The sequence below is a fragment of the Sphingobium sp. genome (assembly GCF_035511395.1).
Lineage (GTDB): Bacteria > Pseudomonadota > Alphaproteobacteria > Sphingomonadales > Sphingomonadaceae > Sphingobium.
In genome coordinates this window covers 1-43751 of the sequence record NZ_DATKFP010000230.1, presented here as the reverse complement: position 1 = coordinate 43751, position 43751 = coordinate 1, and the positions used below count along the sequence as shown (strand labels likewise).

Here is a 43751-nt window from a genome sequence, read left to right as displayed (position 1 = left end):
TGCCTCGAAACCCGTCTACCAAATATTTGTCTACAAACCGACGATCCTTAGAATCGTAAGAAATTCGACCCAACCCCGGAAGCTTTTGTAGCAATACAGCATCTTCATCCGCAGGTTCGTAGCCACGAACATATTTATATGCCGATTTTAGATCTTCCAAGGTTACAGGTTCAACATCATCCCGAAATTTTCTGCTTTGCCTACCAATTCTCCTTAGAAGCGCGTAAATCATATCTTCTTCAAAATTCAGATTTATGCGGGCCTCTCGGCGACAGATTAGCCTTGCGATATGATTCCACAGTTCAGCATGGCCATTTGCTTTATCAAGCATAATAGGCTGACCGGCAGCGGTAAGTTCAACAACAATTTGATAAAGAAGAGGCCTTTTAGGGAGCCAATCTGGAAGAGATGTATCAATTTTATAGCTTTTCAAAATTGATCGATCTGTTCCTGAGAAAACTCTTCATGACACTCCAAATGAATGCTATTCTCAGCATCCACCCCCAGCGCATCAAGTAACTCCTCATCAGTATTAAAATAATGATCTCGACCGGATATGAAGGTCGACTTTGATTTCTCGACTAGCTTGCGCACAGGCGCTAGGGTTCGCCGTCGAATTTCCTTCAATCTTTGAGGGTCGTCGCTCCATTGTGCACCACCCATTTCATCAAATCCGTCGAGCAAAATGATAAGCCTTCCGGTATTTAGAAGTCGAATCGCAGATTCACCAAGATCGTCTAGGCCGATTTGCTCGAAATGAGCACGTATTATCTGATGATCAGATGCCAAGGCCCCAATTTCTCTGAGGTCTATCGATACACAATAAGTATTTTCTTTATTTGATACCGCAGAAAATATTTCTTTGTAGCATCTGCTTTTGCCAGAACCAAAGGAACCCGTTAGAACAATGTTTTGGCCCGACGTAAGTTTACGAGATATTTCTTTAATATCGTATGATTTTGAACGCGTCTTGTCATCGTATGAAACCGGTATGTACGGTCTAGTGTCGGGATTTCCCGAAATTATATCGACGGCACTGCCAAACTTCACCTCATTACGAGCGCCGTTGTAGCGACTTTGGTCAAAAAATATCGAAATAAATCCAGGCGCACTCAGAATTTGTATGCCATTTTTCTCTGCGGCATCACGCATAGACGGCGTTGGTTCAAAACCTAAAACAATGATGCATTCACACATGACGTGATTTTGTAAGAACATTTGCGTTCTAGTCATAACGAGGCGATTCACATCACCTCTTATTTTGTCAACAGTATCATTTTTTGTAATTTCAATAATGATCCAATTCCGTTCCGATATCTTGCAAACGCAATCGTGATTTACGCCGTTATCTAATCGGATTGCTTCCGCAGCTTTCCCGTAGCGTAAATTTACTACGGCTCGAACTTCGCTTTCGAGCTTGGCCCAAGACATCTTTCGCCCCCTTTATTTCGACTTAGGTCATCATTGCAGCGGCGCGTGCCATTTTGCAAACTGATCAATAAAAGCGCCCGCGGCGGCCGAGTTGGAACTTTCAGGCGAGCGGCAAAGCACCCGGTTCGTCCGGTTCTGGGAACTGCAAACGACGTCTGGAATGACTGAAGCTGGCGCATTGCCGCCGGGCAGAAGTTTCGGCCATAAGCCTCACACGTTCGCGGCGGTCCAATAAATCTTTCCGACGGGAACTCGCCATCGCTGAGTGTCCGACAAGGGCCGTTTCGGATTTTGGTCAGAGATAAGTGGCCTAATTAGCCAGCCTTACCCTGCTCGTTCTCGCGCCGCTCGACTTCCCGTTCCAGCACTTCCCGAATGAAGGCTGCGCGGCGCTGCCGCCCCACCAACTTGTCAATCCGCTCACCCAGACCCTCGGGCAATCGGATGTTCGTCGATTTCACGTTGAGCGGCGGCCTTCCCATACTTGCGTCGTAACCGCACGCGGCACCCGTTCAATCAGAACCAGAATAACCGGTGCCGGTTATTGAACATTGCCTTCTATTTATGCTATAAGCGGTGCCGCTTAATGCTCCGACCGCATCCGTAATGCGGCCGGGACAGCGAACTGAGGAAGGCAGGTTCATGATTTCATCCGATTCTTGCTTGAGTGATTCGCAGATCAGAACATCCCGCCGCGCCATGCTGCGCGGATTGGCTTTCGCGCCGGTTGCCGCGTCGGCGATTGCCTCACCCTGGGGTGGCGCGCTGGGGGCGCTTCACCAACAGTATGAAGACGAACCCGCAACACTGGAGCGGACGAAAGAGGGCCGAAGCATAAGCCGCTTCCGCTATAACAATGCGGAACGGTGGATGACCACTCTCGAAGCGGATTTCCTCACCGAGCCGCGATTTGCAAAGGAAGCGCTGCATCAAGCGGGTTTCGTGACCCAGCAGGCGCTGTGCGCCTATCTACTGGACATGGGCTTTGCCGATGCGTGGAACGCCCGCCACATCAAGCAGGACATCGCCAAGGCGCTGGCCTACGCCAATGCGTGCGGCTTCGGTCATGACTGCCCTGACATGGCGCGGCTGGCAGCTATTCTCTCGCCCTATTGGAAATGGGGCTATTATTATCATGATTGGGAGGAAGACCGGCCCCGCACGGGCGGCTTCATTCCCGCCACGATCACACCCCTTGTGCGTACCTTGGTGGATCGCGTGCATGATGTGACCGGCCATCCCCGCCCGAAAGGTTGCCAGCGCCGTCCACAGGAGCCGCGGTCATGATGCTTCGCACTGACGCCGATCATCTACCTGCGCCGATCCGGGAGGAACTTCTCCACGTCACCATGATACTGTTCGAGGCCTTCGAGGAGACGACCAAGGGCCGATGTTCCGAACATTTCCGGGCGGGCCGCATCCTTACCCTGATCCTGCACGGCCCCCATGCCGAAAAAGAATGGGAAGAGGTCGCGCCGGGGGAAGCGTTCCGCCTGCTGGCGATCGTCAACTATCCGCGCCTTGCCCGCAGCGAACGCGACTGGCGGCTGGTGCGTGACCGCCTGCGTCGCGCATGGGATCATGGCGAAATTACCCGCCCGGTGCGGCTGAGCGTGGAAAGCCTTGAGCGGATCAACGGCGCTCTTGTCGAAGGCGTCCCGCATTTCGTTACGATTGCCGAGCAGGGCATCGCGCTCTACCAGATGGAAGGGTTGCGGTTGAAAGAGCCGCGTCACTTACCGTTGCGCGAACGGGCTATCCGGGGTGTGGCGGAGTTCATCCAGTGGCATAAGCGCGGAACCGGATTTCTAGCAGGCGCGGCTTTCTATCGGAACCGGGGCGATGCGCCGATGGCGGCGCTGATGCTGCATCAGGCGTGCGAGCATTTCTATCTGTGCGTCTTGCGATCCATCAGCCTGCACGCTCCCCGCACCCATGCGCTGGATGAACTGCGCGAGGCGGCGGAAGCGCTGGACCCACGCCTGTGTTCGGCATGGCCGCGCGACCGCCGGTTCGAGCGGCGCGCGTTCGGCTGCATACGCCGCGCCTATCTCGAAGCACGCTATGGGCGATCCTACCGCATTTCCGGCGAGGAACTGTCATGGGCGTTCGCGCGGGTGGAGATATTGCAGGAACGGGCAGCGTGCGCCTTCGCGGGTCATCAGGCTTCGCTTGCCGCAAGCCTGCCAGCGCCAATGCTTCCGCCGCCCACAGAGCCGACGACAGCGATAGCTCTTTCCCAGCCTGCTCGCCGCGCCAATATGCTGCAACGGACATGGCGGATCGTGCGACGATTTGCCCCGCAACAGGGCCGATGGAATCCGCTCGTTTCCGTTCGCGGATTCTTGCACTCCGATAGGGTCATGGACTGGGTTGACCATCTGCCCTTGGCGATTGTCTGCCTATGCTTCTTCATGGCGGGTGCCGAGGCAACGCTATGGCGGGTGAAGTCTGCGCAGGCCGTCCGTTCCGAACCGGCAGATCTGTCCGCCGTGCTGGACTTCGACGTGCGGGCGGACACGGTGCTTGGCGCGGTCATGGATGTTGCGCAGAGGGCGGGCTACCGGGTCAAGGCCAACGATGACATTTGGACGGTGCGGTGGACCGGAGCCTATCGCGCCAAAGCGACGACCTTCGACGCGCTGGCGGACATTCTCTATGGCTCCGGCCTGTGCCCTGCGATCCGAGAAGACTTCATCACCGTGCGCTATTGCGACAAGAGCAGCCCACCAATGGCGGCGACGGTCGAGTATCAGGCAGAACCGGGCGGCAATGTGCGCTTGTCGGTTTCGCGCTAACCGACGTCCTGTTCCGCCTCAAACGCCCGCTTGCCCTTGCGCTTCCAAACGGCAAGTGCGTTGGCGCGTTCCTCGCCGCGCAGCCGGTCAGCAACGGTGAGGAATGAGCCGTAGAGCGTGGCCCGATCATCATCGGTCAGATCGACCAGCCCCGCTTTGACGACGAGGCCGCCCAGTTCGATCAGATGCCGCGTTCTCTCCCTTCGCTTGACCTGCCATTGTCGCATATCGGTTCGCGCCTTTCGTGCCTCAAGCCGATGCCGCGCCGCCGTCGAGCGGGAGAGTGCCGCCTTGCTGGCCAGCAGGTTCGCCCGCAGGCTTGCCGCCTTTGCCGAGAAAGAAGCCAGCGCCAGCCTTGCGCCAGCCCTCCTTTGTCACTGCGTCTTTCACCGTGACGGCATGGAGAAGCGCCCCGGCCAGCATATCAGCGTCGAGCGTATCCGCCCCGGTCGCCGTCACCAGTTCGCCAAGCTGGCGCACGCGCCGTTCCCTGAGCGCCTTGGCCTTGTCAGCCAGGGCTTTGAGTTCCGAATCAAAATCGCGGGGTTTGCGCATCGTAAAGTCTCCATTGAGTGACGATGGCACTATGATAAGATGATCGCTCCGCAAGCGCAGTAGAGTCGCCGGGACAGCCTGACACTGCCTAGTCCCGTCCGAGAAATTTTCGAGAAGGGCGCGCTTATACGTCGTGCCGACGTGCGCTCAGGGTAGTAAATGGACGATCGTTATGGCGATCTTCCATTTCTCCGTTCAGGTCATTGGCCGCGCGCAAGGGCGCAGCGTCGTCGCGGCGGCGGCCTATCGCGCCGCCGAGCGGCTGCACGATGATCGGCTCGACCGCGACCATGACTTCACGAACAAGGCAGGCGTCGTCCATTCGGAAATCCTCCTGCCCGAAGGCGCGCCCGACCGCTTCTCGGATCGCGCGACCCTCTGGAACGAGGTCGAGGCGACCGAGAAGCGCAAGGACGCGCAGCTAGCGCGCGAAGTCGAGTTCGCCATTCCGCGCGAAATGAATCAGGCGCAGGGCATCGCGCTGGCACAGGATTTCGTGCGCGCCGAGTTTGTCGATAGCGGCATGATCGCGGACCTGAATGTGCATTGGGACATCGGAGCGGACAAGCTGGCGAAGCCGCATGCCCATGTCATGCTCACCATGCGCGAGGTCGATGAAGACGGGTTCGGGCAGAAGGTCCGTGACTGGAACCGCACGGAGTTAGTGGAGCAGTGGCGCGAGCGTTGGGCTGATCACGTCAACAGCCGCCTCGCCGAACTCGACATAGATGCCCGCATAGATCACCGATCCTTGGAGGCTCAGGGCATCGACCTTGAGCCGCAAGACAAGATCGGCCCCGCAGCATCCCGCATGGACGAGCGCGGCCTTGAGTCCGAGCGCATCGAGGATCACCGCGCCATCGCCCAGCGCAACGGCGATCGGATCATCGCCGACCCTTCCGTGGCGCTGAATGCGATCACCCACCATCAGGCGACGTTCACGCGCCGCGACATGGCTATGTTCGTCCATCGCCATACGGACGGCAAGGAACAGTATGACCGAGCGATGAGCGCGGTTCGTGCCTCGCCCGACCTGATCGCGCTGGGCAAGGACGGGCGCGGCGACGATCGCTTCACGTCGCGTAACATGATCGAAACCGAACAGCGGTTGCAGCGCGCGTCGGAACTGATGGCGGAGCGCGAGCGGCACCACACCGACGAGAAGGCGGGCGAGGGGGCTTTGATCAGCGCGGAGGGGCGCGGATTGTTGCTGTCGGGCGAGCAGCGGGCGGCGTTCGAGCATGTGACGGCCGAACGGGAGTTGAGCATCGTCGTGGGTTACGCAGGCACAGGCAAGAGCGCGATGCTGCGCGTGGCGCGGGAGGCGTGGGAGCGGTCGGGGTTCGAGGTGCGCGGCGTGGCGCTGTCGGGCATCGCGGCGGAGGGGCTGGAGAATGGTTCCGGCATCACGTCGCGCACCATCGCCAGCATGGAATATGGCTGGGCCAACGGGCGCGATTTTCTGACTGCCCGCGACGTGCTGGTGATCGACGAGGCGGGCATGGTCGGCACCCGCCAGATGGAGCGCGTGCTGTCCCATGCCGAAGCGGCAGGCGCGAAGGTCGTGCTGGTCGGTGACGCCGAGCAGTTGCAGGCGATCGAGGCGGGCGCCGCGTTCCGCGCCATCCATGAACGGCATGGCGGCGTCGAGATAACCGAAATTCGCCGCCAGCATGAGGACTGGCAGAAGGACGCCACCCGCCATCTGGCGACCGGCAGGACCGGCGAAGCGATCCGGGCCTACGCGGATCGCGGCATGGTCCACGCCGCCGAAACCCGCGAACAGGCGCGCGTTGACCTGATCGACCGTTGGGATGCGGCGCGGCAGGCCGAACCCGACAAGACGCGGATGATCTTCACCCACACCAATGACGAGGTGCGCACGCTCAACGAGATGGCACGCGGGAAGCGCCGCGATGCGGGCGAGCTGGGCGACGATGCGCGCGTCAAGACCGCCAACGGCGACCGGGATTTCGCATCCGGGGATCGCGTCATGTTCCGGCGCAACGAACGCAGCCTTGAGGTCAAGAACGGCACGTTGGGGAACATCGAGCGCGTCAACGAGCAGAGCATGACCGTGCGCACCGATGACGGGCGCTCCGTCGCGTTCGATTTGAAGGACTATCGCGACCTTGACCATGGCTATGCGGCCACGATTCACAAGACGCAGGCCGTCAGCGTCGATCGCACGCACGCGCTGGCCACGCCGGGGATGGACAGGCACGGAACCTATGTCGTCCTCACGCGCCACCGGGAGGGCGTGGACTTCCATTATGGGCGGGATGATTTCAAGGATGATTCCCGCCTTGTCCGCACCCTGTCCCGCGAGCGCGCCAAGGACATGGCGAGCGATTACGAGCGCCGCGATCCGGCGCAGGAGTTTGCAGAGCGGCGTGGCATCAGTTTTGGCGAGCGCGTTGCCGAGATCGTCAGGCCCGTGGTGGAGAAGGCGCGCGAGATCTTCGACGGCTTGCGCCTCTCGCTGCCCGGTCAGGATTGCGCCGCCCCGCCCACGCCCGAACCCCAGCGCGGCATGTTCGACGGCCTCGATCTTGGCGGCATCGTACCCGCTACCGGGCGCGACAAATTACAGCCCGATCCGGCCCGCCAGCAGCAGCGCGAGCATGACCCCCAGCCTATGCGCACCGGGGGCTTGCGCGGCGCGGTCGAGCGTTACGCCAAGGCGGTGGACGCGATCCGGCAGACCCACGCGCAGGGCATCGACCCCATGCCTCACCAGCGCGAGGCGCTTGATAAGGCGCGCGACGCCCTCGACGCGATCCGGCCCGAAGGCTCCACGGACCTCAACAGCGCGTTCCGGGCTCGCCCGGAACTGATCCACGAGACGGCGCAAGGGCGCGGCCATGACGCCGTCCGCGCCATGCAGGCGGAGGCGGAAATCCGCATCGATCCCTTCCAGCGCGCGGACAGGTTCGTTGAGGGTTGGCAGCAGTTACAGCGCCAGCATCAGGAACTGGTGCGTGACGGCAATTTCCGGGCGGCGAAGACCACCGCGCAGCACATGGCCCACATGGCGAATAGCCTTGAGCGCGATGCCCAGCTTGAATCCGTGCTGGGTCTGCGCAGGCGCGAGCTTGGCCTTGAGATCGGTCAGGACATGGGGCGCAGCATCGGCCGCGACCTCGCCGCTTCCATCCCCTTCGATCATGGCCGCGACATGAGCCGCGGCATGGAACGCTAGAAAGGAGAATTGCATATGGACGAACAATCCCTGCCCAACGGGCCGGAACCCCAGCCGCCGAGCGCTACAGCGGCGGAGGCGTTCGCGCACCTGGCGGCGCGCGTGGAGGCGATGGAGCAGCGGCTTGACGGGCGCTTGGCGGTGATCGCCCGCGCCCTTGAACATATCGCCGTCGAAAAACAGAGCATCGAGGTTCCCGACTACAATCCGACGCTCGCCAAGATCAACGCCGCCTTGGCCGAGATCGCGAAGCACATGAAGGCGTTTTCACAGTCCGAAGCGCTCAACATGACCCCGGAGAGCATGGCGGAGCGGATCATAGGGTCAGCGGAAGCGGCACGGGAGACGGACAAGGCGTCCATCAAGCAGGCGCAGGCGCTTCTGCGCGAAGCCCATGCCGACCAGATGAAGGCCATCGGCGCAATCCGCACCAAAGGTCAGCAACGGTGGCACATCCTTTACGCTGGCACAGGCACAGCGCTGGCCGTCTCACTTCTGTGGCTATTCTATCCGGGATGGGCGGCGAGCCTTGGGCCAAATAGCTGGCACTGGCCCGAACGGGTCGCGACGCGCACTATGGGGGAGCCGTCGCCATGGGATGCGGGGATCCGCTTGATGCGCGCTGGCAACCCGGAAGGCTGGCAGGCGATTGAGGATGCCGCTGATATGCGGCAGGCGAACCGCGACGCTATCGCCGCGTGCGCGCGGGCGGCGGCCAAGGCCAAGGAGCCGGTGCGATGCACGATCAGGATAGGGCAGCCACGTTAGACGAAGCGCTTGGCGATAGAACGCCGACCTGAACCCAATCTTTCATGCAACTACAACTAAAGGCTGAGGGGGCGCGGCTTTTCGGGATTGCGGAAGGAACAATCCGTTATCATCGACGCCGACGTATTGCGGCGGCGGTGGATGGCCGAAGCCGCCAAATCGATAAAGCGGCCGGATACATAATGTATTTGCATTATGTCTCATTTGGGACGTACGGTTTTGAGGCAACAAGGGGACAGCTTTTGTTCAAGGCACAGACCAATGAAAAGACAAGTCTTCACCAGCGTATTCGGACCGACATCGAACGGCGTATCTTGGCGAACGAGTGGCCTCCCGGCTTTCGCATTCCAATCGAGCAAGAGTTGATGCAGGAATATAGATGTTCGCGTATGACGGTGAATAAAGCTTTGTCGGGCCTTGTCGCAGCGGGTTTTCTGGATCGCCGCAAGAAGGCCGGAACCTTCGTCGTCTATCCGTCCGGTCACCACGCTTCGCTCGTCATTCCCGACATCCGCAAAGCGGTGCTGGAATCCGGCTTTCCTTATCAGTACCGGATGTTAGGCCGGTCCGAACGCGACGGGACGGCGGAGGATCGGGAGCGCATGAAATTGACTGCTTCCAGCCCGCTGTTGGAAGTCGCCTCCCTTCATTATGCGGGCACCAACTGCTTTGCCTATGAAATCCGCCAGATATGCCTGACGGCGTCGCCCGAAGCGGCGCAGATTGATTTCACCCGCGTGCCGCCGAGCGTCTGGTTGCTGACCCATGTCCCGTGGAGCAATGCCGAACATCATATCGATGCGGTCGCGCTTGAGGAGGATGTCGCCGGAAAGATGGGCCTGTTGCCCGGCGCGGCCAGCCTGAAACTGCGCCGCCGCACCTGGGCCGAAAAGGGGACGATCACCTATGCCGAACAATATTTCGCCGCCCGTTCGCTGACCCTCCACGCTTCCTTCCTACTTCAGGCGCGCAACGGCTGACCTGGCGGCTGATCGCCGATTACCTTTTCAATCGATAAAGTCGCCCCGCAAATGGCGTCGGCTTAGCAGGAAACAGGCCATCGCTATGAATGCCGGGATCTGGCCGACGATCAGCGCCCAGCGCAGGGCCGATCCGGCATTGCCGGCAAGCCCGACCATCAGGTCGCTGGCCGCGCCGATCAATAGCGGTCCGAAGCCATTGCCCACCAGCACGATGGTGAAGAGCGACAGCGCTGTCGCCGTTGCGCGGGTTTCCACCGGCGACAAGCCTTGAACCGCCGACCAGAAAGCAGGCCCGGGCATCGCTTGAAATATAAGATAGACTGTCAGCAGGAACAGCGACACGCCCAGATAGGGGGTGAACAGCGTGCCGACAAAAAGCGGAAAGGCGATAATCTGCGGTATGGCGCCCATGAAGCCGAAATGACGCGGATCGCGCCTGACCAGCCGATCGGTGATCGCGCCGCTGGCGATCGCCCCGAATATGCCGGCCAGCCCGCCCAATATGCCGAGAACCGGCCCCAGTACGCCTACTTGCGCCAGATCGGTTCCCAGCCTACCGTTGATGATCGTTGCCAGCGTATCGAGGCTGCCGACATGATTGCGCAGATAGAAGGATGTCACGAACGCCAGCGTGCCATAGCCCGTGACGGAATAGAGCCCCTGCGCGACAACCAGCAGGATGAATGAGCGCTTGCGCCAGAGCGCGCGGACGTCGGCGCGAAAATCGCGGGCCGGCTGTTGCATGGCAGCGGCAACGCTGTAGCGCGGGTCCTTGACCATCCACCACAGGACAGGCGCCAGCAAGAGGCCGGGGACGCCGGCGAGTGGCAGCGCGGCCCGCCAGCCCCACTGATCGGCGATGACGCCCCCGATCGCCATGGCGATCAGCGTTCCGATCGGCATCGCGGAATAGAAGACGCCAAAGGCGAACGAACGGCGCTGCGCCGGCACTGTGTCGGCAACCAGCGAATAAGCGGCGGGCGAAAAAGCGGACTCGCCCAGCCCCACGCCTAGCCGCGCCGCCGCCAGGGTGCCGAACGATCGTGCGAAACTGCACGCGATGGTGAAACTGCTCCATACCACCAGCGCACAGGCTATTAGGCGCGGACGGTGGGTCCGCTCGGCAAAACGTGCGATCGGCAGCGAGGCGAGCGCGTAGATCAGCGAGAAGGACAGGCCGGTCAGGACACCCAGATGCCAGTCCTTGAGGTTCAGATCCTGTTTGATCTGCTCAGCGAGGACGTTGAAGATCAGCCGATCGACTGAGTTGAACGTATAGACGGCAGTTAGCACGACAAGTGGGAATACCCAGGGACGCTGATCCGTCGGCATTACGGTAGGACGGCTGGAGGCGTCGTCGCTGATGGAGATCGTCTGTACCATGATATGTCTGTGAAGTCCTTCGGGCAGGCGCCTCGGGGAAGATTGCTATTGCGGGGTCGGCGGCATCGTAGCCTCGGTCAGAAAGCGGCTGGCCGGATTGGCCTCGATGAAGGCGTTAATCTTTTCGCCGGTATCGAGCGCTGGCACACCCATTTCGCCACCCTGGGCATCGGTGCGCAAGGCGCGGCGCACCGCCTCCACGACCGGGCCGAAGGACCGTCCGCGCTGTTGCGCGCGGCGTACATCCAGCCATGAAGCCGAGGTCATGAGGTCAAGAGCAATCAGTCGGCCGGTGAGATCGACCGCCTTTTCCGCGCGATCCAGTTTCTGGCGGGTGGCGGCCTGGAGATCTTCCACGCCGGACGCGATCGCCTGTCCCTGCGGCGTCACGGGCATCAGCAGACCGTTTAATTCGATGGCGAGGTCGCTGGCGAGATAGTCTCCGACAGTCAGATGCCGACGCTGGGCGTCGGTATCTAGTATGTCCTGCGGCCGCACTGCGGTGAAGAATGGGCTCTTAAACCGGTCGATACGCTGGTTGAAGACGACGCCGGCATTGCCCAGCGCGAGGGTAAGGGCTTCGATATCATTCGCCATCGGGTATGGATCCCAGTTGGCGTTCGACAGGATATAGCCGGACTTGCCATGGCTGAGCGGCCCGCCCTTCACATGGAAGCGCAGCATTTCCGGCGTGGACAGTTCCCAGGAGTCGGTCGGTCTTGCGCCGACGCGGACGGCGGGATTATGGTCCGAGGAATTCATCGCCAGCAGCACGGTATCACGCAATCGCGCCCAGGCCTGCCATGCCGAGCCGATGCGCTGAGGCGATGCGCGCAGGCTTTCGGGGTCCTGGATGATGCGGTTGGGATCGGCATCGAGCAGATAGCTGCCGCGCAGCATGGCGAGCACCCTCGCCGCATCCCAGTTCAGCCAGAGATAAGGCCGGGCGGATTGCACTGGCGTGGACAAGGGCGTCACACTGCTGTTCATGCCGAGCATGGCCATGGCGGTGCTGATATCCGCCCAATCAAGCATGGCGCGGACGGTTGCGACCAGCAGAGCGGTGCGCGCGATCGCCACGGCATTGGTGCTGATGAGGGCGGAATCGTCGGCGCCCAGTGGTACAAGGGGTTTCAGGCCGGCGCGTCGCAACGCATCCGCCCCTGACATCCGCTTGCCCTGATAATAGGCCTCGCCCTTGCCGACCATGACCATGCCGATTTCGTGCATGATCGACAGATCGCCTTCGCCCACCGTGCCCCGGCTGTTGATGACGGGTGTGATCCGGCGATTCAGCAGATCGATCAGCATCTGCGTCAGGCTGGGGCTCGCCGCCTCATAGGACATGCTATTGACCCGGATCGCCATGATGGCGCGGACGAGTTCCTCGCTGTCGACTTCTGGACCGTAGGTGACGGCCGGTTCGGTGAAGAAGGCGGCCTGGCGTTGACGAACGATCGCATCATTTTCCGCCGTGGTGGGGTCGCCCGAAAAAATGCTGGTTTCGCGCTGGTCGCCCGTACCCCGATTGAACCAATAGATCGTGACGCCTTCCGCCGCCCCTTGCAGCAAAAGCCCGTAGGCGTCGGCCGACCGTTCCCTTGCTTCGGCCGACAGGGCAACGGGCGCCCCGTCCTGGGCGACGCGCAACAGCGCTTCGATCGTGAGGTCCTTGCCCGTCATCGTCACGGGCGCCATGTCGGCCTTTGCCGTGATGGCGCGATAGTTCGGGGAACGGAATGCGGCATCAACAGTTGCCGCCTGACCGGGTGACATGGCCATAAGCGCGCATACACACGACCATGTTCCGATCCTTCCGGCGACCAACCTGTTCACGCCGCACCCCTTTCCAGCCATTCTTGTAGATGGCATGCCATACCGGCAAGCACCGCACGCTGGTATGGCTTATTCATCAGAAACGCACCCGTGCTTCCACGCCGAACTCGGCCGGGCGGCCGGGCGTATAATGATCGATACCCTGGCCATAAGCAAAACCGGTGCGGCCCAAATAGACCGTTTTGTCGAATATATTCGTGCCGTATAGACCCAGCGTCCACAGGCTGTCGTCGCTGGGTACATAGTCCAGCCGGAAGCCGACCAGGGCATAAGCGGGCAGGTCGCATTCGTAGCGGACGGGATCGCTCAGCTGGCAGGCCGGACGCTTGCCCATGCCGCGCACATCCATGCTGGGGGTCAGCGTGCCGCTGTTGCCCACATGATAGGTATAGCTGATCGCGGCGCTGAACGTATAGTCGGGCGTGGTGCCAAGCGGCGTGTCCAGCGTGATCAGCGCGCCTGGACGGATCGAGTCATATTTTTGATCTATATAGGCGAAGTTACCGCGAATTTGCAGATCGCGGACCGGACGCAGCACGACCTCTGCCTCGAAGCCTTTCTGCGAGGCAGAGGCGGCCGTCTGCAACTGGTTGGTCGGGATGCCGCCGATATTGACGATGACCTGCGACTGGATGTCGCTATATTTCTGGTAGAAACCGGCAAGGTTGATGGTAGCGCGCCGGTCGAACAGGTTGGTCTTGATGCCTGCCTCGTAGGACCAAAGTTTCTCGGGATTGTAGGAGGACAAGAAGCGCCCGTCCGCCGGTTGTCCGCCGAGCTGCTGATTGAAGCCCCCGGCGTTATAGCCATGGGCGGCGGTCGCGTAGGTGTAGATAGCGTCGGACCATTCATAGCCGATCTGGAACTTGGGATCGACGCTAGACCAACTGCCCGAATCCGATGCGGTGAACGGCGCACCCGCGCAATTTTTTAAGCCGCCCAGAAAGTCTCCGACGAACCAGCCGCATTGTTGCGTCACACCTGCGTTGTCGACGTAGGATGCGCCATTGCCAGCATAGAAGACATAGCTGCTGCCCGACTTGCGGTCATGGCTGTAGCGCAGACCCGCCGTGACTTCGAGGCGCGGGGTGATCTTGAACGACGCCTGGGCGAAGGCGGCGTAGCTCTTGTAGCGAACCTTGCCGTCGTAGATATAGCCTAGCGGGTCGATCCAGTCCGGGCCAGTGTCCTGCAGCAATGACGTCTTCTGGTCGGAATAATAAAGGCCTGCGACCCAGTTCAGCCGCTTGTCGAGCGACGAGCCACCCAACGTGAATTCCTGCGTGAACTGGTTGGTGATCGTGTCGTCATATTCGGCGTAGATATCGTCGGGCGCCTGGTTGACCGGCGAATAATAGCGGGCGCGGGACCGGCGATAGGTGGTGATAGACCGCAGGTCGATATCGTCTGTTACGGCGTAGGTCATGCGGTTGTTGAGCGTGAAGACAGACGTGTCGTTGAACGCCGGCTTGCCGACCTGCCTATTGGTGGTCGAGTTGGCGTCGCCGCCCACGGCGACATCGGTGACGGCCGAACTGGTCGGAAGCGACAGGGACGCGCCGCCATAAACCAGATTGTCTTTCCCGAGCGGCGCGTAGCGGGTGCAATAGGGGACCTGGTGCAGCGCATCGTAATTCTGGATGTAGGATGCGGTCGGGTCGCAGCCGAGCATGATGTCGGCACCGCCATCGGTGTTCGACTGGTTATATTCGCCAAGCAGGTCGACGGTCAGGCGCGTCCCTTCGTAGCGCAACTGGCCACGGACCGACTTGTTGTCGATATTGTTGCTGCGGCCGTCGCCCAGCAGATGCTTGGTAAAACCGTCCACATTCTGCGTACGGAAGCTGAGGCGCCCGAACAGATTGTCGGCCAGCGGCGCATTGATGGCGCCTTCGGTATCGATCCGCTTGTAGCTGCCGGCGCGGACCTGGAAATAGCCTTCCGTTTGGTCGGTTGGCTTGACCGTGGTCAGCAGCACTGCGCCCGCAGTCGTATTCTTGCCGAACAACGTGCCTTGCGGGCCCTTCAAAACCTGTATCGATTCCACGTCAAAGAAGGATAGGTCGTTGCCTTCCTGGCGGGCGACGTACATTTCGTTGATGTAGAGGCCGGTCTTGGCGTCGTTGTTCACCTGGTCGTTGACCTGGCCGATGCCCCGCACCGTGAAGCTGGTGCCGCCGCTCGGCGTGGGTACCAATTCCAGGTTGGAGGCGGCACCGCGAATATCCTGGAAGGAGCGGATATTCTGCTGGAGCAGGTTATCGCCCGACAGGACAGTTGCCGAAACCGGCGTTGTCTGAAGGTTTTCATCGCGGCGGCGCGCGGTGACCACAATATCACCCACGGCACCATCGTCCGCCTGAGCCGGCTGGCTCGCCTCCTGCGCGGCCGCCGGCAGCGCGCAGGCCAACACGGATAGACTGGCGCTTGCAAAGACCGCGGCCCGAAATGAACTCTTCACTGCCATATTTCCCACCCCTTTATGCGCGCCCGCCCTCTAGAGGACGGGAGTTCCGGATCATGTCTGCACATTAATAGCTAGCCACGAAATCACCTCTATGTCTATACATTATTTTTACCGCTTGAGAATGGCGGTTTTCCGGTGCAATTTTCGGCGGGCGGTGGATTATATGACGTTAACGACATCGATTCGGCATTGGAAAACTGGGCGAATCGGCTATTATGTATATACATGAAATTACATGGCCTCACGTCACACATGGCTAGGCCGTCCTTGAAGGAAGCCAATCGATATGAACCCTTTACTCGCCGCCGGAAATTATGCCGCTCTCGTTGCGGAGATGACGGCGGAGGAGAAAGCCGATCTGTTGACCGGACATCGCATGTGGCGGACCGGCGCAGTCGAGCGGATGGATATTCCGGCTGTGGTGATGACCGACGGCACCTATGGCGTGCGCTATTCTATTCCGCAGATCGACGGCGACGTTCGGCCAGGGCAGGACTTCGAAAGCTTCCTGCAGGTCGTGGGCCGCAAGGCGAACGAGGTCGAGGCGACCTGGGGCGAGATGCGTCCCGCCACCTGCTTTCCCAATGGGTCCAGCCTGGCCTGCTCCTGGGACGTGGACCTTGCCCGCGCCATGGGCGAGGCGCTGGGCGCGGAATGTCGCGAATATGGTGTCAACATCCTGCTGGGGCCGGGAATCAACATCCGCCGCACGCCGCTGGGTGGGCGATCCTATGAATATTTTTCCGAGGACCCGATCCTAACCGGCGATCTGGCCGCCGGCATGATAGAGGGCATCCAGAGCCGGGGCGTCGGCACGTCGCTCAAGCATTTCGCCTGCAACAACAGCGAGGTGGAGCGTACGTCGATGGATTCGATCGTCGACATGCGCGCGCTGCGCGAAATCTATTTCCTGGGGTTCGAGCGGGCGATCGCCAAAGCCGAACCCTGGACGGTCATGAGCAGCTATAACCGGCTGAACGGGGTGCAGGCGGCCGAGGATAGCTGGTTACTGACACAGGTACTGCGCGGCGAATGGGGCTTTGCCGGCCTCGTCATGTCGGATTGGCATGGCATCAAGGATCGGTCGGCATCGATGGTCGCGGGCAATGATCTCGACATGCCCGAGACGGAGACGCGAAAGGCCGACCTGTTGGCGGCGATCCGGGACGGTACTCTGCCCGCCGCCGTCGTCGACCTGGCCTGCCAGCGGGTGCTGGCGCTAGTGCGTCGCTGCCTGCTGGCGCTGGAGGTGCCGTCGGCGCCCGTCGACTGGGACGCGCACCACCGGCTGGCCCGGCAGATCGCCGCCGAATCGATCGTGCTGCTCAAGAATGAGGACGCCATCCTGCCGATCCCGACGACCGGACGCCGGCGCATCCTGGTGGTGGGCGCCTGCGCGGTCGAGCCGGTCATCCAGGGTTCGGGCTGCGCGACGACGACGCCCACGCGCACCGATATTCCGCTGGACGAGATCCGAGCGTTGGCGGGCACCGATACGGTCGTCGACTATCAGCCGGGCTATGCCATGGATGCAGAAGGATTCAATCCGGCCCTTGCGCAAGCGGCTGTGGCGGCAGCGGACGATGCCGACCATGTCCTCCTGTTCGTCAATGCCGCCGTGGGTTGGGATGGCGAGGGATCGGACCGCCGCTCGCTCGCGCTATCGCCCGGACATGATGAGCTTGTTCAGATGCTTGCCGCCGCCTATCCCCGCCTCACCGTGATCATCGCCAGCCCTGACGCTGTGGTCATGCCCTGGATCGATCGCGCGCCGGCGGTCGTCGAGACCTTCTTCTCCGGCCAGGCGACCGGCGGGGCGATTGCTGACATCCTGTTCGGCAGGGCCAATCCGTCGGGCAAGCTGACCACTAGCTTCCCAATGACGCTGGAGAGCGTGCCGGGCCACCTCCACTATCCCGGCGAGAACGGGCGGCATCATTACAGCGAGGGGCTGTTCGTCGGCTATCGCTCCTATGACAGCCGGGGCGACTCGCTGCTGTTCCCGTTCGGCCATGGTCTCAGCTACACGCGCTTCGCTTATGCAGACCTTCGCATCGATCAGGAGGAGATCTGGCCTGGCGACGACCTGACATTGTCCTTCGATGTCAGCAATGTCGGTGCGCGGGCGGGGAAGGAGGTCTGCCAGGTCTATCTTCGCTACGGCACTCCGCGCCTGCGCCGGCCGGTGCATGAGTTGAAGGGCTTCCAGAAGGTCGCACTCGAACCGGGTGAGACGCGCCGGGTGTCGATCGCCATCGCCGCGCGCGACCTGTGCTATTTCGATCCCGATCGGGCCGAATGGATGATCGACGACGATTTGCTGACCGTGGAAGTGGGCGCATCCTCGCGCGACATCCGGCTGGAAGCACCGGTGCGGTCCGTCTCGCCCATGGGCCGTTATCGCCGGATCGACTGGGATACCCAGCCGACCTTCGTGCTCGACAATCCGATCGCTCGCGCCGGCTTTCGCGCTTTTCTGAGCGAACGGACCGGTGCGAGCGGCGAGGATGCGGACCGGATGCTAGAACATTGCCGCAATTCCTTCTTCGGTATCCTGACGACGCTTGCCAATCGGCTGCGCCAGACGATCACCCCGACCGAAATCCAGCCGGTGCTCGACAGCATCAACCGGCAGGTGCGCGACGCCGAGCAGGCCGAACTGGAGCGGCACAGGGCGGAAGTGGCGACGCGCGCGGCATGACCATGCGCGTCGGCATTGTCGGCTGCGGCGACATAGCTGGCCATTATCTGCGGACCATGGCGAACCCGACTGATGTGCGCGCCGTCGCCTGCGCCGCGCGGAGCGTAGCGTCGGCCCGTCGCTTTGCCGCTGCGCATGGCATCGAGCCGCTCGACGTCGACGGGTTACTGGCGCGCGACGATATCGACATCGTGCTGAACCTCGCCCATCCCGACGCCCATGGGCCGATCGGGATCGCGGCGCTGGAAGCGGGCAAGCATGTCTTCCAGGAAAAGCCGATTGCGACCTGCATGGAAGATGCGCGGCGGTTGATGTGGACGGCCGCCCGCATGGATCGGCGCGTCGGCGTGGCGCCCGATACGCTGCTCGGGCCGCCGTTCCGGATCGCGCAGCGGCTGGTGGCAGAAGGGGTGCTGGGGGAACTTGTCATGGGCATGGCGCATGCCATCAGTATCGGACCGGAAAGCCGCCATCCCGCCCCGGCCTTTCTCTATCGCGCCGGCGCCGGCCCGGTGCTGGACATGGCACCTTATGCGCTGTCGATCCTAGTCGCGCTGGCCGGCCCGGTCGAGCGAGTCGCCGCGCTGGGTAGGATCGGCCGATCGGACCGGCGGGCGAAGGCGTCCGGCGCACCCCTTTCCGTCGAAGTACCCACGAGCGTGCAGGCATTGTTGCGGTTTGCGGGAGGATTTCAGGCGACCCTGACGATGAGCTGGGACGGCACGGGGCCGGAGGGGCCACCGATCGCGCTGCACGGCACGCGCGCGTCGCTGTTCCTGCCCGACCCCAATTGGTTCGGCGGCGCGGTCAGCATCGTGCCGCATGGCGAGGCGGCCGAGACGATCGATACCTCGCCCCTTCCGCTCGGGGCGCCGCTCCGTCGGCTGGGCAGCGGGGCCATGGTCGCGGACTATCGGGGGGCGGGGTTGGCCGATATGGCCCGGTCGATCGCGGCGAACCGGCCGCACCAGTGCAGCGGGGAGAATGGCCTGCATCTGCTGGAGGTGACGGAGGCTATACTCGCGTCTGCCGCCGGACAGGGGGACTGGATCGGGATCGACAGTCCCGTGCTGGCTATCCCGATCCTGTCGGAAGCGGAGGCGTTGGCATTGGCCGGAGGAGCACGGCCCGGCTAAGGATAGCCGATGCGGATGACGCACAAGGCGCCGATGGCGACCGAAAGCATCTCCGTCTCGCCCCCGGCGTCGATCATGACGGCGTCCTGTTCCGCAAGCTGCACCGGTTGGCCGTCAAGCACGATCCAGGCGGGCGTAAGCGCCACGGCCACGAACATATGGCGGCCATCGATCGCAATGATCGCGCCTTCGCCTGCGCGTTCGACGGTCGCCTTGACGCCCGATCGGCGGACCATGACGTTGAGGTCGCGCACCGGCCCCGCCACCGGCGCGCCAATGGTCGGCGCGTCGCCGGCAAAGGCATGTGGGGCGTCGGCCGGGGTTAGCCGGACTGTCCGACCATCCACCTCCAGATCGAGCATGCCCGACAGGATGGTGATGATGCGATCGACCCCCTCGAACCGCGAGAACGCGCCTCCATCCATCACATCGGCAATGCTGATGCGCCAATCGAAATCGTCGAGGCTGCTTCCCGGCGGGAAGGCGGTGACTTCCCTGGTGGTGCCGCCGCCATTCTTCCACGCCTGGGCTCGGCGCTCCGCCGCGCGGAGCAGCCGCGCCTTGCTCATCCCAATATGCCCGGCAGGTCGAGACCCTGTTCGCGGGCGCAGTCGCGCGCGATGTCATAGCCCGCGTCCGCATGGCGCATGACGCCAGTGGCGGGATCGTTCCACAGCACGCGGGCCAGGCGGCGGGCGGCCGCTTCGGTGCCGTCCGCGACGATCACCACGCCGCTATGTTGCGAATAGCCCATGCCGACGCCGCCGCCATGGTGCAGCGAGACCCAGGTCGCGCCCGATGCCGTGTTTAGCAGGGCGTTAAGCAGCGGCCAGTCGGACACCGCATCGCTGCCGTCCAGCATCGCTTCGGTCTCGCGATTGGGGCTGGCCACCGAGCCGCTGTCCAGATGATCGCGGCCGATAACAATCGGGCCGTTCAGTTCGCCCGAGGCGACCATCTCGTTGAACGCGAGCGCCAGCCGGTGCCGGTCGCCAAGGCCGACCCAGCAGATGCGAGCGGGCATGCCCTGGAACTGGATCTTCTCCCGCGCCATATCCAGCCAGTGATGCAGCGCCTTGTTGTCGGGCAGCAATTCCCTGACCTTTGCATCGGTCTTGTAGATGTCCTGCGGGTCGCCCGACAGCGCCGCCCAGCGGAAAGGGCCGATGCCCCGGCAGAATAGCGGGCGGATGTAGGCGGGAACGAAGCCGGGGAAAGCGAAAGCGTCCTCGACGCCCTCCTCCAGCGCCATCTGGCGGATATTATTGCCATAGTCGGTCGTGGGCACGCCGTCCTTCGCGAAGGCGAGCATCGCGCCGACGTGCTGGGCCATGGATTGTCTGGCGGCTTTGCTGACGGCGGCCGGATCGTCTTCGCGAGCCTTGGCCCATTGATCGAGCGTCCAGCCGACCGGCAGATAGCCGTTGACGGGATCATGCGCGCTGGTCTGGTCCGTCAGCATGTCAGGGCGGATGCCGCGCGCATGGATTTCCGGCAGCAGTTCGGCGGCATTGCCCAGCAGGCCGACCGAGACCGGCTTGCCCGCGATGCGCGCCTCCTCAAGGATCGCCATCGCCTCGTCCAGCGTCGCCGCCTGCCGGTCGAGATAGCCGGTGCGCAGGCGCATTTCGATTCGGCTCGGCTGGCATTCGATCGCAAGGCAGGACAGGCCGGCCATCACGGCGGCCAGCGGCTGCGCGCCGCCCATGCCGCCAAGCCCGGCGGTCAGCAGCCAGCGGCCCGCGACGTCGCCGTCATAATGCTGGCGGCCCATTTCGACGAAGGTTTCGTAGGTGCCCTGCACGATGCCCTGCGATCCGATATAGATCCACGACCCGGCGGTCATCTGGCCATACATGGCCAGCCCCTTGCGATCGAGCGCGTTGAAATGCTCCCAGTTCGCCCAGTGGGGCACCAGATTGCTGTTGGCGATCAGCACGCGCGGCGCATCAACATGGGTGCGGAACACCCCGACCGGCTTGCCCGACTGGACCAGCAGCGTCTCGTCGTCCTCCAGCCGGCGCAGCGTCTCGACGATCTTGTCATAGCTCGCCCAGTCGCGCGCGGCGCGGCCGATGCCGCCATAGACCACCAGTTCCTCCGGCCGCTCCGCGACGTCCGGGTGCAGATTGTTCATCAACATGCGCAGCGGCGCTTCGGTCAGCCAGCTTTTCGCGGTCAGTTCGGTGCCCGTGGCCGCCCCGATCGTGCGGCTGTTGTCAAGACGAGGATTGGTAGGTGCGTTCACTGATCGGCTCCGGTGTTGAGGGCGAAGGAAAGGGCCGCGGCCAGGATGCGCGACAGGTCGGCGCGCAGCGGGACGGCGTAATCGGGATCATAGGGCGGCCGCCAGACGCGCGGCGGCCGATCCATGTCGGGTTCGCGCAGATAGGCGCGTTGCGCGATTTCCAGCTGGAAGGCGTGGACGCGGCGCTCCGGCCGGCCATAATGGCGCGTGGTCCAGCCGCCGCGAAAACGGCCGTTGACGACCTGGCTGCGCGAACCGGCCGCCTCTAAGACGGCCCGTTCCAGCGCCGGATCGCAGGTCGCGCCGCCGTTCGTGCCGAAATTCAGTTCGGGCAGCAGCCCGTCGAACAGGCGCGGCACCTGGCTGCGGATCGAATGACAGTCGAGCAGGACGACCCGATCGTGATTCGCCAGCAAACGGTCGATTTCGGCCTGAAGCGCGGCATGATAGGGGCGGAAATAATCGTTCAGCCTGGCGTCGACATCCGGCCCGTGACCGTCGCGATAGAGCGGCTCGCCATCGAAGGTTTCAGTCGGGCACAGTCCGGTGGTCGCCTGTCCGGGATAGAGCGACACGCCTGCCGGATCACGATTGCAATCGATGATCGACCGCGAGATATCGGTCCAGACATAAGTGGCCTGGGCCAACCCGTCGTACAGGCTGCGGATGTGCCAGTCGGTGTCGCGCAACGCCAGCGCCTCCGACCGGAACATCACTTCGTGCGCGACGGGAAGGTGCGAACCGCCATGAGGGAAAGCGAGAAGCAGCGGCGTGTCGGCGCGGCCCACGTGCAGCCAGTCCGTCATCGGCCCTTCCACACGCGCGCATGGAGCGGATTGAAGCCCATGGCATAGACCAGTTCGGCCGGTCGCTCGATATTCCAGATGGCAAGGTCGCAGTTTTTGCCCGCTTCCAGCGTCCCGGCCCGGTCGCTGATGCCGAGCGCGCGCGCCGCCTCGCGCGTCACGCCGGCCAGACATTCCTCGACGGTGAGTCCGTAGAGTGTCGCGCCCATGTTCATCGTCAGCAGCAGCGAGGTGAGTGGCGACGTGCCCGGGTTGCAGTCGGTCGAGATGGCGATCGGCACACCGGCGGCACGCAGCAGGTCGACGGGCGGCTTGCGCGTTTCCCGCAGAAAATAGAAGGCGCCAGGCAGCAGCGTGGCGACGCAGCCAGCCGCCGCCATCGCGGCGGCGCCCGGTTCGTCGAGATACTCGAGATGATCGGCCGACAGGGCATTGAACCGCGCCGCCAGCGCCGCGCCGGAAAGGTTGGACAGCTGCTCGGCGTGCAGCTTGACCGGCAGGCCCAGATCTTGTGCCGCAGTGAAGACGCGTGCGACTTGGTGCGGGCTGAAGGCGATCCCCTCGCAAAAGGCGTCGACCGCATCCGCCAAGCCCTGTTCGGCAACGGCCGGGAGGATGCCGCCGCACACCACATCGATATAGGCATCCTTGTCGCCGACATATTCGGGTGGCACGGCATGGGCCGCGAGCAGGGTCGTGCGCACCGTCAGCGCGCGTTGCTCGGCGAGGCGCCGGGACGCGCGCAACATCTTGATCTCGTCGGTCAGGGACAGGCCATAGCCGGACTTAACCTCCAAGCTGGTCACCCCCTCCGCGATCAGCGCATCGACTCGGGGAAGAGCGGAGGCGACGAGATCATCCTCGCTCGCCGCCCGTGTCGCCCGGACGGTGGAAGCGATGCCGCCCCCGGCGGCCGCGATGTCGGCATAGGTCGCACCGCCCAGGCGAAGCTCGAACTCATGCGAGCGGTTGCCGCCGTGCACGATGTGCGTGTGGCAGTCGATCAGGCCTGGCGTGATCCAGCGCCCTCCGCAATCGACGATTTCCCGCGCATCGAAGGATAGCGCATCCGCGGCGGGCCCGACATGGATGATCGCGCCATCGCGGGCGGCCAGGATGCCGTCTTCGATGATGCCCAATCCGGGCAGAGCGTGATCGAGCGTCGCGATGCGCGCGCCGCGCCATAGCTTATCGCAATGCATGGAAAATCGTCTCTCGGAGATCATGTCTGTTGCAACTGGCGTATTAATGTATAGACATAATGTCAAGGAGAATGATTGATGCGCAATGCGGCCGCCAGGAAATGTGACCTGTTCTTCCAAGCTGCGCTGACGCCGGACGGGTGGCGGCGGGATGTCCTAGTATCCGTGGAAAACGGAGTCATTCAAACCGTAACTCCGAATTTCGTCGCAGGATCGGCGCGGCGACTTGGCGTTGCCTTGCCTGGAATGCCCAATCTGCACAGCCATGCCTTCCAGCGCGGCATGGCCGGGCTGGCCGAGGCGGCCGGTCCCGGCCCCGACAGTTTCTGGAGCTGGCGCGAGATAATGTATAGGTTCGTCGACCGGATCACGCCCGATATCCTGCGATCGATCGCGGCCTTCGCTTATGTCGAGATGCTGGAAAGCGGGTTCACGCGCGTCGGCGAATTCCACTATCTGCATCATGATCGGGATGGTGTGGCCTTCGCCGATCCGGCGGAAATGAGCGCCGCAATCTTGGCAGCCGCAGCCGACAGCGGCATCGCTCTCACCCATCTGCCAGTCTTCTACGCCCATTCGGGCTTTGGCGGTGCGGCGCCGACCGAACGGCAGCGGCGCTTCATCACCGGCATCGACGGATATGAAAAGCTGCTGACCAGCGCACTACGAGCGGCGGCTGCCCTGCCCGATACGGTTGTGGGCATTGCGCCTCACAGCCTGCGAGCAGTGACGCCCGACGAACTGGCTGCATTGCAAGCCTTGGCTGGCACAGGGCCAGTGCATATCCACGTCGCCGAACAGATGCGCGAGGTGGAGGATTGCCTGGCCTGGAGCGGGCAACGGCCGGTCGAATGGCTTCTCGATCATGCGGCGGTCAATGCGCGCTGGTGCCTGGTCCATGCCACCCATCTGACCCAGGCGGAGGTATCCGGCCTCGCGCGCAGCCGGGCCGTTGCAGGACTGTGCCCCGTTACCGAGGCCAATCTGGGCGACGGAATCTTTCCGGCGTCGTCCTTTGTGGCGCAGGGCGGGGCCTATGGCATCGGCTCTGATTCCAACGTTCTGATTGACGCTGCCGAGGAGCTTCGGCTGCTCGAATATGGTCAGCGGCTGTCGCTGCGCAGGCGCAACATCATGGCGCCAGCGGAGGCCTCGACTGGGGAAACGCTGTTTCGCGCGGCACTAGTTGGCGGTGCGCAGGCGCTGGGCGGCGCGGCCGGGATCGCGCCGGGCATGCCGGCCGATATCGTCAGCCTGAACATGGGGCATGTCGCCATGGCTGGCCGGACCCCGGAAAACTGCCTCGACGGCCTTGTCTTCGCTGGCGCGCGCGCGGCCATCGACGGCGTGTGGCGCCGGGGCGAGCCGGTGGTGGAAGCGGGCCGTCATCGCAATCGGGATCGGATCGAGACGGATTATCGTCAAGCTCTAGCGGTGCTGCTGAATTGATCAAATAGATACATTATCGAGTCGATCCTGTCAGGCAGGACGCGAAAGCATTACTCTTGCGCAAAAATGAACGTGACGGCCTCACGAGATAAATGGAAGAAAAGATCAGGGAAACATAGGGATGCCGTATTAATCGGCAGTCGCGGGGGCGCAGGGACAGCGTTTTTATATGTATATACATAATATCTCATAAGCGCTATGCATCGAGACGGGCGCAATCGACGCCCCGATGCTGTTCGCAGCATCGACAACAGGTCAGATCGGGGATTGTCATGCATCACAGAGTCAGCGCCTTTCTTTCGTCATCCTGCGTACTCGCGGGTTTGCTCTATGGACCGGCAGCATTTGCACAGGTTCAGGCAGAACCCGCCGCCAGCGACAGCGCCGGGCTCGGCGAGATCGTCGTCACGGCCCAGAAGCGGCCGTCGCTGGCGCAGAAGACTCCCATCGCCATGTCCGTGTTGGATGAAGAAGCGATTCAGCGTAACGGCATCAGCACCGTCGAAAATCTCGCCGGCCTCGCACCGGGCCTGGCCTTCTCCCAAAGCGGAGCGCAGACGATCCTGACCATCCGTGGCGTATCCAGCCGCGATTCGACCGAGATTGGCGATCCGGCGGTGGCGCTGTCCATCGACGGCGTTTATTTCCAGCGCGCGTTGGGCCTCAACGCCACCATCTTTGACCTGGAACGGATCGAGGTGCTGCGCGGTCCGCAGGGTACGCTCCTGGGGCGCAACGCCACCGGCGGCGCGCTTAACATCATCACCGCCAAGCCGACCGATGAACTTGGCGGCTATGTCATGGGCGAGGTCGGCAATTACCAGACCTACAACACGGCGGGCGCCATCAACCTGCCCGTCAACGACCGGCTGAAACTGCGCGCGGCGTTCCAAACCCGCGATCGCGACGGCTTTCGTAACAATGCCCCAGCCAGGGACGGCGATGATGAGCATAGCAAGTCGGCGCGGCTGAGTGCGCTACTTACCCCGACCGAACGGCTTTCCGTCCTGCTGACGGCCGAATATACGCGCCTCAGCGGCATCGGCCCGGTCCGCTACAGCGTCGCGCCGGCTCTCAATGCGAGTGGCGGCGCCGACATCACGCAGAAGCCCGCTATCAACGACGATGGTGAAACCTTCCCGCTGACGCCAGGCGGCTATTTTCACGGCAACCTTTATTTCATGCGGTGGAATGTCAGCTATGATCTGGGCTTTGCCGACCTCACCTATCTGGGCGGCTATCGCGACCTGAAGGTGGAACGCCTGGCGCAGCAGGGCGGCGTCTATGACACGGTGCGCCGCAACCAGGCGTTCGACCAGCGCGAGCATCCGGGTACCGTCAATCATGAATTGCACCTGTCGTCACCGCAGGACGGGCCGCTGAAATGGCAGATCGGCACCTTCTATTTCCGCGAGGAGAATGACGTGTCGACCAAGACGGTTAACTATCCGGGTGCCGTCGCACTGACCGGGCCGCGCGATCTTCTGTCCGAATATACCTATCCCGAAGTACTGTCCGTGTCCCGGGCCGTCTTCGGACAGGCCGGATACAAGCTGACCGATACGTTGGAGGTGGAGGGCGGGCTGCGCTATAGCTCGGACAAGAAGAGCCGGGTCGGCTACAATGTTGTGACGAATGTTCCGACCTATTATGCGACGGGTGCGACATCCTATACTCGCACCGCACAAGACAGCCGCTACAGCAAGGGTATCACCACCTGGCATGTGGGGCTGAACTGGCAGGCGGCACCGCGCACGCTGGTCTATGCGAAGGTGGACACCGGCTTCAAGGATGGTGGCTTTACCGATTTGGCCGCCTATGGCCCCGAACGTATTACTGCCTATGAGATCGGCACAAAGAGCCGGTTCCTCGGCAACAGCCTGCAACTCAACCTGTCCGCCTACTGGTATGATTATACCGACCAGCAAGTCTCGCAGATCGTGCTGGACGGCAGCGGCAACAGTAGCGTGCTGGTGGTGAACGCGGGGAAGGCGCGGTACAAGGGGATCGAGGCCGATCTGAACTGGCTGGCGACCCCGGATGATCGGCTGGACGCCTATGTCGCCTATAGCGACGCCCAATATACCGATTTCGTGGCCGCCCTGAACGGCACCAATGTGAATATGGCGGGTAATCGACCGCCGCAGGCGCCCGTCTGGTCCGCCAATTTCGGGTACAGTCATGACTTCGACCTCGGCGCGGGAACGCTTCGCCTGCGCGCGCAGACGCATCTGGAGAGCAGATCCTATCTGGCCTTCACCAATCGTCCTTCCGAGCGGCAGGGTGCCTACAGCCGCTCGGACATCATCCTGTCCTACGAGCCGCAGGGACAAGGGTGGAGCCTGGAAGCCTATGTGCGCAATCTGGAGAACGAGAATGTCCTGACACTGGCTAGTGCCACGGCGACTGCCATCGGATATCAGTTCTCCGCCCCCCGAACATTCGGGGCAAGAGCGCGGATCAACTTCTAAAACGCCATGCAGTGCAGGCGCCTCTATCGTGATAGGGGTGCCTGTCGATTTAAGCCAACTTCCGGCCTCAATGATCCTGATTAGGCTCAGGGGCCGGCGACGAGACAGGTCACGGCGATCATTCCCCCGAACAGACGCGGTGAGGCGAAGATACGGTTCCTCGCTGACGCTCTTCAGCGGGGGATTAGGCGGTTGATGCCAGCCGCCAATGCGCGTCCGCTTCAAGCGGTCAACCTAACTTGAGATGGCTTGACTCATCACGACTGGGACATGATGGGATGTTTCAAGCATTCAGAGACGACGCCTGGCTTGCAACGGCAATACGATTGCTCCTGCAAAGCGCGCTTTCGCGCAATCCGCTACAAGCCGATATGCGAGCCTTTAAAGAACGGGATCGTTTTCGTCCCGTTCTGTCCAAGGCACACCATCAAGACCCACAAAAAATGTGGGAACGAAGATGGTCTGACTTAATAGAGTTGAAAAATTATTATTTAGAATCAATTAGATAAATAAAATTATGGTGACATCCATCTAAGATGAGTACGCACGGTCAGATTGCTATCTCCAACGAATTACAACAAAGGTGTTTCAGCGAAAGCTGGCATCGCACTTCCTCTTCCTCCAACCGCATCACGGTTGAAACAGAACGCCGCCCGTCATCGGTTCTGGCGCGCCGGTGGTTCCGGGAAAGCTGATCGGCAACCCCTTGAGGTGCCGCACCGCCATATAGGCGAAGCCCTGCGCCTCCAGCGCGTCGCCGTCCCAGCCCAGCCGATCGACGCTCAGCACCTCAGCCCCCGTCCGCTGCGCCAGCATCGCCATCAGGGTCGCATTGTGCCGCCCGCCGCCCGCGACATGGATTTGCGCCGGGCGATCGGGCAGATGGTCGACGCCGCGCGCCACGGCCGCCGCAGTGAAGGCGGTCAGGGTTGCGGCTCCGTCCTCCAGCTCCAGCCCTCGCACCGCGTCGATGCTGAATTGTTCGCGGTCGATACTCTTGGGCGGGGGCGCGGCGAACCATGGGTCGGCCATCATCGCCGCCAGCCGCGCCTCATCCACCTTGCCCCGCGCGGCGCAGGCGCCGCCGGCATCATAGGCGGCACCGCCATGGGTCTGCATCCAGTTGTCGATCAGGCCGCTCGCCATCCCCGTGTCGAACGCGATCAGCGTCCCGTCCGAGCCGATGAAGGTGATGTTGGCGACGCCGCCCAGATTGAGCACCGCTGCCGGCTTCGTCAGCCTATCGGCCAGTGCGCGGTGATAGACCGGCAGCAGCGGCGCGCCCTGCCCGCCCGCCGCCACATCGGCACTGCGCAGGTCGCCGACGACGGAAATGCCGAATGCTCCGGCCAACGCCGCACCATCGCCGATCTGCCAGGTCCAGGCCCATTCGGGTCGGTGCGCCACGGTATGACCATGAAAGCCGATCACCCTCACATCCTCGGCAATATGACCGCTGCGGCCGAGCAGGTCGGCGACCGCCTCCACATGATATTCTGTCAGGTCCGCCTCGACCGACGCGATCAGCGGCTCGAAACCCGGCTTTTCCATCACCATTGCCCGCTGGCACGCTTCGGCCAGTCGCAGACGGAACCCGTCGTCATATTCCTTCGCGTGGAAGGCGACCGCCTCGACCTGCCCCTCGCCATCCGTCTCGATAAGCGCGGCGTCGATTCCGTCGCGCGATGTGCCGGACATCAGGCCTATTGCTAGCATGGTCGAAACACTCCGCCTCTTTTACAGTCGCAACCGCAATGCTACAGGCGCGCGCCATGAGCAACTATCAGTCCGACCTCCTCCGCCTGCTGGAAACACGCGGCTACATTCATCAGCTGACCGACGCGGAGGGCCTCGACGCGCTCGCCGCCAGGCAGGTGGTGCCGGGCTATATCGGCTTCGACCCGACCGCGCCGTCGCTGCACGTCGGCAGCCTGGTGCAGATCATGATGCTGCGGCGGATGCAGCAGGCCGGGCACAAGCCGATCGTCCTGATGGGCGGCGGCACCGGCAAGATCGGCGATCCGTCCCTGCGCGACGAGGCGCGATCGCTGCTGACGGTCGACAAGATCAACGAGAATGTGAACAGCATCAAGCGCGTGTTCGAGCGCTTCCTGACCTTCGGTGACGGCCCGACCGACGCCGTCATGGTCGACAATGCCGACTGGCTCGACCGCCTCGAATATATCCCCTTCCTGCGCGACATCGGCCAGCATTTCTCGGTCAACCGGATGCTGAGCTTCGATTCGGTGAAGCTGCGGCTCGACCGCGAGCAGTCATTGAGCTTCCTTGAGTTCAACTACATGATCCTCCAGGCCTATGACTTCCTGGAACTGTCGCGCCGGGCCGAATGTCGCCTACAGATGGGCGGGTCGGATCAATGGGGCAATATCGTCAACGGCATCGAACTGTCGCGCCGCGTGGATGGCACGCAGGTATTCGGCCTGACCTCCCCGCTCATCACCACCGCTGACGGCGGCAAGATGGGCAAGACGGCGAAAGGTGCGGTATGGCTGAACGCCGATGCGCTGGCGCCCTATGATTACTGGCAGTTCTGGCGCAACACGCAGGATGCCGATGTCGGTCGCTTCATGCGCTTGTTCACCGACCTGCCGCTGGACGAGATCGCCCGGCTGGAGGCGCTGGAAGGCGCGGAGATCAACGAGGCGAAGAAGATCCTCGCCCATGCCGCCACCGCCATGGCTCATGGCGAGGAAGCTGCGACCGCCGCCGCCGAAACCGCTAGGCTGACGTTTGAGGAGGGTGCGTCGGACGCCAACCTGCCGACCGTGAGCCTGGGCGGCGAAGGCCTGACCGTGGTGCAGGCCACCACGGGCCTGGGCTTCGCCACCTCCAACAAGGAAGTGCGTCGCAAGCTGACCGAAGGCGCTATCAAGGTGAATGGCGAAGTCGTCACCGACCCGGCTGTAACACTGAAGGCCGGCGACAAGCTCAGTTTCGGCGCGAAGAAACACGGCCTGATCGTCGCCTGACGCCTCCAGCAAAGGAAAGAGCGTTAGCCGGTGGTTAACGCTCTCCCCTAGTAAAGCGTCCATGTTCGGGGGACTAGGCTCGGGCGCATGTCCTCGTCGGTCTTCGCCAATCTCGGCCATGTGCTGCGCTCGCGCGACCCTTCGGTCGAACAGCGACGCGCGCAGCGCGACCTGGTCGACATGGTCAGTCACGCCACCGCACGCGGCCGCACCCAGAGCATCCGGATCATCAATATCTCGGCACTGGGCCTGATGTGTCGCACCGACGGGGAACTGCTGACCGGCGAGCGCGTCACCGTCTGGCTGCCTGTATTGAAGGATTATCCATCCGTCGTCCGCTGGGCGGAGGATGGCCGCGCCGGCCTAGAGTTCATGGAGCCGGTCAATCCGCGCCTGTACGACGCGATGATGGCGCTTATTCCGCCGCGCCGAACCGCCTGGTAGTCGCCAGTCCGGCGGATTCCCGTTCGATGAAACCTTCGCCCGCCTCCACCCGCTGACGCCCGCGCACGAGCGCCTCGGGCATGTCGGTGCGCAGGAAGGTCAGCATCGCCTCCCGCACTTCGCAGCGCAGGTCGAAGGCTATACCCGCATTGCGCGCGCTCAGAAGCCCGCGCAGTTCCAGCGCATCGGCGCGGTGGTCTGTCACCTGCAGGATCGCGACCCGACCGTCCCAGCGGCCGTTGCTCTTCACCGCCTCGACGAAGCGCGTACGGATACGCTCGATATCGGCCGTCGGATCGACATAGAGGAACACCGTGCCCAGGAGGTCGGACGTCTTCGTCGTCCAGTTCTGGAAAGGCTTTTCGAGGAAATAGGATACCGGCACCACCATGCGCCGGTCGTCCCAGATGCGCACGATGACATAGGTCAGCTTGATCTCCTCGATCCGCCCCCATTCGCCTTCGATGATGACCACATCGTCCAGCCTTATCGGCTCGGAAAAAGCCATCTGGATGCCAGCGATCAGGTTCTTGAGCGCAGGCTGCGCCGCCGCGCCGACCGCGAGTGCCGCAAGGCCTGCCGACGCCATCAGCGACACCCCGATCGTCCGCACGCCTGGAATGGCGATCAGCATCATCGCAATCACGAAGAAACCGACGATGCACTGGCAGATGCGATAGAGGATGCTGATCTTGGTCCGACGCCTGCGGGCCTTGAGGTTATCCTCGACACTAATGTCGGCGCGTTCCTCCAGCATCGCCTTGCCCGCGCGCATCGCCCGCAGGATCAGCCAGCCGACCAGCAGCGCAAAGATCATCCGCGCCCCGATCGACCATATATCCTCGATCCGCTCGCCCAATTCGATCGACTTCAGCCCAGCTCCCAGCGCCAGCAGCACGACCAGCCATCGCGTCGGCTGGAAGATGGCGGGCAGAAGCACCGGCTCGATCCGCGCGCGCTTCACCACGCGAACCGCGATCCAGTAGAGCGCCCAATGAATGACGAAGGCGATAGCCACCGACAGCGCGATCGAAAGCGCGGCCATCGGCGAGATATGGGTCAGGCTGATGTCGGACATGCCTGGGGCAACGCGACTGCGCGCGATTTTGTTTCGCAGGTGCAGCGGGATTTGCGGCAAGGGGGTATTTGCTGGCGAGCTTTTCCTGATGCATCGCAGTTTTGCACATATGGCCGGGACCAGCGCTTGACGCCCGTCGGCACCAACCATAGCATCCGTCACGGTCTGGCGCAGTATTCGGAGGCATGCTCCCATGGAAGACATCGCCGCGGAGCGCGCGCCCGGATACCGATATCCGCGACGCGACACACTGCCTTTGATCCGGGAACTTTCCGTCGTTCCCAACTGGCGCAATGCCTTATTGTTGGTCTTTCAGTGGGTCGTCATGATCGCGGCCTGCGTGATTGCGATCCGGGTGGACCGGGTCTGGGCCTATCTGCTGGCGGGCGTCGTCATCGGATCGCGCGTTCAGTGCCTGGCGGTGATGATGCACGAGGCGTGTCACAGGATGCTGTTCAGCAATCGCCGCCTCAACGATCTGATCGGCGACATTTTCGTCGCCTATCCGCTGGCCCTGAGCGTCGATCTCTACCGTGTCGCCCATATGGTGCATCACCGCCACACCAACACGATGCGCGACTTTGATTATCGGGTCCAACGAAAGGATCCCGACCAGCATTTCCCGAAAAGCGGTCGTGAGATGGGCGTGCTGCTGCTGCGCAGTGTGTTCGGCCTAAACTATTATCGCGTGGCGCGGGCCGGTCGGATCTGGGCGCCGATTGCCAATTTCCACAATCCCCGTCGCTTCGGCTTCGATTATCGGCTGGGGCTGCGGTTGCGCTACGTCGCCTGGGCCATAATGGTCTATGGCCTGATCCTGGCATCGCCCTGGCGCTGGCAGATATTGGGCTTGTTCACGATCCCGCAGTTCATCTGGGTGAACGTCTTCAACCGAATCCGGGCGATGGCGGAGCATAACGGCGTCACCGACGAACTGGAACTGAACGGTACGCGCACCGTCATCCCCACTCTGCTGGACCGGTTCCTGATCGCGCCGTTCAACGTCAGCTATCATCTGGAACATCATCTGTTCCCGTCGGTGCCGGGGCACAATCTGCGCCGGCTGCACCGGCATCTGATGACCGATCCGGCTTATGCGGCGGACGCGCACGTCACCCGCGGCTACTGGGGCGTGATCAGGGAATTGATGCCGCCGCCCACAGCGACAAGCGCGACCGAGCAAAGGGCGGTCGTGGAGGTCAGGTCGTAACGCCCGGCCGGTCTACCCGCCCCTGAGCAGGCCGACAGCCGCATCCTTCTCGAACAGATAGAGGCAGGTCCGCGCCGCCTGCCCCCGCGGGCTGTCCAGCCCGCCGTCGCGCTCGATCAGCAGGTGCGCATCGTCCCGCGCGCTGTCCACCAGCGCCGCGACATGTTCGGGCGTTGCGACCTTCAATTCCGCCTCGCCCGACTGGCGCGTGCCCAGCACTTCGCCCGCGCCGCGCAGTTTCAGATCCTCCTCGGCGATCCGGAAACCGTCATTCGTCTCGCGCATCAGCGCCAGCCGCGCCCGCGATGTCTCGCCCAGCGCATTGCCGCGCAGCAGCAGGCAAGTCGATGGCTTGTCGCCGCGTCCTACGCGCCCGCGCAACTGGTGCAATTGTGCCAGCCCGAACCGATCCGCCCCCTCGATGATGATGAGGCTGGAGTTGGGCACGTCCACGCCCACCTCGATCACCGTGGTCGCAACCAATATCTGCGTGCGACTGGCGGCGAACGCCTCCATCGCCGCATCCTTGTCCGGTCCTTTCATGCGGCCATGGACGAGGCCCACCCGCTCGCCAAAGCGCATCTTCAGCGACTCGGCGCGCGCCTCTGCCGCCGCCTGATCGCTCGTCTCGCTTTCCTCGACCAACGGACAGACCCAATAGGCCTGCCCGCCGCCTTCGACATGGCGGGCGAGTGCATCGACCACCTCGTCCAGCCGGCTGGCGGCCATGACGAGCGTCTGGATCGGTTGGCGCCCCGGCGGCATCTCATCCAGCCGCGACACCTCCATTTCGCCATAATAGGTGAGCGTCAGCGTGCGCGGAATCGGCGTCGCGGTCATCACCAGCAGGTGCGGCGACCGCTCCGCCTTGCTCGCCAGCATCATCCGCTGCGCTACGCCGAAGCGATGCTGCTCGTCGATCACCGCCAGCCCCAGCGCCTTATATTGCACCGCCTCCTGAAAGATGGCGTGGGTGCCGACCAATATGTCGATGCTGCCGTCCGCCAGCCCCATCAAGGTCGCCTCGCGCACCTTGCCCTTCTCGCGCCCGGTCAGGATCGCGATCTCTAAGGGAAGTCCCGACGCCATTTTCCGCAGCGTCTCATAATGTTGCCGCGCAAGGATTTCGGTCGGCGCCAGCATCGCCCCCTGCATCCCCGCCTCGACAGCGTTCAGCAGCGCCATCAGCGCCACCAAGGTCTTGCCCGACCCGACATCGCCCTGAAGCAGCCGCAGCATCGGCGTCGCCTGCGCCATGTCGCCCTCGATCTCGCCGATCGCGCGGCGCTGCGCGCCGGTCGGCGCGAAGGGCAGCTTCAGCATCGCGCGCAGCCGCCCGTCGCCTTCGATCGGCACGCCCCGTCGCCGCCGCGACGATTGCCGCACCAGCATCAGCGCCAACTGCCCCGCGAAAATCTCGTCATAGGCCAGCCGCTCGCGCGCCTTCGCGTCGGACGGATCGGCATGGACCCGTGCCAGAGCATCCTTCCACGCCGGCCAGCCCTTGCGAGCCAGCAGGCTTGGCTCGATCCATTCGGGCAGTTCCGGCGCCCGCGCCAAGGCCTGCCCCGCGATGTCGCGCATCCGGTTGTTGGTCAGCCCTTCCGAAAGCCCATAGACCGATTCGCGCGCGGGCACCGTCTCCGCCTCCTCGGGCGGCAGGACATAGTCGGGATGCACCATCTGGAGGTTATCGCCATAGGCCTCCAGCTTCCCCGAAACGAACTTCGGCTCGTTCAAAGGCAGCAGCTTGCGCGGCCAGGCGCTGTTCTTCCCGAAATAGACGAGGCTGACGGCATTGCCCCGACCGTCGATGGCCTGCACGCGAAAGGGCGCACGCGCGCTGCCGCTGGCGCGATAGTCGACCGGGGTCAGCATCGTGCCGATCACCCGCCCCGCATCCGCCATGTCCAGTTGGTCGGTCAGGTGCCGGTCCACCCAGCTGACCGGAACATGAAAGGCGACGTCGACTGCGCGCGCCAGTCCCAGCCGCTCCAGCGGGCGGGCGAGCGCGGGGCCGATGCCCTTGAACAGGGATATTTCGGCAAAGAGCGGATTGAGAATATCGGGTCGCATGGCTATCTGCTGCCTCTAGAGCATTTTCGAAGCGGTCGGAACGGCCGGTGGCTCGGAAAATGCGACAACACATAATGCCAACCGGGACGGTGGTTCAATCACCCGATCGGCGGGCTGCGCCATGCCCGTTAAAGGAACAAATTGTGAACGACAATCCCCAGATGCGCCGCATCAAATTCCGGGCCTGGCATCGCGGCACGCGGGAAGCGGACTATACGGTCGGCGGCTTCTTCGAACGCTATCACGCCGAATGGAACGAAGAAGAAATCGCGTGGTTTGAAAAGTTTATGGATGAACAGGATGCCGACATCATTGGCTGGGCGCTCGGCACGATCCCGGTGCCCGAAGAGTGGAAAGGCCCGATGATGGACAGGTTCCTGAAACTCGATTTCGTAAAGATCGAGAATTAATCGACCTTCCCCTTATGGCTCCCCTCTCGCTTGCGGGAGGGGTCGGGGGAGGGTCTATGACGACTGACAAATAAGCCCTCCCCTAGCCCCTCCCGCAAGCGGGAGGAGGACTAAATAAGGAGGGGAGAGAACCCAGATGACCGATCTCCAGAAAATCCTGAAGGCGAAGGCGCCGCTTACCCTCTCCGGCGTACCCGCGGGCTTCCAGCCCTGGCTGCTGGCCGACATAGCCCGCGCCGCCGGGACCGCGAATGGCCGCGCCGTCTTCATCGCATCCGACGAGCAGTTGATGCGCGCGGTCGCGGATACGGCGCATTATTTCGCGCCGGAGATCGAGATCATTGAAATTCCCGCCTGGGACTGCCTGCCCTATGACCGCGCCAGCCCGTCGCTGCGCGCGGCATCGGCGCGCCTCGCGGGTCTCCATGCGCTGCAAGCCAAGCCCAAAGGCCCGCAGCTGGTCGTCACCACGCTGGCGGCGATGACCCAGCGCACGCTCACCCCATTCCGCGTCCGCCAGCTCGTCGCCAAGCTCGCGCCCAAGGAGCGGATCGCGATCCAGAAGCTGGCCGAAATGTTGCAGGCCAATGGCTATGTCCGCACCGACACGGTGCATGACCGTGGCGAATTCGCCATTCGCGGCGGCATCGTCGATCTCTTCCCCGGCGGCGAGGAACATCCGCTCCGCCTCGACTTCTTCGGCGACGAAATAGAGACGGTCCGCCGCTTCGACCCTTCCGACCAGCGCACGATCGAGAATGTCGACGGCTTCATCCTCCTCCCCGCCTCCGAAGCGCTGCTGGACGAGGAGACGATCAAGCGCTTCCGTAGCCGTTATCGCGAAATTTTCGGCGCGACCGCGACCGGCGACCCGCTCTATCAGGCGGTCAGCGAAGGCCGCCGCCTCGCCGGCATGGAACATTGGCTGCCCCTGTTCGAGGAACGCCTCGTCCCCCTCACCGATCATCTCGGCGAAGACGCCGTCCTGATCCGCGACCATGGCGTTGCCGGCGCGGCGGAAAGCCGGTTCGAATCGATCCGCGACTATCACGCCAACCGTGTGCAGGCGAAATCGTCCGACCCCGGCGCCTATCGCCCGCTAAAACCCGACTCCCTCTATCTCGACGCCGCCGAATGGGACGCCGCCGTCGCGACCCTGCCCATGCACGGCACCACGCCCTTCCACGAACCCGAAAGCGCGACCGTCCTCGACTTTGCCGTCGACGGGCCCCGCGATTTCGCCCCCGAACGCGCGCAGAACACGAACATCTACGAAGCCGTCGGCAAGCATATCGCCACCCTGCGTCGCGAGAAGAAGAAGGTCGTCATCGCCAGCTATTCCGGCGGCGCGCGTGAACGCCTCTCCGGCCTGCTCGCGGACCATGGCGTCGCCCGGCTTGCCGCCGCCGACAGCTGGCAGGAGGCGCTGGGCATTGCCGCCAATGGCAGCGTCACGCTCATGGTCCTTGGCCTCGACCATGGCTTCACCGCGCCCGACGTCGCCGTCCTCACCGAACAGGACATGCTCGGCGACCGCCTCGTCCGCCGCGCCAAGCGCAAGAAGAGCGCGGACGCCTTCCTTCAGGAACTGGCGACCCTCTCCCCCGGCGACCTCGTCGTCCATATGGATCATGGCATCGGCCGCTATGAAGGGCTGACGCAGATTCCGGTCAGCAAGGCTGCGCATGATTGCGTGGCGCTGACCTATGCCGGCGGCGACAAGCTTTATGTCCCGGTCGAAAATCTCGAAGTCCTCTCCCGCTACGGGAGCGAGAATGAAGGCGTAACGCTAGACAAGCTGGGCGGCGAAGCCTGGCAGCGGCGCAAGGCAAAGATGAAGGAGCGCATCCGCGAAATCGCGGGCGAACTCCTGAAAACCGCCGCCGAACGCGCCCTGCGCGCAGCCACCGTCGCCGAACCGGACACGGCCGGCTACCCCGCCTTCGTCGACCGCTTCCCCTATCAGGAAACCGACGATCAGGATCGCGCGATCAGCGACGTGGTCGAAGACCTTGGCGCGGGCAAGCCGATGGACCGGCTCGTCTGCGGCGATGTCGGCTTCGGCAAGACCGAAGTCGCCCTGCGCGCCGCCTTCGTCGCCGCGATGGCGGGGATGCAGGTCGTGGTCATCTGCCCCACCACATTGCTCGCCCGCCAGCATCACATGAATTTCGAGGAGCGTTTTCGCGGCTTCCCGGTCAATATCGGCCGCCTCTCCCGCCTCGTCCCCGACAAGGAGGCGAAGGCGACCAAGGCGGGCCTGGCCGACGGCACGATCGACATCGTCGTCGGCACCCACGCGCTGCTCGCCAAGGGGCTGGAGTTCAAGCGCCTCGGCCTCGTCATCGTCGACGAGGAGCAACGGTTCGGCGTCACCCACAAGGAGCGCCTCAAGAGCCTGAAAACCGACGTCCATGTCCTGACGCTCACCGCCACGCCGATCCCGCGCACGCTGCAAATGGCGATGTCCGGCCTGCGCGAACTGTCGGTCATCCAGACCCCGCCGGTCGATCGCCTGGCGGTGCGCACCTACATCATGCCCTGGGACGGCGTCGTGATCCGGGAGGCTTTGCTGCGCGAACATTATCGCGGCGGCCAGAGCTTCTTCGTCGTGCCGCGCATCGCCGACCTCACCGAAGTCGAGGAATTTCTGCGCACCGAAGTCCCCGAAGTCAAACCCATCGTCGCCCATGGCCAGATGAGCGCCACCGACGTCGAAGAGCGCATGTCCGCCTTCTACGACAAGCGCTACGATGTGCTGCTCTCCACGACCATCGTCGAATCCGGCCTCGACATTCCCAGCGCCAACACGCTCATCATCCACCGCGCCGACCGCTTCGGCCTCGCCCAGCTCTACCAGCTGCGCGGCCGCGTGGGGCGCTCCAAAACGCGCGCCTATGCCTATTTCACCACGCCGGCCAACCGCATCATCACCGAAACGGCGGAAAAGCGATTGAAGGTTCTCTCCGACCTCGACACGCTCGGCGCAGGCTTCCAGCTCGCCTCCCACGACCTCGACATTCGCGGCGCGGGCAATCTCGTCGGCGACGAACAATCAGGCCATATCAAGGAAGTCGGCTTCGAACTCTACCAGTCGATGCTGGAGGACGCGATCATGGACGCCAAGGCCGGCGGTGTCGGGCTGGAGCCGCGCCGCGACAGCTTCTCGCCCCAGATCAGCGTCGACGCGCCGATCCTCATCCCCGACGATTATGTGCCGGACCTTGACCTGCGCATGGGCCTCTATCGCCGCATCAACGAGCTGGAGGACCGCAACGGTCTGGAGGCGTTCGCCGCCGAACTGATCGACCGTTTCGGGAAATTGCCGCTGCCGACGCAGAACCTGCTCAAGATCATCGAGATCAAGCAGAACTGCCTGATCGCGAACATTTCCAAGATCGACGTCGGACCGAAGGGCGCGCTGGTCAGCTTCTTCGAGGACCGCTTCCCCAAGCCCGCCGGCCTCGTCGCCTATGTCCAGAAACTGAACGGCGTCGCCCGCCTGCGCCCTGACAGCAAGGTCGTGGTCGACCGCGCCTGGCCTGACCCCCAGGCACGTCTGAACGGCGCGCTACAACTGTCGAAGGGGCTGATGAAGGCGGCAGGGTGAGGTACGATAGCGCCGCTGTTGCGTCCGCTTCGCCTGATCCTGCTGGTTCGCGTGCAAGCAGACCAATGATGCCGACGACAGGAGCCTGAACGACATTCTGTCGGGTGTTGCCTAAATCGTTTCCGACCATCGGCAGCCCGCCACTGGCCGATCCGCCAGGCCAGTGGGATCGCCAGCCCGCCATGACCACTCGCCCTGAAACGCAAAATGGGGGCCGGCATTTCTGCCGGTCCCCACTTCCGTCAGGTCTATCAATCCGCTTCCTCTGCAGGATGCGATCATCGGCCTGGCGTATCCTTCGCACCATCCTCTGAAAGAGGCACTGCTCCGGTTTTGCATTGGGTTTTGGCCAGAGGCCGCCATCCGTTGCTGATCGTCTGTCCCCGATACCCGACGTTCACTTTCGCGCGTACCCGGCAGCGGCTCCATACGATCCGTTCGTCAGCTCCAGCTCCAGCTCCATCCTCGCGAACTTTGCCTGCCAGCGAACTGTCGAAGCGAGTTAAATGTATGATTTCTCACCCATTTTCAGAAGCGGATTGCTCCGTTTCCATCGTCTCGATAAAGGGATGGTCTCACCATCTGCGAGTCGTGCAAAGCGAAATCTGACGGTTTGGTGACAGATTTTTTCGCAAATCTGTGGATAAGTTTGTGGATAAGTCTCCACGTCGATCAGGCGCCCGGCGTCCAGTCCGGCGGAGCCAGCGTAAATCCAGCAAAATCAAAGCCCGGTGTAACCGTGCAACTGACCAGCGACCATCCGCCCTGCGGCACGCTCGCCTGCCAATGATGCGCGGGCACCCAGCCCTGCGGCATCTGCCCCGCCAATATGTCCGGCCCAAGCAGCAGGTCGCGCGGCACCTCTCCTTCCGCCGCGATTGACAGGACCAGGGGCGCACCAGCATGCCAGAACCAATGTTCGTCGGCATCGACGCGGTGCCAGTGCGACCGGTCATGCGCTTCCAAAAGGAAAAGGATCGCGGTGCCGCGTGCCCGCTCACCGGGTTCAACGGCGGCACGCCATGTCTCCCTATACCAGCCGCCTTCGGGATGCGGCATCAGCCCGAGCGCATCTATCAATGCCTTGCCATCACGCTCATCGTCCGCGCGCATCATTTTACCTCAAATTTTATTTCCATGGAAACAGCAGCTTAGATTGTTGTGGGAGGTTCATGCAACTTCGATCAGTATAAACGGGTTCAAGCGACAAACCACGCTATCTGGAGGAGATATTCATGCGTAAAGCCCTGCTCGCCCTGGCCGCCGTTTCCCTGGCCGTACCCGTTTCGATGGCTGTGCCGACCGATGGCGCCCAAGCCCGCAAACATTATCGTTACAAGGAATGGCGTGGCCGTGATGGCCGCACCTATTGCCGCAAGTCGAACGGCACAACCGGCTTGATCGTCGGCGGCGTCGGCGGCGCACTCGCCGGTCGTGCGATCGACACCCGTGGCGACCGCGCTACCGGCACCATCCTCGGTGCAGCGGGCGGCGCCCTGCTCGGCAAGGCAATCGACAGCAAGCGCACCTGCCGCTGATCGGTCGAGCCGGCGCCGCCTCGTGCCTGGCGCCGGTTCCCGAACCGACGAGTTTCATGTCCGCTGACACGACATGAAAAAAAGGGACGGCATCCCGTCGGATGCCGTCCCTAAATCTTGTAAGCGCTAAAGGCTTATTCCGAAGCGGCGCCGCGCGCGTCTTCGACCTTGAAGGCGACCTGCTGGCCGCCCGACACGCCGGAAACCTTGCCATTCTTGACGGCCAGGTTGAAGGCGACGGCGTCGGGGAAACGACGGCCCGAAATCACCTTGCCACCCTTGGTGTCCTTCACCTGGTACACATAGGTGTAACCCTCGTGGGTGAAGCGCTGCTTGGGAGCGGCTTCCTCAGCCTGGACGGCGGTGGCGGCGATGGCGCTCAGGGCACCGGCGACAATGAACTTGGACAGCATTCGCATGGGTAAACTCCTTGTGAATGCCGATCAAACACCTCTGTTCTTTATTCTTGTTCTGTTGCCGCCGTCATATGGTGCGCTGCGGCAAAGCGACAATCGCAAAAAATGACGGTATGATTGCATCATGTGCAACCGCGTCCCACTGTTCTAATTAAGCCTTTGACATGGCAACGATATGGTCGAACTGCGCCTTCGTCAGCGGAGAGACCGAAAGGCGCGACTGACGCAGCATGACCATGTCGGCAAGCGCCGAATCGGCCTTCATGGCCTTTAACGTCACCGGCTTTTCGAGCTTTTCATGGGGCGCGACATGAACTGCGATCCACTTACCGGTGTCGTCGGTGCTGTCGGGCGCGGCTTCTTCAACGATCTGCATGATACCGACCGCCTCTACGCCGATATTGCTGTGGTAAAAGATGGAAAGGTCGCCCTTCCGCATCGCCTTCATATGCCCCTGCGCCGCATGGTTGCGCACGCCGTCCCATTCCGCCTTCTTCTTTTCGACCAGGTCGGCATAGGAAAAGACGTCGGGTTCCGATTTCATCAGCCAATAGTTCATTTTGCCTCCTTGCAACAGCGGCCTGGCGCGATCAAGGATGCAGCCATGCGCGGGCGGCCCCATATGGGTGGTGCGCCCCATTTCGAGATCTGGAGAATAAAACGTGTCGCAAACGGTACTGGATCAGGTGCCCGTCCTTTCCATGGCGGACATGCCCAAGGCCGACTTCGCTCAGGCTTTCGGCGAATCCTTTCAGCGCTTTGGCTTCGCCATGGTGAAGGACCACGGCATGGACCAGATACTGGTCGACAATGGCTGGAAACTGGCGCGCGATTTCTTTGCGCTGCCCGTCGATGTGAAGCGCGCCTATGACGCAAAGTTCAACGGCGGCCAGCGTGGCTACACGGCTTTCGGCGTCGAAATCGCCAAGGGCGCGAGCGAGAACGACCTGAAGGAATTCTGGCATGTCGGCCGCGACCTGCCCGAAGGCGATCCGCTGGCCGAGACCATGCCGCCCAATATCTGGCCCGCCGAAATGCCGGAGTTCAAGCCGGTTTTCGCCAAGCTGTATCGCGAATTCGACCGCGTCGGCGCGGAACTGCTGTCGGCGATCGCCCTCTATCTCGGCCTGCCCGAACGCTGGTTCGACGGTCCTGTCGAGAATGGCAATTCGATCCTTCGCCTGCTTCATTATCCGCCAGTGTCGCCGCAAGCCCCTGGTATCCGCGCCGGCGCGCATGAGGACATCAACCTCATCACCCTGCTCCTGGGCGCGGAGGAAGGCGGGCTGGAACTGAAGGACCGTAACGGCAACTGGCTGCCGGTGGTACCGCCGCCGGGCGCGCTGGCGATCAATGTCGGCGACATGTTACAGCGGCTGACCAACCATATGCTGCCATCGACCAGCCATCGTGTAGTCAATCCGCCGCCGGAACGGCGCGGCCATTCGCGCTATTCCATGCCCTTCTTCCTGCACCTGCGGCCGGACTTCATGATCGACGCGCTGCCGCAATGCGTGACGGAGGAAAATCCGCGCCGGGACGCACCGATCAGCGCGCATGACTATCTGACCGAACGGCTGATCGAGATCGGACTGATCAAGAAGGGATGATTGAGGTTCGAGCGAAGTCGGGAAGGGTTTCTCGACTTCGCTCGAAACGAACGTAGTTCGTTACTTCCGTCCGCGGCCGAGGGTGATGCCGATTTCCTCACCGCGCTCGCTGAGCGCCAGCTTCACGATCTTCACCTCGACATGGCTGACCTTGTCGTCCTGAAGGAAGATGGTGTCGATGATATGGTCGGCGACCGCCTCGATCAGGGTGAAATGGACGCCTTCGGGCAGCGCGGTAGACGCGGCATGCTTCAGGTCCATATAGTTTTTCGACTGGGTCAGGGGCGTCGCCGGCTCATAATGATCGGCGATTCGCAGGCGCGCGCGGATGGAAATGCGCAGCGGCTGGGGGAGATGCGTCTCCTCCGAATAAATGCCGGTCAGCACGTCGACGTGCAGGTTATTGACCTCCAGCGTCAGAAAATCGTCAAATCCTGTCTGCATAGCCTTGCCACATATGGCCCATATCCTGCGGTCAGGCGGGGCCTATTTAGTCTTTCATTTTGCGGCGCGGACGCTAAAGCCCGCCGCTCCGGCGCTGCCCCATGCGCCATTGATGGCGGAACGGCAAGTCGTGTCTCACATTCTTCCCCTGGACAGTCAGCCCGAAGAGGCGATCGAGCGGCTGCTCGACGCGGCTTTCGGTCCTGATCGCCATGGCCGCACCGCTTACAAGATTCGCGACGGAATGCCCTGGCTCCCTGCCCTCTCCTTCGCCGTGGTGGATGCCGACGGCGCGCTGATCGGATCGCTGCAAAGCTGGCCGGTGGCGCTGACGCAGGCCGACGGCAGCCAGTTGCCGCTGATCATGGTCGGCCCGGTCGCCGTCGATCCCGCGCACCAGCATGGCGGCCATGGGCGGGCGATGATGGACGCGGTGGTCGCCGCTGCCCGGACGCAGCGCGCCGAGCCGCTGATGATGATCGGCGATCC

The 43751-nt window shown here is 62.8% G+C and carries 36 protein-coding genes; 17 read left to right on the top strand and 19 right to left on the bottom strand.

The window, feature by feature from the left end:
* The 3 genes from VMR39_RS15715 to VMR39_RS15705 all read right to left on the bottom strand — a co-directional run.
* Positions 1–433, bottom strand: a 433-nt coding sequence (locus tag VMR39_RS15715; protein ID WP_325416886.1) for a hypothetical protein, incomplete at its 3' end; no start/stop codon positions are given.
* Positions 430–1431: a hypothetical protein gene (locus tag VMR39_RS15710; protein ID WP_325416885.1), complete on the bottom strand. Its 1002-nt coding sequence runs from the start codon at positions 1429–1431 to the stop codon at positions 430–432. The genes VMR39_RS15715 and VMR39_RS15710, both read right to left, overlap by 4 nt.
* Before the next feature lie 314 nt (positions 1432–1745).
* Positions 1746–1892: a hypothetical protein gene (locus tag VMR39_RS15705; RefSeq protein WP_182913834.1), complete on the bottom strand. Its 147-nt coding sequence runs from the start codon at positions 1890–1892 to the stop codon at positions 1746–1748.
* 202 nt (positions 1893–2094) lie between these two features.
* Here VMR39_RS15705 and VMR39_RS15700 point away from each other — a divergent pair, with 202 nt between their 5' ends.
* Positions 2095–2718 carry a hypothetical protein gene (locus tag VMR39_RS15700; RefSeq protein ID WP_325416884.1) on the top strand — a complete coding sequence of 208 codons (624 nt, stop codon included), beginning with the start codon at positions 2095–2097 and terminating at the stop codon, positions 2716–2718.
* Positions 2715–4229, top strand: coding sequence for a nucleotidyltransferase (locus tag VMR39_RS15695; RefSeq protein WP_325416883.1), 1515 nt, complete (start codon positions 2715–2717; stop codon positions 4227–4229). The genes VMR39_RS15700 and VMR39_RS15695 overlap by 4 nt, the downstream gene beginning before the upstream one ends.
* Here VMR39_RS15695 and VMR39_RS15690 read toward each other — a convergent pair.
* Positions 4226–4456, bottom strand: a complete 231-nt coding sequence (locus tag VMR39_RS15690; protein WP_325416882.1) for a conjugal transfer protein TraD — start codon at positions 4454–4456, stop codon at positions 4226–4228. The two genes, VMR39_RS15695 and VMR39_RS15690, sit on opposite strands and share 4 nt — an antisense overlap.
* Before the next feature lie 22 nt (positions 4457–4478).
* Positions 4479–4784, bottom strand: coding sequence for a conjugal transfer protein TraD (locus VMR39_RS15685; protein ID WP_325416881.1), 306 nt, complete (start codon positions 4782–4784; stop codon positions 4479–4481).
* 172 nt (positions 4785–4956) lie between these two features.
* On the opposite strand from VMR39_RS15685, the gene traA reads away from it, so the two are divergent.
* From traA to VMR39_RS15670, 3 genes are read left to right on the top strand one after another with little or no spacing between them, the layout of a single operon-like run.
* Positions 4957–7986, top strand: coding sequence for a Ti-type conjugative transfer relaxase TraA (gene traA, locus VMR39_RS15680; protein WP_325416880.1), 3030 nt, complete (start codon positions 4957–4959; stop codon positions 7984–7986).
* A gap of 15 nt (positions 7987–8001) precedes the next feature.
* Positions 8002–8754 carry a DUF6118 family protein gene (locus VMR39_RS15675; protein ID WP_325416879.1) on the top strand — a complete coding sequence of 251 codons (753 nt, stop codon included), beginning with the start codon at positions 8002–8004 and terminating at the stop codon, positions 8752–8754.
* Positions 8755–8798: 44 nt separating this feature from the next.
* Positions 8799–9734, top strand: a complete 936-nt coding sequence (locus VMR39_RS15670; RefSeq protein ID WP_325416878.1) for a UTRA domain-containing protein — start codon at positions 8799–8801, stop codon at positions 9732–9734.
* 27 nt (positions 9735–9761) lie between these two features.
* Here the strand turns inward: VMR39_RS15670 and VMR39_RS15665 are convergent, their stop codons facing one another.
* The 3 genes from VMR39_RS15665 to VMR39_RS15655 all read right to left on the bottom strand — a co-directional run bounded on the left by VMR39_RS15665 (position 9762) and on the right by VMR39_RS15655 (position 15417).
* Entirely contained in the window at positions 9762–11120 is a 1359-nt protein-coding gene (locus tag VMR39_RS15665; protein WP_325416877.1) for an MFS transporter, read from the bottom strand.
* Between the two features lie 45 nt (positions 11121–11165).
* Positions 11166–12902 carry an aromatic amino acid ammonia-lyase gene (locus VMR39_RS15660; protein WP_325416876.1) on the bottom strand — a complete coding sequence of 579 codons (1737 nt, stop codon included), beginning with the start codon at positions 12900–12902 and terminating at the stop codon, positions 11166–11168.
* A gap of 130 nt (positions 12903–13032) precedes the next feature.
* A complete protein-coding gene (locus VMR39_RS15655; RefSeq protein WP_325416875.1) occupies positions 13033–15417 on the bottom strand; it encodes a TonB-dependent receptor in 2385 nt (794 codons plus the stop codon).
* Between the two features lie 292 nt (positions 15418–15709).
* Here VMR39_RS15655 and VMR39_RS15650 point away from each other — a divergent pair, with 292 nt between their 5' ends.
* Both VMR39_RS15650 and VMR39_RS15645 read left to right on the top strand, forming a co-directional pair.
* Complete coding sequence (locus tag VMR39_RS15650; protein WP_325416874.1) at positions 15710–18124, top strand: glycoside hydrolase family 3 C-terminal domain-containing protein; 2415 nt, start codon at positions 15710–15712, stop codon at positions 18122–18124.
* Positions 18121–19260 (top strand): Gfo/Idh/MocA family oxidoreductase, encoded by a 1140-nt coding sequence (locus VMR39_RS15645; RefSeq protein WP_325416873.1) that lies wholly within the window; start codon positions 18121–18123, stop codon positions 19258–19260. The genes VMR39_RS15650 and VMR39_RS15645 overlap by 4 nt, the downstream gene beginning before the upstream one ends.
* On the opposite strand, the gene VMR39_RS15640 is transcribed toward VMR39_RS15645, so the two are convergent.
* From VMR39_RS15640 to hutI, 4 genes are read right to left on the bottom strand one after another with little or no spacing between them, the layout of a single operon-like run.
* Complete coding sequence (locus tag VMR39_RS15640) at positions 19257–19829, bottom strand: HutD family protein (RefSeq protein ID WP_325416872.1); 573 nt, start codon at positions 19827–19829, stop codon at positions 19257–19259. The two genes, VMR39_RS15645 and VMR39_RS15640, sit on opposite strands and share 4 nt — an antisense overlap.
* On the bottom strand, positions 19826–21508 hold the full coding sequence (gene hutU / locus VMR39_RS15635; protein ID WP_325416871.1) for a urocanate hydratase: 1683 nt from the start codon (positions 21506–21508) through the stop codon (positions 19826–19828). The genes VMR39_RS15640 and hutU overlap by 4 nt, the downstream gene beginning before the upstream one ends.
* Complete coding sequence (gene hutG, locus VMR39_RS15630) at positions 21505–22314, bottom strand: N-formylglutamate deformylase (protein ID WP_325416870.1); 810 nt, start codon at positions 22312–22314, stop codon at positions 21505–21507. The genes hutU and hutG overlap by 4 nt, the downstream gene beginning before the upstream one ends.
* Positions 22311–23516: an imidazolonepropionase gene (gene hutI / locus VMR39_RS15625; protein WP_325416869.1), complete on the bottom strand. Its 1206-nt coding sequence runs from the start codon at positions 23514–23516 to the stop codon at positions 22311–22313. Before hutI ends, hutG begins: the two co-directional genes overlap by 4 nt.
* Positions 23517–23594: 78 nt before the next feature.
* Here hutI and VMR39_RS15620 point away from each other — a divergent pair, with 78 nt between their 5' ends.
* Complete coding sequence (locus VMR39_RS15620; protein WP_325416868.1) at positions 23595–24965, top strand: formimidoylglutamate deiminase; 1371 nt, start codon at positions 23595–23597, stop codon at positions 24963–24965.
* Positions 24966–25237: 272 nt separating this feature from the next.
* Positions 25238–27436, top strand: coding sequence for a TonB-dependent receptor (locus tag VMR39_RS15615; RefSeq protein ID WP_325416867.1), 2199 nt, complete (start codon positions 25238–25240; stop codon positions 27434–27436).
* Between the two features lie 630 nt (positions 27437–28066).
* Here VMR39_RS15615 and VMR39_RS15610 read toward each other — a convergent pair.
* Positions 28067–29152 carry an anhydro-N-acetylmuramic acid kinase gene (locus VMR39_RS15610; protein WP_325416866.1) on the bottom strand — a complete coding sequence of 362 codons (1086 nt, stop codon included), beginning with the start codon at positions 29150–29152 and terminating at the stop codon, positions 28067–28069.
* Between the two features lie 56 nt (positions 29153–29208).
* Between VMR39_RS15610 and tyrS the strand changes: the two genes are divergently transcribed.
* Together tyrS and VMR39_RS15600 are read left to right on the top strand one after the other, a co-directional pair.
* Positions 29209–30426, top strand: a complete 1218-nt coding sequence (tyrS, locus tag VMR39_RS15605) for a tyrosine--tRNA ligase (protein WP_325416865.1) — start codon at positions 29209–29211, stop codon at positions 30424–30426.
* Between the two features lie 87 nt (positions 30427–30513).
* Positions 30514–30870: a PilZ domain-containing protein gene (locus VMR39_RS15600; protein ID WP_325416864.1), complete on the top strand. Its 357-nt coding sequence runs from the start codon at positions 30514–30516 to the stop codon at positions 30868–30870.
* Here the strand turns inward: VMR39_RS15600 and VMR39_RS15595 are convergent.
* Positions 30842–31948 (bottom strand): mechanosensitive ion channel family protein, encoded by a 1107-nt coding sequence (locus VMR39_RS15595; protein ID WP_325416863.1) that lies wholly within the window; start codon positions 31946–31948, stop codon positions 30842–30844. The two genes, VMR39_RS15600 and VMR39_RS15595, sit on opposite strands and share 29 nt — an antisense overlap.
* Positions 31949–32141: 193 nt before the next feature.
* On the opposite strand from VMR39_RS15595, the gene VMR39_RS15590 reads away from it, so the two are divergent.
* A complete protein-coding gene (locus tag VMR39_RS15590) occupies positions 32142–33158 on the top strand; it encodes a fatty acid desaturase family protein (RefSeq protein ID WP_325416862.1) in 1017 nt (338 codons plus the stop codon).
* A 12-nt stretch (positions 33159–33170) separates the two neighbouring features.
* On the opposite strand, the gene recG is transcribed toward VMR39_RS15590, so the two are convergent.
* Positions 33171–35234, bottom strand: a complete 2064-nt coding sequence (gene recG / locus VMR39_RS15585) for an ATP-dependent DNA helicase RecG (RefSeq protein WP_325416861.1) — start codon at positions 35232–35234, stop codon at positions 33171–33173.
* Between the two features lie 143 nt (positions 35235–35377).
* Here recG and VMR39_RS15580 point away from each other — a divergent pair, with 143 nt between their 5' ends.
* Together VMR39_RS15580 and mfd are read left to right on the top strand one after the other, a co-directional pair.
* The gene (locus tag VMR39_RS15580; protein ID WP_325416860.1) at positions 35378–35644 is read left to right on the top strand and encodes a succinate dehydrogenase assembly factor 2; all 267 of its coding nucleotides are present in this window, start codon (positions 35378–35380) and stop codon (positions 35642–35644) included.
* A 136-nt stretch (positions 35645–35780) separates the two neighbouring features.
* Positions 35781–39254 (top strand): transcription-repair coupling factor, encoded by a 3474-nt coding sequence (gene mfd / locus VMR39_RS15575; RefSeq protein ID WP_325416859.1) that lies wholly within the window; start codon positions 35781–35783, stop codon positions 39252–39254.
* Positions 39255–39926: 672 nt separating this feature from the next.
* Here the strand turns inward: mfd and VMR39_RS15570 are convergent.
* A complete protein-coding gene (locus tag VMR39_RS15570) occupies positions 39927–40367 on the bottom strand; it encodes a cupin domain-containing protein (RefSeq protein ID WP_325416858.1) in 441 nt (146 codons plus the stop codon).
* 122 nt (positions 40368–40489) lie between these two features.
* Between VMR39_RS15570 and VMR39_RS15565 the strand changes: the two genes are divergently transcribed.
* Complete coding sequence (locus tag VMR39_RS15565; RefSeq protein WP_325416857.1) at positions 40490–40792, top strand: glycine zipper 2TM domain-containing protein; 303 nt, start codon at positions 40490–40492, stop codon at positions 40790–40792.
* Between the two features lie 134 nt (positions 40793–40926).
* Here the strand turns inward: VMR39_RS15565 and VMR39_RS15560 are convergent, their stop codons facing one another.
* Positions 40927–41205 carry a hypothetical protein gene (locus VMR39_RS15560; RefSeq protein WP_325416887.1) on the bottom strand — a complete coding sequence of 93 codons (279 nt, stop codon included), beginning with the start codon at positions 41203–41205 and terminating at the stop codon, positions 40927–40929.
* A gap of 154 nt (positions 41206–41359) precedes the next feature.
* The gene (locus VMR39_RS15555) at positions 41360–41767 is read right to left on the bottom strand and encodes an EVE domain-containing protein (RefSeq protein ID WP_325416856.1); all 408 of its coding nucleotides are present in this window, start codon (positions 41765–41767) and stop codon (positions 41360–41362) included.
* Positions 41768–41870: 103 nt separating this feature from the next.
* Between VMR39_RS15555 and VMR39_RS15550 the strand changes: the two genes are divergently transcribed.
* Positions 41871–42818, top strand: coding sequence for an isopenicillin N synthase family dioxygenase (locus VMR39_RS15550; RefSeq protein WP_325416855.1), 948 nt, complete (start codon positions 41871–41873; stop codon positions 42816–42818).
* Between the two features lie 60 nt (positions 42819–42878).
* On the opposite strand, the gene VMR39_RS15545 is transcribed toward VMR39_RS15550, so the two are convergent.
* A complete protein-coding gene (locus tag VMR39_RS15545; RefSeq protein WP_325416854.1) occupies positions 42879–43262 on the bottom strand; it encodes a dihydroneopterin aldolase in 384 nt (127 codons plus the stop codon).
* Positions 43263–43374: 112 nt separating this feature from the next.
* Here VMR39_RS15545 and VMR39_RS15540 point away from each other — a divergent pair.
* Positions 43375–43751: GNAT family N-acetyltransferase (locus VMR39_RS15540; protein WP_325416853.1), on the top strand; the 377-nt coding region annotated here is incomplete at its 3' end.

Excerpts from the sequence above, each read along its gene's own strand:
- VMR39_RS15645 (WP_325416873.1), top strand. The coding sequence starts at position 18,121 with ATGACCATGCGCGTCGGCATTGTCGGCTGCGGCGACATAGCTGGCCAT.
- VMR39_RS15545 (WP_325416854.1), bottom strand. The coding sequence starts at position 43,262 with ATGCAGACAGGATTTGACGATTTTCTGACGCTGGAGGTCAATAACCTG.
- VMR39_RS15620 (WP_325416868.1), top strand. The coding sequence starts at position 23,595 with ATGCGCAATGCGGCCGCCAGGAAATGTGACCTGTTCTTCCAAGCTGCG.
- VMR39_RS15710 (WP_325416885.1), bottom strand. The coding sequence starts at position 1,431 with ATGTCTTGGGCCAAGCTCGAAAGCGAAGTTCGAGCCGTAGTAAATTTA.
- VMR39_RS15665 (WP_325416877.1), bottom strand. The coding sequence starts at position 11,120 with ATGGTACAGACGATCTCCATCAGCGACGACGCCTCCAGCCGTCCTACC.
- VMR39_RS15640 (WP_325416872.1), bottom strand. The coding sequence starts at position 19,829 with ATGAGCAAGGCGCGGCTGCTCCGCGCGGCGGAGCGCCGAGCCCAGGCG.
- VMR39_RS15570 (WP_325416858.1), bottom strand. The coding sequence starts at position 40,367 with ATGCGCGCGGACGATGAGCGTGATGGCAAGGCATTGATAGATGCGCTC.
- VMR39_RS15595 (WP_325416863.1), bottom strand. The coding sequence starts at position 31,948 with ATGTCCGACATCAGCCTGACCCATATCTCGCCGATGGCCGCGCTTTCG.
- VMR39_RS15555 (WP_325416856.1), bottom strand. The coding sequence starts at position 41,767 with ATGAACTATTGGCTGATGAAATCGGAACCCGACGTCTTTTCCTATGCC.
- hutI (WP_325416869.1), bottom strand. The coding sequence starts at position 23,516 with ATGCATTGCGATAAGCTATGGCGCGGCGCGCGCATCGCGACGCTCGAT.
- mfd (WP_325416859.1), top strand. The coding sequence starts at position 35,781 with ATGACCGATCTCCAGAAAATCCTGAAGGCGAAGGCGCCGCTTACCCTC.
- VMR39_RS15670 (WP_325416878.1), top strand. The coding sequence starts at position 8,799 with ATGCAACTACAACTAAAGGCTGAGGGGGCGCGGCTTTTCGGGATTGCG.
- VMR39_RS15675 (WP_325416879.1), top strand. The coding sequence starts at position 8,002 with ATGGACGAACAATCCCTGCCCAACGGGCCGGAACCCCAGCCGCCGAGC.
- VMR39_RS15560 (WP_325416887.1), bottom strand. The coding sequence starts at position 41,205 with ATGCTGTCCAAGTTCATTGTCGCCGGTGCCCTGAGCGCCATCGCCGCC.
- tyrS (WP_325416865.1), top strand. The coding sequence starts at position 29,209 with ATGAGCAACTATCAGTCCGACCTCCTCCGCCTGCTGGAAACACGCGGC.
- recG (WP_325416861.1), bottom strand. The coding sequence starts at position 35,234 with ATGCGACCCGATATTCTCAATCCGCTCTTTGCCGAAATATCCCTGTTC.
- VMR39_RS15590 (WP_325416862.1), top strand. The coding sequence starts at position 32,142 with ATGGAAGACATCGCCGCGGAGCGCGCGCCCGGATACCGATATCCGCGA.
- VMR39_RS15690 (WP_325416882.1), bottom strand. The coding sequence starts at position 4,456 with ATGCGACAATGGCAGGTCAAGCGAAGGGAGAGAACGCGGCATCTGATC.
- VMR39_RS15660 (WP_325416876.1), bottom strand. The coding sequence starts at position 12,902 with ATGGCCATGTCACCCGGTCAGGCGGCAACTGTTGATGCCGCATTCCGT.
- VMR39_RS15600 (WP_325416864.1), top strand. The coding sequence starts at position 30,514 with ATGTCCTCGTCGGTCTTCGCCAATCTCGGCCATGTGCTGCGCTCGCGC.
- hutG (WP_325416870.1), bottom strand. The coding sequence starts at position 22,314 with ATGACGGACTGGCTGCACGTGGGCCGCGCCGACACGCCGCTGCTTCTC.
- traA (WP_325416880.1), top strand. The coding sequence starts at position 4,957 with ATGGCGATCTTCCATTTCTCCGTTCAGGTCATTGGCCGCGCGCAAGGG.
- VMR39_RS15695 (WP_325416883.1), top strand. The coding sequence starts at position 2,715 with ATGATGCTTCGCACTGACGCCGATCATCTACCTGCGCCGATCCGGGAG.
- VMR39_RS15565 (WP_325416857.1), top strand. The coding sequence starts at position 40,490 with ATGCGTAAAGCCCTGCTCGCCCTGGCCGCCGTTTCCCTGGCCGTACCC.
- VMR39_RS15650 (WP_325416874.1), top strand. The coding sequence starts at position 15,710 with ATGAACCCTTTACTCGCCGCCGGAAATTATGCCGCTCTCGTTGCGGAG.
- VMR39_RS15615 (WP_325416867.1), top strand. The coding sequence starts at position 25,238 with ATGCATCACAGAGTCAGCGCCTTTCTTTCGTCATCCTGCGTACTCGCG.
- VMR39_RS15610 (WP_325416866.1), bottom strand. The coding sequence starts at position 29,152 with ATGCTAGCAATAGGCCTGATGTCCGGCACATCGCGCGACGGAATCGAC.
- VMR39_RS15685 (WP_325416881.1), bottom strand. The coding sequence starts at position 4,784 with ATGCGCAAACCCCGCGATTTTGATTCGGAACTCAAAGCCCTGGCTGAC.